At 62.8% G+C, this 55,142-nt stretch carries 54 protein-coding genes and 1 pseudogene (2 of these 55 running past the window's edge); 24 read left to right on the top strand and 31 right to left on the bottom strand.

Annotation, left to right across the window (positions count from 1 at the left end; translation table 11 throughout):
* Window positions 1–410, bottom strand: the beginning of a protein-coding gene (gene pyrC / locus ACIPZH_RS12535) for a dihydroorotase (RefSeq protein WP_267821412.1). It extends 637 nt beyond the left edge of the window; the window shows 410 of its 1,047 coding nt (coding positions 1–410); the start codon lies at window positions 408–410; its stop codon lies beyond the left edge, outside the window.
* A 130-nt stretch (window positions 411–540) separates the two neighbouring features.
* Here pyrC and ACIPZH_RS12540 point away from each other — a divergent pair, with 130 nt between their 5' ends.
* Entirely contained in the window at window positions 541–1,515 is a 975-nt protein-coding gene (locus tag ACIPZH_RS12540) for an OmpA family protein (protein WP_241804874.1), read from the top strand.
* 127 nt (window positions 1,516–1,642) lie between these two features.
* Window positions 1,643–2,860, top strand: coding sequence for an argininosuccinate synthase (locus ACIPZH_RS12545; protein ID WP_241804875.1), 1,218 nt, complete (start codon window positions 1,643–1,645; stop codon window positions 2,858–2,860).
* A gap of 164 nt (window positions 2,861–3,024) precedes the next feature.
* Here ACIPZH_RS12545 and ACIPZH_RS12550 read toward each other — a convergent pair whose 3' ends face one another.
* Window positions 3,025–3,531 (bottom strand): hypothetical protein, encoded by a 507-nt coding sequence (locus ACIPZH_RS12550; RefSeq protein WP_400636333.1) that lies wholly within the window; start codon window positions 3,529–3,531, stop codon window positions 3,025–3,027.
* Between the two features lie 364 nt (window positions 3,532–3,895).
* On the opposite strand from ACIPZH_RS12550, the pseudogene ACIPZH_RS12555 reads away from it, so the two are divergent.
* Window positions 3,896–4,521 (top strand): annotated as a pseudogene (locus ACIPZH_RS12555) (response regulator).
* A 46-nt stretch (window positions 4,522–4,567) separates the two neighbouring features.
* On the opposite strand, the gene ACIPZH_RS12560 reads toward ACIPZH_RS12555, so the two are convergent.
* The 7 genes from ACIPZH_RS12560 to metG form a co-directional block, all read right to left on the bottom strand.
* Window positions 4,568–4,744 carry a PA3496 family putative envelope integrity protein gene (locus ACIPZH_RS12560; RefSeq protein ID WP_241804878.1) on the bottom strand — a complete coding sequence of 59 codons (177 nt, stop codon included), beginning with the start codon at window positions 4,742–4,744 and terminating at the stop codon, window positions 4,568–4,570.
* Between the two features lie 104 nt (window positions 4,745–4,848).
* Window positions 4,849–5,487 carry an endonuclease III gene (gene nth, locus ACIPZH_RS12565; RefSeq protein ID WP_400627812.1) on the bottom strand — a complete coding sequence of 213 codons (639 nt, stop codon included), beginning with the start codon at window positions 5,485–5,487 and terminating at the stop codon, window positions 4,849–4,851.
* Between the two features lie 4 nt (window positions 5,488–5,491).
* Window positions 5,492–6,016 (bottom strand): Rnf-Nqr domain containing protein, encoded by a 525-nt coding sequence (locus ACIPZH_RS12570; RefSeq protein WP_400627814.1) that lies wholly within the window; start codon window positions 6,014–6,016, stop codon window positions 5,492–5,494.
* Window positions 6,009–6,611 carry an RnfABCDGE type electron transport complex subunit G gene (locus ACIPZH_RS12575; protein ID WP_400636334.1) on the bottom strand — a complete coding sequence of 201 codons (603 nt, stop codon included), beginning with the start codon at window positions 6,609–6,611 and terminating at the stop codon, window positions 6,009–6,011. Before ACIPZH_RS12575 ends, ACIPZH_RS12570 begins: the two co-directional genes overlap by 8 nt.
* Complete coding sequence (locus tag ACIPZH_RS12580; protein WP_400636335.1) at window positions 6,608–7,591, bottom strand: RnfABCDGE type electron transport complex subunit D; 984 nt, start codon at window positions 7,589–7,591, stop codon at window positions 6,608–6,610. The genes ACIPZH_RS12575 and ACIPZH_RS12580 overlap by 4 nt, the downstream gene beginning before the upstream one ends.
* On the bottom strand, window positions 7,588–8,136 hold the full coding sequence (locus ACIPZH_RS12585; protein WP_241804883.1) for an Rnf-Nqr domain containing protein: 549 nt from the start codon (window positions 8,134–8,136) through the stop codon (window positions 7,588–7,590). The genes ACIPZH_RS12580 and ACIPZH_RS12585 overlap by 4 nt, the downstream gene beginning before the upstream one ends.
* Before the next feature lie 93 nt (window positions 8,137–8,229).
* A complete protein-coding gene (metG, locus tag ACIPZH_RS12590; RefSeq protein ID WP_400636336.1) occupies window positions 8,230–10,275 on the bottom strand; it encodes a methionine--tRNA ligase in 2,046 nt (681 codons plus the stop codon).
* Window positions 10,276–10,431: 156 nt separating this feature from the next.
* On the opposite strand from metG, the gene apbC reads away from it, so the two are divergent.
* Window positions 10,432–11,526 (top strand): iron-sulfur cluster carrier protein ApbC, encoded by a 1,095-nt coding sequence (apbC, locus tag ACIPZH_RS12595; protein ID WP_267821432.1) that lies wholly within the window; start codon window positions 10,432–10,434, stop codon window positions 11,524–11,526.
* A gap of 156 nt (window positions 11,527–11,682) precedes the next feature.
* Here the strand turns inward: apbC and ACIPZH_RS12600 are convergent, their stop codons facing one another.
* Window positions 11,683–11,892 carry a cold-shock protein gene (locus ACIPZH_RS12600; RefSeq protein ID WP_016488765.1) on the bottom strand — a complete coding sequence of 70 codons (210 nt, stop codon included), beginning with the start codon at window positions 11,890–11,892 and terminating at the stop codon, window positions 11,683–11,685.
* Between the two features lie 329 nt (window positions 11,893–12,221).
* Here ACIPZH_RS12600 and dcd point away from each other — a divergent pair, with 329 nt between their 5' ends.
* Window positions 12,222–12,788: a dCTP deaminase gene (gene dcd, locus ACIPZH_RS12605; protein ID WP_145187793.1), complete on the top strand. Its 567-nt coding sequence runs from the start codon at window positions 12,222–12,224 to the stop codon at window positions 12,786–12,788.
* A gap of 98 nt (window positions 12,789–12,886) precedes the next feature.
* On the top strand, window positions 12,887–13,114 hold the full coding sequence (locus ACIPZH_RS12610; RefSeq protein ID WP_012313047.1) for a hypothetical protein: 228 nt from the start codon (window positions 12,887–12,889) through the stop codon (window positions 13,112–13,114).
* A 13-nt stretch (window positions 13,115–13,127) separates the two neighbouring features.
* Here ACIPZH_RS12610 and pdeM read toward each other — a convergent pair whose 3' ends face one another.
* The 11 genes from pdeM to ACIPZH_RS12665 form a co-directional block, all read right to left on the bottom strand.
* Window positions 13,128–13,787 carry a ligase-associated DNA damage response endonuclease PdeM gene (gene pdeM, locus ACIPZH_RS12615; protein WP_400636337.1) on the bottom strand — a complete coding sequence of 220 codons (660 nt, stop codon included), beginning with the start codon at window positions 13,785–13,787 and terminating at the stop codon, window positions 13,128–13,130.
* Entirely contained in the window at window positions 13,784–16,237 is a 2,454-nt protein-coding gene (locus ACIPZH_RS12620; protein ID WP_400636338.1) for a ligase-associated DNA damage response DEXH box helicase, read from the bottom strand. The genes pdeM and ACIPZH_RS12620 overlap by 4 nt, the downstream gene beginning before the upstream one ends.
* Window positions 16,238–16,305: 68 nt before the next feature.
* The gene (locus tag ACIPZH_RS12625) at window positions 16,306–17,421 is read right to left on the bottom strand and encodes a succinylglutamate desuccinylase/aspartoacylase family protein (protein ID WP_400636339.1); all 1,116 of its coding nucleotides are present in this window, start codon (window positions 17,419–17,421) and stop codon (window positions 16,306–16,308) included.
* 97 nt (window positions 17,422–17,518) lie between these two features.
* On the bottom strand, window positions 17,519–19,180 hold the full coding sequence (locus tag ACIPZH_RS12630) for an ATP-dependent DNA ligase (RefSeq protein WP_400636340.1): 1,662 nt from the start codon (window positions 19,178–19,180) through the stop codon (window positions 17,519–17,521).
* On the bottom strand, window positions 19,177–20,193 hold the full coding sequence (locus ACIPZH_RS12635; protein ID WP_400636341.1) for a ligase-associated DNA damage response exonuclease: 1,017 nt from the start codon (window positions 20,191–20,193) through the stop codon (window positions 19,177–19,179). The genes ACIPZH_RS12630 and ACIPZH_RS12635 overlap by 4 nt, the downstream gene beginning before the upstream one ends.
* Window positions 20,194–20,300: 107 nt before the next feature.
* A complete protein-coding gene (locus tag ACIPZH_RS12640) occupies window positions 20,301–20,639 on the bottom strand; it encodes a hypothetical protein (protein ID WP_400627834.1) in 339 nt (112 codons plus the stop codon).
* A 106-nt stretch (window positions 20,640–20,745) separates the two neighbouring features.
* Entirely contained in the window at window positions 20,746–23,187 is a 2,442-nt protein-coding gene (locus ACIPZH_RS12645) for a penicillin acylase family protein (RefSeq protein WP_400636342.1), read from the bottom strand.
* 172 nt (window positions 23,188–23,359) lie between these two features.
* The gene (locus ACIPZH_RS12650) at window positions 23,360–23,563 is read right to left on the bottom strand and encodes an SEC-C metal-binding domain-containing protein (RefSeq protein ID WP_012313055.1); all 204 of its coding nucleotides are present in this window, start codon (window positions 23,561–23,563) and stop codon (window positions 23,360–23,362) included.
* A gap of 7 nt (window positions 23,564–23,570) precedes the next feature.
* On the bottom strand, window positions 23,571–24,047 hold the full coding sequence (locus ACIPZH_RS12655; protein ID WP_400627838.1) for an LEA type 2 family protein: 477 nt from the start codon (window positions 24,045–24,047) through the stop codon (window positions 23,571–23,573).
* A gap of 2 nt (window positions 24,048–24,049) precedes the next feature.
* Window positions 24,050–24,526 carry a YchJ family protein gene (locus ACIPZH_RS12660; RefSeq protein WP_241804894.1) on the bottom strand — a complete coding sequence of 159 codons (477 nt, stop codon included), beginning with the start codon at window positions 24,524–24,526 and terminating at the stop codon, window positions 24,050–24,052.
* A gap of 3 nt (window positions 24,527–24,529) precedes the next feature.
* A complete protein-coding gene (locus ACIPZH_RS12665; RefSeq protein ID WP_241804895.1) occupies window positions 24,530–25,024 on the bottom strand; it encodes a DUF6231 family protein in 495 nt (164 codons plus the stop codon).
* A 158-nt stretch (window positions 25,025–25,182) separates the two neighbouring features.
* On the opposite strand from ACIPZH_RS12665, the gene ACIPZH_RS12670 reads away from it, so the two are divergent.
* The 3 genes from ACIPZH_RS12670 to ACIPZH_RS12680 all read left to right on the top strand — a co-directional run bounded on the left by ACIPZH_RS12670 (window position 25,183) and on the right by ACIPZH_RS12680 (window position 26,968).
* Window positions 25,183–25,875, top strand: a complete 693-nt coding sequence (locus ACIPZH_RS12670; RefSeq protein ID WP_400636343.1) for an OmpA family protein — start codon at window positions 25,183–25,185, stop codon at window positions 25,873–25,875.
* An 87-nt stretch (window positions 25,876–25,962) separates the two neighbouring features.
* Window positions 25,963–26,676: an OmpA family protein gene (locus tag ACIPZH_RS12675; RefSeq protein ID WP_400636344.1), complete on the top strand. Its 714-nt coding sequence runs from the start codon at window positions 25,963–25,965 to the stop codon at window positions 26,674–26,676.
* A 19-nt stretch (window positions 26,677–26,695) separates the two neighbouring features.
* Window positions 26,696–26,968, top strand: a complete 273-nt coding sequence (locus ACIPZH_RS12680; protein ID WP_400627844.1) for a DUF1145 domain-containing protein — start codon at window positions 26,696–26,698, stop codon at window positions 26,966–26,968.
* Here ACIPZH_RS12680 and ACIPZH_RS12685 read toward each other — a convergent pair.
* Window positions 26,957–27,421 carry a CopD family protein gene (locus tag ACIPZH_RS12685; protein WP_241804899.1) on the bottom strand — a complete coding sequence of 155 codons (465 nt, stop codon included), beginning with the start codon at window positions 27,419–27,421 and terminating at the stop codon, window positions 26,957–26,959. The genes ACIPZH_RS12680 and ACIPZH_RS12685 overlap by 12 nt on opposite strands.
* Window positions 27,422–27,519: 98 nt before the next feature.
* Between ACIPZH_RS12685 and dinG the strand changes: the two genes are divergently transcribed.
* From dinG to ACIPZH_RS12715, 6 genes are all read left to right on the top strand, one after another.
* Window positions 27,520–29,664, top strand: a complete 2,145-nt coding sequence (dinG, locus tag ACIPZH_RS12690; RefSeq protein WP_400636345.1) for an ATP-dependent DNA helicase DinG — start codon at window positions 27,520–27,522, stop codon at window positions 29,662–29,664.
* 81 nt (window positions 29,665–29,745) lie between these two features.
* Complete coding sequence (locus ACIPZH_RS12695; RefSeq protein WP_400636346.1) at window positions 29,746–32,013, top strand: beta-galactosidase; 2,268 nt, start codon at window positions 29,746–29,748, stop codon at window positions 32,011–32,013.
* Between the two features lie 106 nt (window positions 32,014–32,119).
* A complete protein-coding gene (locus ACIPZH_RS12700) occupies window positions 32,120–33,265 on the top strand; it encodes a serine hydrolase domain-containing protein (RefSeq protein WP_241804902.1) in 1,146 nt (381 codons plus the stop codon).
* Window positions 33,266–33,364: 99 nt separating this feature from the next.
* Window positions 33,365–34,348, top strand: coding sequence for an OmpA family protein (locus ACIPZH_RS12705; RefSeq protein WP_241804903.1), 984 nt, complete (start codon window positions 33,365–33,367; stop codon window positions 34,346–34,348).
* Between the two features lie 19 nt (window positions 34,349–34,367).
* Window positions 34,368–35,015, top strand: coding sequence for a pyridoxamine 5'-phosphate oxidase (pdxH, locus tag ACIPZH_RS12710; RefSeq protein ID WP_400636347.1), 648 nt, complete (start codon window positions 34,368–34,370; stop codon window positions 35,013–35,015).
* A gap of 197 nt (window positions 35,016–35,212) precedes the next feature.
* Window positions 35,213–35,677: a glycine zipper 2TM domain-containing protein gene (locus ACIPZH_RS12715; RefSeq protein ID WP_241804905.1), complete on the top strand. Its 465-nt coding sequence runs from the start codon at window positions 35,213–35,215 to the stop codon at window positions 35,675–35,677.
* 119 nt (window positions 35,678–35,796) lie between these two features.
* On the opposite strand, the gene ACIPZH_RS12720 is transcribed toward ACIPZH_RS12715, so the two are convergent.
* From ACIPZH_RS12720 to ACIPZH_RS12750, 7 genes are all read right to left on the bottom strand, one after another.
* Window positions 35,797–37,404, bottom strand: a complete 1,608-nt coding sequence (locus ACIPZH_RS12720; RefSeq protein ID WP_400636348.1) for an NAD(P)/FAD-dependent oxidoreductase — start codon at window positions 37,402–37,404, stop codon at window positions 35,797–35,799.
* Between the two features lie 103 nt (window positions 37,405–37,507).
* Window positions 37,508–38,182, bottom strand: coding sequence for a COG3650 family protein (locus tag ACIPZH_RS12725; protein WP_400636349.1), 675 nt, complete (start codon window positions 38,180–38,182; stop codon window positions 37,508–37,510).
* 331 nt (window positions 38,183–38,513) lie between these two features.
* A complete protein-coding gene (locus tag ACIPZH_RS12730; protein WP_012313071.1) occupies window positions 38,514–39,215 on the bottom strand; it encodes an ABC transporter ATP-binding protein in 702 nt (233 codons plus the stop codon).
* A complete protein-coding gene (gene livG / locus ACIPZH_RS12735) occupies window positions 39,216–39,983 on the bottom strand; it encodes a high-affinity branched-chain amino acid ABC transporter ATP-binding protein LivG (protein WP_241804908.1) in 768 nt (255 codons plus the stop codon).
* Complete coding sequence (locus tag ACIPZH_RS12740; protein WP_267821479.1) at window positions 39,980–41,236, bottom strand: high-affinity branched-chain amino acid ABC transporter permease LivM; 1,257 nt, start codon at window positions 41,234–41,236, stop codon at window positions 39,980–39,982. The genes livG and ACIPZH_RS12740 overlap by 4 nt, the downstream gene beginning before the upstream one ends.
* A complete protein-coding gene (livH, locus tag ACIPZH_RS12745; protein WP_400636350.1) occupies window positions 41,233–42,156 on the bottom strand; it encodes a high-affinity branched-chain amino acid ABC transporter permease LivH in 924 nt (307 codons plus the stop codon). Before livH ends, ACIPZH_RS12740 begins: the two co-directional genes overlap by 4 nt.
* A gap of 186 nt (window positions 42,157–42,342) precedes the next feature.
* On the bottom strand, window positions 42,343–43,458 hold the full coding sequence (locus tag ACIPZH_RS12750) for a branched-chain amino acid ABC transporter substrate-binding protein (RefSeq protein WP_400627861.1): 1,116 nt from the start codon (window positions 43,456–43,458) through the stop codon (window positions 42,343–42,345).
* Window positions 43,459–43,817: 359 nt separating this feature from the next.
* Between ACIPZH_RS12750 and ACIPZH_RS12755 the strand changes: the two genes are divergently transcribed.
* Together ACIPZH_RS12755 and ACIPZH_RS12760 are read left to right on the top strand one after the other, a co-directional pair.
* Complete coding sequence (locus ACIPZH_RS12755) at window positions 43,818–44,132, top strand: DUF2288 domain-containing protein (RefSeq protein ID WP_241804911.1); 315 nt, start codon at window positions 43,818–43,820, stop codon at window positions 44,130–44,132.
* A gap of 159 nt (window positions 44,133–44,291) precedes the next feature.
* Window positions 44,292–45,179, top strand: coding sequence for an NAD(P)-dependent oxidoreductase (locus tag ACIPZH_RS12760; RefSeq protein WP_400636351.1), 888 nt, complete (start codon window positions 44,292–44,294; stop codon window positions 45,177–45,179).
* Here the strand turns inward: ACIPZH_RS12760 and ACIPZH_RS12765 are convergent.
* Both ACIPZH_RS12765 and rapA read right to left on the bottom strand, forming a co-directional pair.
* On the bottom strand, window positions 45,079–47,343 hold the full coding sequence (locus ACIPZH_RS12765) for a putative bifunctional diguanylate cyclase/phosphodiesterase (RefSeq protein WP_400636352.1): 2,265 nt from the start codon (window positions 47,341–47,343) through the stop codon (window positions 45,079–45,081). The genes ACIPZH_RS12760 and ACIPZH_RS12765 overlap by 101 nt on opposite strands.
* Window positions 47,344–47,540: 197 nt before the next feature.
* Window positions 47,541–50,387: an RNA polymerase-associated protein RapA gene (rapA, locus tag ACIPZH_RS12770; RefSeq protein ID WP_400636353.1), complete on the bottom strand. Its 2,847-nt coding sequence runs from the start codon at window positions 50,385–50,387 to the stop codon at window positions 47,541–47,543.
* A gap of 130 nt (window positions 50,388–50,517) precedes the next feature.
* Between rapA and ACIPZH_RS12775 the strand changes: the two genes are divergently transcribed.
* From ACIPZH_RS12775 to ACIPZH_RS12805, 7 genes are all read left to right on the top strand, one after another.
* A complete protein-coding gene (locus tag ACIPZH_RS12775; RefSeq protein ID WP_241804933.1) occupies window positions 50,518–51,213 on the top strand; it encodes a M949_RS01915 family surface polysaccharide biosynthesis protein in 696 nt (231 codons plus the stop codon).
* A gap of 108 nt (window positions 51,214–51,321) precedes the next feature.
* A complete protein-coding gene (locus ACIPZH_RS12780; protein ID WP_400627869.1) occupies window positions 51,322–51,651 on the top strand; it encodes an aspartate-semialdehyde dehydrogenase in 330 nt (109 codons plus the stop codon).
* A 78-nt stretch (window positions 51,652–51,729) separates the two neighbouring features.
* Complete coding sequence (locus tag ACIPZH_RS12785; protein ID WP_012313081.1) at window positions 51,730–51,891, top strand: hypothetical protein; 162 nt, start codon at window positions 51,730–51,732, stop codon at window positions 51,889–51,891.
* 135 nt (window positions 51,892–52,026) lie between these two features.
* The gene (ccoM, locus tag ACIPZH_RS12790; RefSeq protein ID WP_008097462.1) at window positions 52,027–52,143 is read left to right on the top strand and encodes a cytochrome c oxidase subunit CcoM; all 117 of its coding nucleotides are present in this window, start codon (window positions 52,027–52,029) and stop codon (window positions 52,141–52,143) included.
* Window positions 52,144–52,320: 177 nt separating this feature from the next.
* A complete protein-coding gene (locus ACIPZH_RS12795) occupies window positions 52,321–54,309 on the top strand; it encodes an FUSC family protein (RefSeq protein WP_400636354.1) in 1,989 nt (662 codons plus the stop codon).
* Window positions 54,296–54,502, top strand: a complete 207-nt coding sequence (locus ACIPZH_RS12800) for a DUF1656 domain-containing protein (RefSeq protein ID WP_241804917.1) — start codon at window positions 54,296–54,298, stop codon at window positions 54,500–54,502. Before ACIPZH_RS12795 ends, ACIPZH_RS12800 begins: the two co-directional genes overlap by 14 nt.
* 11 nt (window positions 54,503–54,513) lie before the next feature.
* On the top strand, window positions 54,514–55,142 hold the 5' portion of the coding sequence (locus ACIPZH_RS12805; protein WP_267821495.1) for an HlyD family secretion protein. The gene runs 238 nt beyond the window's last position; only the first 629 of its 867 coding nucleotides appear in the window; its start codon is at window positions 54,514–54,516; the stop codon falls past the right edge of the window.

Here is a 55,142-nt window from a genome sequence, read left to right on the forward strand (position 1 = left end):
TGCACCAGCAACGGCATGCCGACCTCAGCCAGCGCTTCGATGGCCGGGAAGATATTGTCGATGCTGGTCACGCCGGAATCGGAGTTGGTGGTGGCGCCGGCCGGGTACAGCTTGGCGGCGTACACGATGCCGCTGGCCTTGGCCGCGCGGATGTCCTCGGGGCTGGTGCGGTCGGTGAGGTACAGCACCATCAACGGCTCGAAGCGGCTGCCGGCCGGGCGGGCATTGAGGATGCGCTCACGGTAGGCCCCGGCTTCGTCGGCATTGCGTACCGGTGGAACCAGGTTGGGCATGATGATGGCACGGGCGAAAGTACGCGCCACATCGCCAACGGTATGGGGCAGGACGGCACCATCGCGCAGATGGATGTGCCAGTCGTCGGGACGCAGGAGGGTCAGGCGATCGGACATTGGGGATTCCAGGCGGGTCGAACTCAGGCCCCAATGCTACCGGAAAACCCTCGCCCGAGCACGGCTATCAAGTTTTCCGGCGAGCGTCCGATAGCCTGCCTGTAAGCCGTCAGAATTAGTGGAGCCTCCCGTGCGCCAGCGTTACCTAGCCCTGTTGACCCTGTTCGCCAGCCTGCCGGCCGGCGCTTTGACCTTCCAGACCCGCATGGAAAACATCGCCTGGAAAGTCGAGGGTGATCAGTTCGAGTGCCGCCTGATTCAGCCGATCGATGGTTTCGGCAGTGGTGAGTTCGTGCGCCGGGCCGGTGAGCAGCCAGTGTTCCAGCTGCGCTCCGGCAGTACTGTGCTGGGCGCAGGTTCCGCTACGCTGCTGGCGGCTGCGGCTCCCTGGCAGCCGGGCCGTGGCGATATCAACCTGGGGGCGGTGCGGCTAGCGCGTACTGGCGTGCTGTTCAGTTCATCCCAAGGCCAGGCCAGCCGCTTGATCAACGGGCTGCTCGATGGCCGCAGCACGGTGGTGCGAAGCTACGCCGGGGAGGCGGGGCGGCCAATCGAAGTGCGTGTGCTGCCGGTCAGTTTTGCCAAAGCGTGGAGTGATTACCAGGCCTGTGCCGGCAAGATGCTGGCAATGAACTATGACCAGGTGCGCCAGACGCAGGTGGGGTTCCCTGGGGGGGGCATCGACCTGGATGCGGCGGCGCGCGCGCGACTGGATGTGGTCCTGGCGTATTTGAAGGCCGATCCGACGGTCAACCATATCGAGCTCAATGGCCACTCGGACAACAGCGGTAATCGCTTGACCAACCGTGATACCTCGCGGCGCCGTGCGCTGGCGGTTGCTGATTACTTCAAAGCCCATGGGGTGCCGGAGGAGCAGATCACCGTGCGCTTCCATGGCGAACGTTACCCCCTGGTGAAGAACAACAGCGCCGCAAACCGCGCACGCAACCGGCGCGTCAATATCGAGCTGGATCGTGTCGCGCCGGTAGAAAAGCCGGCCGCCCAACCTGCCCTGCAACCGGCCCCGGCAACCGCACCCGCGACCGCGCCTGCGCCAGCCCCGGCCAGCGCTACTGCTGCCCCGCCCGCCGCGAAACCGTCCTGACGCTGCAGGGCGTCGCCCCGTCGACAGTTCCTGTCGCTTTGTCGTCAGAAGCTGTCGCGCCACTGTAAATTTATCCGCAACGCCGGTAGAATCGACCCCTTTCCGTACAACCCCGTGGAGTGATGGCATGGCGGACGTAAAAAAGGTCGTACTGGCGTATTCCGGCGGCCTTGATACTTCGGTGATTCTCAAGTGGCTGCAGGATACCTACGACTGCGAAGTGGTGACGTTCACCGCTGACCTGGGTCAGGGCGAAGAAGTCGAGCCGGCTCGCGCCAAAGCTCAGGCAATGGGCGTCAAAGAGATCTATATCGACGACCTGCGCGAAGAATTCGTGCGCGACTTCGTCTTCCCGATGTTCCGCGCCAACACCGTCTACGAAGGCGAGTACCTGCTGGGTACTTCCATCGCCCGTCCGCTGATCGCCAAGCGCCTGATCGAAATCGCCAACGAAACCGGCGCTGATGCCATTTCCCACGGCGCTACCGGCAAAGGTAACGACCAGGTGCGTTTCGAGCTGGGGGCCTATGCACTCAAGCCGGGCGTCAAGGTCATCGCCCCATGGCGTGAGTGGGACCTGCTGTCGCGCGAGAAGCTGATGGACTACGCCGAGAAGCACGGCATCCCGATCGAGCGCCACGGCAAGAAGAAGTCCCCGTACTCGATGGATGCCAACCTGCTGCATATCTCCTACGAAGGCGGTGTGCTGGAAGATACCTGGACCGAGCACGAAGAAGACATGTGGCGCTGGAGCGTCTCGCCAGAGAACGCGCCGGACCAGGCGACCTACCTCGAGCTGACCTACCGCAATGGTGACATCGTCGCCATCGATGGCGTCGAGAAGACCCCGGCCACTGTCCTGGCCGACCTGAACCGCATTGGCGGTGCCAACGGTATCGGCCGTCTGGACATCGTCGAAAACCGTTACGTGGGCATGAAGTCGCGCGGCTGCTACGAGACCCCGGGCGGCACCATCATGCTCAAGGCTCACCGTGCCATCGAGTCGATCACCCTCGACCGCGAAGTCGCACACCTGAAAGACGAGCTGATGCCCAAGTACGCCAGCCTGATCTACACCGGCTACTGGTGGAGCCCGGAGCGTCTGATGCTTCAGCAGATGATCGACGCTTCGCAGGTCAACGTGAACGGTGTCGTGCGCCTGAAGCTGTACAAAGGCAATGTCACCGTGGTCGGCCGCAAGTCGGACGACTCGCTGTTCGATGCCAACATCGCGACCTTCGAAGAAGATGGTGGCGCGTACAACCAGGCTGATGCTGCGGGCTTCATCAAGCTCAATGCACTGCGCATGCGTATCGCTGCCAACAAGGGCCGCGCGTTGCTCTAAGCCTCATTGTTGTTGCATGAACCCCGGTTTCGGGCTAATGCCAGTCAGTTAGCGTCATCGGGCTGCAAAGCAGCCCCCTCTCGCTCAACTGCCAGGCATCTGGCTCGGCCGGGGTTTTTGTATGCACGAATAGGTTTTACCTGGCGTGCAAGGCCGTGGGCCGATCAATTCTTCAGGTGTGCCGCGTTTTCCGGCAACTCACAGACCGACACGCGAAAACATTGTTGCTTATCCAGGTTGCAGTAAACCCAGGTGCCTGAATTGACGTGAGGTTGTGCAAGCGTCCTCAGCACATGTTGCTCGATCATTCTTTGCGCATCAGGGCCTGACAGCATGACAGTTACAGGCTCCGCTTCGAGTGAGGGTTGTCGAGCGTTCTGCACGGAACTGGCCGAGGAGGGGATAACAGGTAAAACAGTCGTCGTTGGCTGCGGCGCACTGGTTGCCTCGTCAGCGGAAGTGCTTTCGGGTTTGTACAGTGATTTATAGTTGAAGTTCAGCGTCAGGAAAAACAGCCCGGTCAGAAAGAACGGAAAGCCCACTAGAAACCAGGTATAGAGGCTCTGGCTTTTTTCGCTGAGAAACGGAAGTGTCGCCAGTGCAGAGGCCTCGATGATGCCTGCAAAGATGGCGATGATCGTCATGGGGGCGGTGGGTTGGTTTTCAGCCATGATAGTGGCCTCCTGCGTTTTTTCAATCAATACCTTACCGAGCCGCTCAACCAAATTATGCACCGTTTCCGGAAAGTGAAATGGATCCCGGTGTTTCGAAATATCTGAAACGGTTTTTGTTTTGCGGCGGGTTTGATTGTTGGGTAATGCAGGCTTTACTTCTGTTTTAACAGAGTGGTCATGCGCTTTTGCGTCTAGACAGGTATTTATATTGGATGATTAGTTGTGCGTTGTAGGAAAATTCCTAAACCGACGTAAGGCTCATCTATTCATGTGTTTGCGAAGGAAATAGGCGCGCCATAATGCTTGCTGCTCGGTTATGGTGGTGTGTAGTCAAAGCAAATAATGAATGAATGGATATCGCATGAATAAAGTCCTTATCGTGGATGATCATCCTGTCATACGCTTGGCAGTGCGAATGCTGATGGAGCGGCATGGATACGATGTGGTCGCGGAAACCGACAACGGCGTGGCAGCTTTGCAGCTAACCCGGGAGTACCTGCCCGATATCGTGGTACTGGATATCGGCATTCCCAAGCTCGATGGGCTGGAAGTCATTGCCCGCATGGCTTCGGCAAGCCCGGGCAGCCGGGTGCTGGTGCTTACCTCGCAGGCCCCCGGGCATTTCTCGATGCGTTGTATGCAGGCCGGGGCTTCAGGCTACGTGTGCAAGCAACAGGAACTCACCGAACTGCTCAGTGCGATCAAGGCTGTGCTGTCTGGTTACAGCTATTTTCCCAACCAGGCATTGCACAAGTCGCGCGGCCGGGTTGGGGGGGCAGCGAGACGGAGATGGTCGATCGCCTGTCGGCGCGGGAGATGATGGTGCTGCAGCAACTGGCGCGGGGCAGGTCCAACAAGGAGATAGCCGACAGCATGTTCCTCAGCAACAAGACGGTCAGTACCTACAAGACCCGTCTGCTGCTCAAGCTCAATGCTCACTCGCTGGTGGACTTGATCGAATTGGCCCGGCGCCATGGCCTGACGTGACCCTGGGTACAGGCAGCCTCCTTGAAGGAGGCTTTCTCGCCTGTGGTTACAGGTCGTAGTCGAAATCGGCGAGTTGCCGTTGCAGGCGCCGCTCTTCCAGAAGGTTGTCGATAGTACGACGCTTGCTCAGGTTGGTCTTTGCGGTTTCAACCAGAGGTTCGGCGTCGTCTTCAGCGGTGGCAAAGTCTTCTTCGATCGACAGTTCGTCTTTATCGTTACTCATGAGTCGCTCCAAGCCAAGGGGCCATTGGCCGTCCTTATAGCGAGAAAGCGAAGTTTGGTAAAAAAGATTTTTTCAATCGGGACGTGCATGAATTCGCTATCGAATCAATCGTCAGACGTCTTCTGCTTGAACTCGCACAGGTCCTCGATCCGGCAACTGCCGCAGCGTGGCTTGCGCGCCTGGCACACGTAGCGCCCATGCAAGATGAGCCAGTGATGGGCATCGAGCAGGTAATCCTTGGGCACGAACTTGAGCAGTTTTTTCTCGACGTCCAGTACGGTCTTGCCCGGTGCGATACCGGTGCGGTTGCTGACCCTGAAAATATGCGTGTCGACCGCCATGGTGGGCTGGCGGAAGGCGGTATTGAGCACCACGTTGGCGGTCTTGCGGCCAACACCGGGTAGCGCCTCCAGCGCCTCCCGGTTTTGCGGAACTTCGCCCCCATGCCGTTCGATCAGCAAGCGACAGGCTTCGATCACATTCCTGGCCTTGCTGTTATACAGCCCGATGGTCTTGATGTACTCGCTCAGGCCTTCGACCCCGAGTGCGTAGATGGCGTGGGGCGTATTGGCGACCGGGAACAGGCGGGCGGTGGCCTTGTTGACCCCGACATCGGTGGACTGTGCCGACAGTGTCACGGCCACGAGTAGTTCGAAAGGCGTGGTGTAAGCCAGCTCTGTCTTGGGGTCGGGATTGTCTTCGTGCAGCCTGCGAAAGATCTCCAGGCGTTTTGCGGCATTCATGGGGTCAACGCTTTCCTTGACGACGTGAGAGGGCGGGGCCCGGGCGTAGACGATTGTACAAGGCCAGCAGCACACCGAGCAGTATCAGTGCGCCGGGCGCCAGGCTGGCCGACGCAATGCCCAGCCCCTCGGTCAGCCATTGGCGGATAACGCCGAGCAACAGGCACAGGCCCATCAGGCCGACCATCTGTAGGCAAAGTTGACGCCACCGGTCCTTCTCTACCAACAGGTGGTCCGTAACCAGGCACTGCAGGCAAATCAGCGCCGGGAAGTAACCCATCGCCAGCGCAAGCGGTAATGCCCAGGCTCGCAATGCCATCTGCAGGCAGCTGGCGAGGGCCGCTAGCAGTAGCAGGCTTGCCAGTGTGTACAGGCGACCTTCGAGCCTGGGGCGCACAACGGCCAGCAAGGCCTGGTGCAGCACCGTAAGCACCAGCATGCTGGCGCCGATGACGGCGGCTTGAGGGAGCGTACGTGTAGCGCCGAGGACAGGCGCAAGGCCGGCTACCAGCAGCCAGTACCTAGTCATGGTTGAGCGTTCCGAGTAGACGTGCGCGATGTTGGTCGAAGTAGCGCAGGGCATCCTGCTGTGCCTGGATCACCGCACGCGAAGTGACCGTTGCGCCGGCCAGTTGGTCGAAATCACCCTGGTCACGCTTGATTGCCCAACGATCCTCCAGGCGACGGTTGGCGAACTGCCCCAGCCAGTTCACCTGGGGATCGTTGATGCGTCCTCCCAGCCCAGGGCTTTCCTGCTGTTCGATGACTTGCGTGCCTATCAGTCGGCCTTGCGCGCTTATGGCAATGGTCAACCGAATGGGGGCGGCGTAACCCTGGACCTGGCTAATCAGTACGACGGCCACGGGGGTCGTGCCGCGTTCGGCGCGGTAGGCGGCCATTATGCGGCTATGCGGCGGTTGGTCTGCCGGGAGTGACACCGCGTTGCTCAGTGGCTGGTTGTCATAGCTCTGCGGTGCCAGCACCGAGAGGAACCTGCGTGCGTAAAATTGTTTCTCGGCCTCGGCGATGGGCGCGCGGGTCCAGCGCTGCCAGGCCAGCGTGCTCGCCAGTGCCAGGCCGGCCACTACCAGCAGTATCAATACACTGCGCACGGGTCGCCTCATGGCCTCACCTGCCGATACCTTGAGGCCAGGCGGTCCAGGGAGGGTACCGCAAGGTTCATCAGCAGGATGGCGAACGCGGTACCATCGGGGTAACTACCCCAAGTCCTGATCAGGTAGATCAGTGCCCCGGCGCATATCCCGAACAGCAGTCTGGCGAGCTCGGTCTTCGGGCCGGAAACAGGTTCCGTGGCAATGAAAAACGCTGCCAGCATGGTCGAACCGCTGAGCAGGTGCAGCAGCGGTGAGCCGTTCGAGTCCGAGCCGGAGCCATTCCAGGCCAGCAGGCTGAATAGAGACAATCCGGCCAGCAAACCCACTGGCGCATGCCAACTGAATACCTTGCGCTGCAACAGAAACAGCCCACCCAACAAGAACGCCAGATTGACCCATTCGCTGCCATGGCCGCCAACGTTGCCGAAGCCTGGGTGGCTGGCAAACAGCTCATCGATGGTCAGGCTGCGGTTGTGCCTGAGGCCGTCGAGTGCCGTGGGGCCGGCCCACGCGTCGATCTGCTCGCCGTTGGCGAAGACCAGCTGCAGGCTGGCGCTGAAGCCTGGTGCTTGCGCTGGCCAGTGGTTCATCTGCAGTGGAAAGCTCAGCACCACGAAGGCGTACCCAACCATCGCCGGGTTGAACACGTTATGGCCGGCCCCGCCGAACGCTTGCTTGCCCAGGCCTATGGCCATCCCCGCTGCAAGCATCGGCAACCACCACGGCGCCCCGGTGGGCAGGGCGAGGGCCAGCAGCACTGCAGTGACCAGGGCGCTGCCGTCACTCAACGCCGATGTGACCGGCTGGTTGCGCAACGCAAGCGCTACCGCCTCGCAGCAAACAGCGGTGATTGCACACAGCGCCAGGCTCCAGAGCAGGCCCCAGCCCAGTAGCCAGAGCGAAGCCAGCAGGCCAGGCAGACAGGCCAACAAGACCAGGCCCATGGCATGGCGCAGGCGAGGGTCAGGGGATGCCAGGGTCGGGCTCATTGCGTGAACATCCCGTTGAGGCCAGAGAGCGCCATGCCCATCACACCTGCGCCAAGCAGCGCGATGGGTAGCCCGCGCAGTGCCTCTGGCACCTGTGCGTGTTCGCTGCGCTGATTGAGGTCGTCAAACAACGCCAGGGCCAGCCAGAAGCCGAGCCCGGCCAGAACAGCCCAGCTCAGCGTGGCTTGCCATTCACGCTGTTCACCTATTACCTGCAGTGCCATGCCCAGCACCACGGCATTCCCCAATAGCGGCCACGCGAGGCCCTGTGTGGGCCATTGCGGCCGCAGCCTGGCAAGCGTCTGGGGGATGCCCCACGCCAGTAGTGCCTGCCAGGGCAGCAGCAGGAACAGACGCAGGTGCTGCAGTTGCCAGGGCGCCACGATCAGGTGTTCGAGTAATTGGCCGCCGGTGACTGCCAACATGATCGACAATGCGCAGGCCAGGCCGCATACATGGACCCGCAGCCGGGAGGCAGGCTGTCGTCGCAAAAACAGGTGGCTGACCAGTGCGGCACTGATCAGCATCAGGACATAGTCGTTCATTCAAATGACGATAGCCGTGAATCACCTGCGCTGTCCGGCGAAGCGCAAGGGGGATGAAAAAGCCCCGGCGGTGAGACCGGGGCTTGGGGGAGGTTACTTGATACGCTGGCCTGGTTTTGCGCCACTGTCAGGGCTGAGCAGGTAGATTTCTTCACCGCCAGGGCCCGCTGCCATGACCATGCCTTCGGAGATGCCAAAGCGCATTTTCCGCGGCTTGAGGTTGGCAACCATCATGGTCAGCCGGCCTTCGAGCAGGGATGGGTCAGGGTAAGCCGACTTGATACCCGAGAACACGTTGCGGCGTTCGTCACCGATGTCCAGGGTCAGTTGCAGCAGCTTGTCGGCACCTGGCACCGCTTCGGCCTTGACGATCAGCGCCACGCGCAGGTCGACGGCCGCGAAGGTGTCGAATTCGATCTCTGCCGACAGCGGGTCCTTGGCCAGTTCGCCATTGCCGGCCGGCGCCTGGGCTTGGCCTTCGGCTGCCAGCAGGTCTTCCTTGCTGGCGGCAATCATGGCTTCGACCTTGGCAGGTTCTATGCGGCTCATCAGGGGTTTGAACGGGTTGAGCGTGTGGTTTTCCAGGCGCGACGGGTGGTCGTCCCAGGCCAGCGGCGCGACATTCAGGAACGCCTCGGCGTCGGCGGCCAGCACCGGCAATACCGGCTTGAGGAAGATCACCAGCTGACGGAACAGGTTGATGCCCTGGGCACAGATCGCCTGCACTTCGTCCTGCTTGCCTTCCTGCTTGGCCAGCGACCAGGGCGCTTTGTCGGCGATCCATGCATTGGCGCGGTCGGCCAGGGCCATGATTTCGCGCATGGCACGGCCAAAGTCGCGGGCTTCATAAGCGTCGGCGATGCTCGGGGCAGCAGCCAGGAAGGCCTCGGTCAGCTCCGGGGCAGCGTCGCCGGCAACCATCACGCCGTCGTTGCCTTTGTGGATGAAGCCTGCGCAGCGGCTGGCGATGTTGACCACCTTGCCGACCAGGTCGGAGTTGACCTTCTGCACGAAGTCCTCAAGGTTGAGGTCCAGGTCGTCGACGCCGCGCCCAAGTTTGGCGGCGTAGTAGTAGCGCAGGTATTCGGGCTGCAAGTGATCCAGGTAGGTGCGGGCCTTGATGAAGGTGCCGCGCGATTTCGACATCTTCGCGCCGTTGACGGTCAGGTAGCCGTGTACGTTGACCGCTGTCGGCTTGCGCAGGCCTGCGCCCTCGAGCATGGCAGGCCAGAACAGGGCGTGGAAGTTGACGATGTCCTTGCCGATGAAGTGGTACAGCTCGGCCTTGGAGTCCTTGTTCCAGAACGCATCGAAATCCAGCTCCGGGCGGCGCGCGCAGAGGTTCTTGAAGCTGGCCATGTAGCCGATCGGCGCATCCAGCCAGACATAGAAGTATTTGCCAGGCTCGCCGGGGATCTCGAAGCCGAAGTACGGCGCATCACGCGAGATATCCCATTCCTGCAGGCCGGCATCCAGCCATTCGGCGAGCTTGTTGGCCACCGCATCCTGCAGGGTGCCGCTACGGGTCCACTGCTGCAACATGGCCTGGAAGTCCGGCAGCTTGAAGAAGAAATGCTGCGAGTCGCGCAGTACCGGGGTGGCCCCGGAGATGGCCGACTTGGGGTTTTTCAGCTCGGTCGGGGCGTACGTGGCGCCGCATTTTTCACAGTTGTCGCCGTACTGATCCTCGGCCGCGCACTTGGGGCAGGTGCCCTTGATGAAGCGGTCGGCCAGGAACATGCCCTTTTCAGGGTCGAAGTACTGGGTGACCGAACGGGTGGCAATGTGACCGGCGTCGCGCAAGCGCGAGTAGATCAGGCTCGACAGTTCGCGGTTTTCTTCGCTGTGGGTGGAGTGGAAATTGTCGAAATCCACCAGGAAGTCGGCAAAGTCGGTGCTGTGCTCGGCCTGGACGTTGGCAATCAGTTGCTCTGGCGTGATGCCTTCCTTTTCGGCGCGCAGCATGATGGCCGAACCGTGGGCGTCATCGGCACAGACATAGATGCACTGGTTGCCGCGCAATTTCTGGAAGCGAACCCACATATCCGTCTGGATGTACTCGAGCATATGGCCAAGGTGGATGGACCCATTGGCATAGGGCAGGGCGCTGGTGACGAGAATCTGACGTGGCTCGGACATGGTGGCTCGGCTACTTATCTGGCTCGGGGTAAATTGAAGGTGATCGGCCACTATAAAGGGCTGGCGAATATATTTCACCCCATGGGCGCAACGGCTGACGATTGACGGGTTAGGATAGGCGCCTGTTCGACTAATCGTATGCCAATGGGAGCCTCCATGAGTGCCGTCACCCGTGCCGCCGTCGAAGGCGTGCTTCGTCAGTACACCGACCCTTATCTGAACCAGGACCCGGTCAGCGCCGGCTGTGTGCGTGCCATCGACATCCAGGGCGGGCAGGTCGCTGTGCAGCTGCAGCTGGGGTATGCCGCCGGTTTGTTCAAAAATGGCTGGGCGCAGGTGCTGCAGACCGCGATCGAGAACCTTGACGGTGTCAGCTCGGCCCAGGTAACGATCGACTGCGTGGTCGCCGCGCACAAGGCTCAGGCCCAGGTGCCGGCCATGGCCAACGTCAAGAACATCGTCGCCGTGGCCTCGGGCAAGGGCGGTGTCGGCAAGTCGACCACCGCCGCCAACCTGGCCTTGGCCCTGGCCCGCGAAGGGGCACGAGTGGGCATCCTCGACGCCGATATCTACGGCCCCAGCCAGGGTGTGATGTTCGGTATCGCCGAAGGCACGCGGCCGCAGATTCGCGAGCAGAAGTGGTTCGTGCCGATCAAGGCGCATGGGGTTGAAGTCATGTCGATGGCGTTCCTCACCGATGACAACACACCCATGGTATGGCGTGGCCCGATGGTTTCTGGTGCGCTGCTGCAACTGGTGACCCAGACTGCCTGGGATGACCTCGATTACCTGGTGATCGACATGCCGCCGGGTACCGGCGATATCCAGCTGACGCTGGCGCAGAAGGTTCCGGTTGCAGGCTCGGTGATCGTTACCACGCCGCAGGACCTGGCACTGCTGGATGCGAAGAAAGGCGTGGAGATGTTCCGCAAGGTCAACATCCCGGTGCTGGGCGTGGTCGAGAACATGGCGGTGCACATCTGCTCCAATTGCGGCCATGCCGAGCACCTGTTCGGTGAAGGTGGCGGCGAGAAGCTGGCGGCGCAGTATGGGGTGGAACTGTTGGCTTCACTGCCCTTGTCGATGCTGATCCGTGAGCAGGCCGACAGCGGCAAGCCGACTGCGATTGCCGAGCCACAAAGCCAGATCGCCATGGTTTACCAGGAACTGGCGCGCCAGGTTGGGGCGCGGATCGTATTGCAGGAAGCGGCTGCGCCCGCGATGCCGAGCATTACCATCAGCGAAGATTGATACCCCGGTACAGTGCTGCCGCCGTTTTGGCAGGGCTGCCTTGCAGCCCTTTGGCGGCACTGACCCGCGGTCACAATGGCCTGCAGCGCTTTTTCCAAGGCATAAAAAAACCCGCCTGATGGCGGGTTCTTTTGAAAGCTAGGAAGCTAAATCGACTTAGGCGATTTGAACTTCTTCAGCCTGCATGCCTTTCTGGCCGCGGGTAGCGACGAAAGTAACAGCCTGGCCTTCTTTCAGGGTTTTGAAGCCGTCAGCTTGGATGGCTTTGAAGTGTACGAACAGATCGTCGCCCGACTGAGGGGTGATGAAGCCGTAGCCTTTCTCATCGTTGAACCACTTAACGGTACCGGATTGACGGTTGGACATTTTTCTGTCTCCTTGGACAAAGTAGATAACGGTCAGGAAAAACCCTGGCCGGGACTGAGTGCAAAGAGAGCAGAAAATTCAGCGATGGTGCGATCAGGATCGTGCATCAAACTAGAGATTCTCGGTGTCACGTGCAGCACAGTGGCGTCACCTTAACCCACTTTCCACGACCTGCCAATCTCCAAAACAGCCTTTGATGAAATTCGGATCGGCGGCGGCCGCAAGCCCCGTCTGGCGCGGGATACGGTATGGAACTTTAACCTGAGCGCCGGGACCGGTAATATGCGCTTCTCGTTTTTTCACCTCGCAACTCTCAGGACACCCCCGCCATGAGCATCAAATCGGACAAGTGGATTCGCCGCATGGCGCAGGAACACGGCATGATCGAGCCGTTCGTCGAGCGCCAGGTGCGCGGCGAGCACGACAGCCGGGTGATCTCGTTCGGCGTCTCCAGCTACGGTTACGACGTGCGCTGCGCCGATGAATTCAAGGTGTTCACCAACATCAACTCGGCCACCGTCGACCCGAAAAACTTCGACGCCGGCAGCTTCGTCGACATCAAGAGCGATGTCTGCATCATCCCGCCGAACTCCTTTGCCCTGGCCCGCACCGTCGAATACTTCCGCATTCCGCGCAATGTCCTGACCATCTGTCTGGGCAAGAGCACCTACGCCCGCTGCGGCATCATCGTCAACGTCACCCCGCTCGAGCCAGAGTGGGAAGGCCACGTGACGCTGGAGTTCTCCAACACCACCACCTTGCCGGCCAAGATCTACGCCAACGAAGGCGTGGCGCAGATGCTCTTCCTCGAATCCGATGAAGAATGCGAAGTGTCGTACAAAGACCGTGGTGGCAAGTACCAGGGCCAGCGCGGCGTCACCCTGCCACGCACCTGAGCCGACGAGCGCGGGGAATTAGTTTTCGCTCGGGCACTCCAAGCTAGTGAACAGTGCCGCCATGCATGAAGCGTGGCGGCCCTTGTCAGGAGTTGCCCATGAAACTCGATCCCGCAATCAGTGCGAAGCTGGCTGTCCTGCAGCCCAACCAGATCGGCTTGCTGGCGTGGTCCCTGCTGGCCCACCCGGCTCCCATGCATCTGGGCGGAGTACCAGGTCAGCCCGACCCGGATACCCCGCAACCGGCTCAACCTGGCGACACCCCGCCGATGGAGCCGGGTGAGCCAACCCTGCCCGACGAACCTCCGCCTGCGCCGGTGGCATGAACCCTCGATGACATCACCGTTGCAGGGCCCAGACCTGGTCTGTGCCCGCAAGATAGATACGGCTCTCTTGCCTGGGTTCGACATTCCATCCCCCGGTGAACTCGCCGAACGCCGGTAACAGGCTGACCTGCTGGTCCATCAGGAAGCAGGGCAGCCTGAGCCGCTGGCGAGCGCGGCCGCGCAGGACGAATACCGGGTGCACATGGCCGCACAGCACGGGGTGTTCGGGGTGGGCGACCGGTTCGTGCTGAAGCGCGAACGGTGCCAGCAGCCAAGGTTCTTCTGCTACCTCGATATTCAGGTCGGCTGGAGGATCACCGGCATGGCGGTCGTGGTTACCGCGTACCAGCACGATGCGCAAACCACTGTGCTGTTCTCGCCAAGCCTTCATCTGCGCCATGGTGGCAGGCGCCTGGGCAGTTCGGGCATGCAAGAAGTCGCCAAGAATGATCAACTGCTCGCAGTCACAGGCTGCCAGCAGCGCGTCCAGGCGCTTGAGTGTGGTTTCGGTGGTGCCGCGCGGCACGGGTTGATGCAGCGCGCGGTAGCTGGCGGCTTTGCCGATATGCACGTCCGCGACCAGCAATGCGCGGCGTGCCGGCCAATAGAGCGCGCGGTCTGGCATCAGCCACAGCGTTTGCCCGCAATGCTCGATGGTCAGGTGCTTGCTCATGCTTTCGTGCCTGCGGCTTTTTCGAGGTCCGCCACCATGCGCGCAATGCGATCGGCCAGCTTTTCTGTGCTCAGGGTCTCACGCATACCTTCGACCAGTAGCGTGAAAGCCAAGGGCCCGGGCCGTCGAAGCTCACGCACATCCAGGCGCAGCTTGCTCATTTTCGCCAATTGATCTTGCAAGCGTTCGATCTCCAGTTCCTCACGCAGTACCTCATCGCGCGCCTGGCCAAGCAGCAGGTTATCGGCATCATGTTTGCGAAATACCTCGTAGAACAGCCCGCTGGAAGCCTGGATCTGCCGGGTGCTTTTCTGCGCGCCAGGGTACCCGCCGAACACCAGCCCGGAGATCTGGGCGATTTCGCGAAAGCGCCGCAAGGCCATTTCACTAGCGTTCAGGCTGGCCAGTACATCGTCCAGCAGGTGCTCTGTGGACAGCGCTGCGGGCAGGTGGCTCGCCCAGTCCACAGGGGCTGGGCTAAGCAGTTCGAAGCCGTAGTCGCTGACGGCAATGGATACCGAAAGCGGCTGGTTGCGGCTGACCCGCCAGGCAATCAGGTTGGCCAGGCCAAGGTTGGCCATGCGGCCGGCGAACGGGTAGACGAACAGGTGCCAGCCTTGGCGTGTGGCAAGGGTTTCGGCCAGCAGCGTTTGCGTGGTGGGCAAGGCCGACCATTGCCCTTGGAGTGCGAGCAAGGGCCGCACCGTGCGCATTTCAGGGTCGTCGAAATGGCCGTGGGCTGCGGCGTCGAGTTTTTCCACCAGGGCATCGGCCAGCTCGCTGGACAGCGGCATGCGCCCGCCATTCCAGCGCGCTACGGCGGCTTTGCGGGCAGTGCTGCGGCGTACATAGGCGGTCATGTTTTCCACCCTGACAAGCTCGAGTATCCGCCCGGCGAACACCAGGGTATCGCCCGGGCGCAGGCGGGCGATGAAGGCTTCCTCGACACTTCCCAGATGCTTGCCACCGCCGCCTTTGCTCCAATACTTGAGCTGCAGGCTGGCGTCGCTGACGATGGTGCCGATGCCCATGCGGTGTCGCCGCGCCAGCCGCTCACTGACGACACGCCAGATACCATCGCTGTGGGCCTCGACGCGCTGGTAATCGGGGTAGGCGCCGAGCGAGCTGCCGCCGTGGCAGACAAAATCCAATGCCCACTGCCACTGGCTGTCGCGTAAATCGCCGAAGGCCCAGGTGCTGCGTACCTCGGTGAGTAGCTCAGCGGGGCGAAAGCCGCAGCCCAGCGCCATGCTGACCAAGTGCTGAACCAGCACATCCATGCACAGCCGCGGGGAGCGTCGGGCCTCGATATGGCCTGCCGCAATTGCACTGCGTGCGGCTGCGGCCTCGACCAGCTCCAGGCTGTGCGTCGGCACCAGGGTGACCCGTGACTGGCGCCCCGGCGCGTGCCCGGAGCGCCCAGCCCGTTGCATCAGGCGGGCGACGCCCTTGGCCGAGCCAATTTGCAACACCCGTTCCACGGGCAAGAAGTCCACACCCAGGTCCAGGCTGGAGGTGCAGATCACGGCCTTGAGCGTGCCCTGCTTGAGGCTCAGTTCCACCCAGTCGCGGGTTGCGCGGGCCAGCGAGGCGTGGTGCAGGGCAATTTGCCCAGCCCAGTCGGGGCGGGCGTCAAGCAGGGCCTGGTACCACAGCTCGGCTTGGGCACGGGTGTTGGTGAATACCAGGCTGCTGGCGCTGGTGTCGAGCTCCCGGGCGACCTGAGCGAGCATCTTCAGCCCCATGTGCCCTGCCCAGGGAAAGCGTTCGATGGCCTCGGGCAGGAGTGTGTCGACTACCAGGCGCTTGTCCTGGCGGCCCTTTATCAGCCGGCCGCCGTTGGGCACCAGCACCTCGAGTGCATGCGGCAGGTTGCCCAAGGTGGCAGACAGCCCCCAGGTCACCAGTTGCGGTTGCCAGCGACGCAAACGGGCGAGGGCCAATTGCAGCTGTACGCCGCGCTTGTTGCCGAGCAGTTCGTGCCATTCATCCACCACGACCATGCGCAGGTTGGCGAAATCATCGCAGGCTTTGGCCCGCGTCAATAGCAGGGTCAGGCTCTCGGGGGTGGTGATCAATGTACTCGGCAGGCGCCGGGCCTGGCGGGCGCGCTCGGCGCTGCCGGTGTCGCCGCTGCGCACGCCGACACTCCAGTTCAGGCCAAGGTCGTCCAGCGGCGCTTGCAAGGCGCGTGCGGTATCGGCCGCCAGCGCGCGCATGGGGGTAATCCACAAGACCTGCAATGGCGCCGGCTGCCGCCCTGCGCCCTGCTTGGCGAAGGCGCGCAGTGCGGCCAGCCACAGGGCGTAGGTCTTGCCGGCGCCGGTACTGGCATGCAGCAGCCCCGACTCGCCACGCTCGACCGCCGCCCAGGTTTGCCGCTGGAAGGCGAAGGGCGTCCAGCTGCGCATGCGAAACCAGGCATTGGCAATGTCAGGAGGGCTTGGCATCGGGCCGTCGGGTCCTTCGAAGGTTGTGCTTCTACTGACCATCGGCCCGGTGGTTTGGTTTTACCGGGTCAGTTGGCCAGCAGGTAACCGCTGCGACACACCTGTTCACCGGCGACATGGGCGATGACCATGCCCGTCGTGGCCATGCGCCGAACGCTGCGGGCATACAGCAGGCCAGGCTGGCGGTTGCGCACGGCCGTCACCCGGTCGCTGAGCGGGTCGATGACCTCCGCGACCAGTTGCCCTGCCTCAAGGTACTGACCGGGGCGGGCGTGGTACACCAGCAGCCCACCGAGCGGAGCCGATATCGGCTCTACGGCGGCCAGGGGCGTCGCGGCGCGGGGCAGGGGGGGCAAGGGCGCTGCAGGGCTTTCGATGACTTCGGCGTGAATCAGGTAATCAAGGATCGCCTGGCAGTCATGGCTGGCCAAGTCATGGCTGACATCGGCCTGGCCACGCAACTCGACCGTTACCGACACGCTACCCAATGGGATCGGGAAACGCTTGCCGAAGCGTTGCTGCAACTGCCACCAGACCAGGCTGAAGCATTCGTCGAACGACTGCCCGCCGGAATCGGTGGCCAGCAAGCTGGCCTGGGCACCCAGGTAGCGGGCCAGCGGCTCTACTTGAGGCCAGGCTTCCGGGGTGGTGTAGAGGTGCTCTACCGCCTCGAAGTCGCAGTGCAGGTCCAGAATCAGGTCGGCATCGCAGGCCAGCCGCTGCAGGGTCAGGCGCTGGGACTGCAGCGGTGTGTGTGCCGGATGTGCGTCCAGGCCTCGGCGCAGGTACTCGCGAATCAAGGTACGGTTGTGGTCGGCATCCTGGGTCAGGTGGCCCTCCACCTGGTCGCCGATGGCGTCGGAAAGGTCGACGAAGTTGCGGTTGAAGTTCTCGCCGCTCTGTAATTCGAAACGACCCAGTGGTGCGTCCAGCATCACTTGCTCCAGGCCTACCGGGTTGGCCACCGGCACCAGGACGATTTCGCGGCGCAGGCGCCCTTGCTGCTCCAGTTCGGTCAGGCGACGCTTGAGGTGCCAGGCCACCAGCATGCCGGGTAACTCATCGGCATGCAGCGAGGCCTGTATGTACACCTTGGCGCCACCGCGGGGGCCGAAGTGGAAGCTGTGGAGTTGGCGAATGATGCCCGGTACGGGCGAGAGCAGGTCGTGTGTCGAATGGTGCATGGTGGTCCTGGCTGCGTGGCGAAAACGGTCTGCGACACGGGTCGGCACAAAGATAGAAGCATAATTTTAGCCAGTATGCTTCACCGTGTTGGCTTCTTCAGGCCAGCAGCGCTTGCAGGGTCGCCAGGTCATCGGCCTCCTCTACAGGTTTATCCAGGCGCCAGCGCAGCATGCGCGGAAAACGCACGGCTATCCCGCTCTTGTGCCGTTTAGACAGGGCGATGCCTTCGAACCCCAGTTCGAACACCAGCGTTGGCTTGACGCTGCGCACCGGCCCGAAGGTCTCCACCGTGGTCTTGCGAATGATTGCATCGACCTTGCGCATTTCTTCATCGCTCAGGCCCGAATAGGCCTTGGCAAAAGGTACCAGGGCACGCTCAGGGTCGCCGGGTGGCGCGTTCCACACCGCGAAGGTGTAGTCACTGTAAAGGCTGGCGCGTCGGCCGTGGCCGCGCTGGGCATAGATCAGCACGGCATCCACGCTGAGCGGGTCGATCTTCCACTTCCACCACACCCCTATATCCTTGGTCCGGCCCACCCCGTACAGCGCATCGCGCTGCTTGAGCATCAGGCCCTCGACGCCCAGGCTGCGCGATCGTTCGCGCTGGATGGCAAGCGCGTGCCAGTCCGCCCCTTCGAGCAGAGGCGAAAGCAGTACCGGGGCCAAGGGGTAGGCGTCGACCAGACGCTGCAATTGCTGGCGGCGCTCATGTTGGGGGCGGTTTCGCCAGTCTTCGCCTTGCCACTCCAGCAAATCGTAGGCTTGCAGTACCACCGGAGCATCGGCGAGCAGCTTCTTGCCCAGCGTCTTGCGGCCAATGCGCTGCTGCAGCAGTGCAAACGGTTGCACGGCCAGTGCCTGGTCGCCGCTGGCGTCAGGCTTCCAGACCAGGATCTCACCGTCGAGCACAACGCCGTCGGGAAGGTTCTGCGCCAGGCTGTGCAGCTCCGGGAAGCGCTCGGTGACCAGTTCTTCGCCGCGTGACCATACCCATACATGGCCGTCGCGCTTGACCACTTGGGCGCGGATGCCATTCCACTTCCATTCGATCTGCCAGGCGCTGGGCGGGCCGAGCAGGGCGTCGAACTGTTCGATCGGGGCCTGCAGGGCATGGGCCAGGAAGAACGGGTAAGGTTGGCCACCCCGTTGGCTATGTTCATCGGCCGATTCAGCGGCGACCAACTTGTGGTAACTGTTGGCTGTGGGGCGATGGCTGATGTCGGTATAGCCGACCAGGCGCTGCGCTATGCGTTTGGCATCCAGCCCGGCCAGTTGCGCCAGTGCCCGGGTGACCAGCAGCTTGGATACGCCCACGCGAAAGCTGCCGGTGATCAGCTTCAGGCACAGCATCAGGCTGGGGCGATCCAACTGTGCCCACAGTGGCGGTAGGCGCTGTTGGACCTCTTCGGCGGGCAGCCCACGCAATGGCAGCAGATGGGCTTCGACCCAGTAGGCCAGCCCGCTGTCGCTCCCTTGCTGGTTTTCAGGCAGCAACAAAGAGATGGTCTCCGCCAGGTCGCCCACGGCCTGGTAGCTTTCTTCGAATAACCAGCCCGGCAGCCCAGCCAATGCCGTTGCCAGTTCGCGCAGCACCCGGGTGGGGACCAACTGCCGTGGCCGGCCACCGGAAAGAAAATACACAGCCCAGGCGGCATCCTCGGCGGGCGCTGCGGCAAAGTACTCGCGCAATGCTTGCAGCTTGGCATTGCTGGAGGTCGTGGCATCCAGGCGCAGGTACAGCTGGGCAAAGGCCTTCATGCCTCGGTTTCCGTGGCTGGCGTGTCATCCTCTTCACCGTACTCGGTAACGAACGCTCGCGCGTCCAGGCCCCGCTCACTGAGGTAGCGCACCAGCACGTTGACCGAACCATGGGTGACCATGACGCGCTCGGCCCCTGTCTGTTCGATGGCCCATAGCAGCCCCGGCCAGTCTGCATGGTCGGAAAGTACGAAACCGCGGTCTACGCCGCGCCGGCGTCGCGTGCCGCGCAGCAGCATCCAGCCACTGGCGAAGGCGTCGCTGTAATCACCGAAGCGACGCATCCAACTGCTGCCGGCGGCAGAAGGGGGCGCCAAGACGATGGCCTGGCGCATGAGCGGGTCATTACGGGGAACATCACCGGCATAGAGGGTCTGTGGCAGGTGTACACCGCCCTCTCGGTATACCTGGTTCAATGGCTCTACTGCGCCATGTACCAGGATCGGCCCGATGCTCGGATCCAGGCCATGCAGTATTCGCTGGGCCTTGCCGAAGGCATAGCAGAACAACACGCTGGCCTTGCCTTGGTCGCGATTGGCCCGCCACCAATCATTCACCCCCGCAAATACCTCTGCCTGGCTGGGCCAGCGGTAGATGGGCAGGCCGAAGGTCGACTCGGTGATGAAGGTGTGGCAGCGCACCGGCTCGAACGGCGCACAGGTAGCATCCGGCTCGACTTTGTAGTCCCCGGAGGCAACCCAGACTTCGCCGTCATGTTCCAGGCGTACCTGTGCCGAGCCCAGCACGTGCCCGGCCGGGTGCAAGCTCAGGGTGACGCCGTGGTGGCGGATACGCTCGCCGTAGGGCAGGGCCTGCAGGTCGATATCCTGGCCCAGGCGGCTGCGCAGGATGCCGGCCCCAGGGGCGGCGGTCAGGTAATGCGTATTGCCACGACGGGCATGATCGCCATGGCCGTGGGTGATGATGGCGCGCTCCACCGGCCGCCAAGGGTCGATGTAGAAATCACCGGGCGGGCAGTACAGGCCTTCGGGGCGGGCGATGACGAGGTCCATGGTGATGCCTGGCAAAAGGGCTTACAGGCTCAGAGCATCAGCGTGGCGTGGAAGTTCGGGTGGTGTTGGTAGCCAACCCTGCAGCGCAGGGCTGGCTGCGGGGCTATTCAGCGCAGCGCCATTTTCCAGGCCGCGCCTTTGGTCTGCGCCACGCTGATTTTTTCGGCGTGGGCAATGTTCTTGATGAAGCCACCCTGCACCAGCCTTGGGGAGGTATGGAAGTATTCCCAAGTGGTGGTGCCGTCCTGGCTCTGCAGGTCTTGGCTGTCGTAAGAGATTTCAAGCGTAACTGGCGACGTGGTCGCTGGCGTCGAGAACTCGCCGTCGATCATGCTGTAGCCTGCTTGCTCGTTGCCGGCCCACAGCTGAAGATCAATGGTGCTGCCCTCCGGTACGGCCAGCGATGCAGGCCAGGACACTTCGATCGTCAGGGTTTCTTTGCTCATGCTGAACATCCTTCTTTGATGGGTTGACCGCACTCGCGGTGTGAACGAGCGCGGCAAGAAGGGATGCTAAGCAGCGAGGCGGCAGGGATGCAGATGGAAACCGGACCTATCGTCCGGGTACCAGGGTCAGCCGCTGGTTGCCATAGGCCCGGGCAAAATGCTGCGGCTGGAGTGGCAGGCTCATGAACCGGCCCTTGAACCAGGCATCGAGCCCGTCGCTGTAATGGGCGCTGGCCGGGTTACCGGATTGCCCAGTACTGGTCAGTACCTGTAGGGGTTCTGCCTGGCCGAAGTCGACGACCATGCGCGCCGAGGCCGGCAGGTGCGTGTCGAAATCGCTGCCCCACGCATAGGGCGTCAGGGCCACGGTGCTGAAGTCACCGCCGGCCGCCTGGGGCGAACGGCTCAGCGCATCGCCCAGGCCGTGGTACGCAGGGGCAGGCCAACGGTATTGGTGCAATTTGCCCCATTGCCAGGCGCGGCGGTCGGCACCCAGCTGGGCATTGCCGGCATCCACGGCAGCGGCCAGGCTGCGGGCCAAAATGGCCGGTTTGTCTTCTTTTTGCGCCGTGCTGCGATCATCCCAGAACGGGCTGTCTTCGCGGCCAAGCAGGTGGTCGGCCTGGGCCGAGTAGGACAGGCGCGCATTGCTGACGAACGCCTGCCAGGCAGTGCTGGATTGCGGACCGAGGTCGTCGAGGAAGGTCTGGCGCGCCACTTCCTGGAGGAACAGTTCATACAGCGCGGCATCCGCTGAGACCGGGCTCAGGCGACCATCGAACGCTTTGAGGCGGGCCAGCGCGTCGCGGGCCTTGTCGCGCTGGGCGGCAGGCAGGGCGTCGATCGCTTGCTTGAGCGGTTGGGCCATGCCTGGGGCGTCGAACATCTGCTTGAGCTTGTCGGCCAGCAGCGTCTGCTGGTCGTTCTGCAGGGCCATCAGGCTACGGCTGTCGTGACGGCCATTGCCGGCCAGCTCGCCAAGGCGCTCGGCGCGTTCGGGGTAATACCAGGTGTTGGACAACTGCATGCCGTAGCCGCGCGGCAAGCTGCGCTGGTTGGCATGGGCGATCCAGCCGCTCGGTGGGTCCTGGTCGTAGGGGTGCAGCATCGGGTCGGCGTAACCGTCCCAGTCGTAGCGACCCTCCCATCCCGGGGATGGCAGCAGGCCCTGGCCCTCACGGCGGTTCGGGTAGCGGCCGCTGACCTGCCAGCCAATATGCTCAGGTTCGGCGAACACGAAGTTGAGCGCCACCGCCGCGACCTCGCGGGTGCTGTCGAACGCGCGTTCCACGGTTTGCGCTCGGGTCAGGTCGAACAACGCATCCAGGCTGCGATCACCCTTGGGCTGCGGCAAGTTCAGGGCCAGACCTAGGCTGGGGCTGCCGGGCTGGGCGAGCAGGGTACCATGACGGGTGTCGTACATCACTTCGCGCAGCGGGCGTTGGCCGCGGATGAAGAAGGTTTCGCTGCGTGCGCGTGCGGGCAGCCACTTGCCGTCGGCCAAGTAGCTGACCTGGGTGCCCTGATGGCGCAGCCGCTCCAGGTACAGGTCCTGGTTGTCGGCCATTACCGCGCTGCTGCTCCAGGCCAGCTTGCCGTTGTAGCCGGCCAGGACGATGGGCAGGCCCGGCAGCGACAGGCCTGCAACCTGGTACTTGCCGGTGTGGATCTGCACCGGGCTCAGGGCCCAGGCGGCGCGGCTGTCGCTTGCCAACAGGCTTTTGCCGCTGCGGCTGCGTTGCGGGCCCAGGGCCAGGTTAGCCGACCCCGGGCTGCCGAGCAGGTCGAGGTCGGCGAGCTTCTGGCTGGCGGCTGCGAGCGCAGCCAGGCCCGGTAGTTGGCTGCTCAGGTTCAGCCCCTTCAGCTTTTCCACTTCAGCGTCAGCCAGGGGTTCGTCTGGCGCGCCAGGCAGCAGCCAGGGCAGCTTATCGCTGCCGACCTTCTGCGCCAGGGTCAGGGCACTGAGTTCTTCTTGCAGGTTCACTGACTGGCTGAAGGCATACAGGCTGAAGACCAGCGCCGAATCCTCGGGCTTCCAGTATTCGGGGCGGTAGCCGCTGCTGGCGAGGTTGGCCGGTAATTTGTCACGGTAGCGGAACAGATAGGCATTGACCCCGCGGGCGTAGACTTCGAAGAAGCGCTTGAGCCGGGGCGAAGCATCGGCGTACAGCTCGGCGGCGTTGTGCTTGAGGTTGGCAGCGCGCATCAGGCGGTCGATGTCCAGCGCCTCGCTTCCGGCCAGTTCCGCCAGGCGGCCCTGGGCCAGCAGGCGCATGGCGAGCATTTGCTCGATACGGTCGCCGGCGTGCACATAGCCGAGGCTGAACAGGGCGTCATGGAAGCTGCTGCTTTCGATCAGCGGTGCGCCCATGGCGTTACGGCGTACCGAAACATTCTGCGCCAGGCCTTTGAGCGGCTGCACGCCGGTGGCCGGTGGCACACTGTCCTGATAGCCGCCCAACTGGCAACCGGCAAGCGCGAGCATGCCGAGCAGCGTGGCAGCGGCGGCGAACCGTGGGCGGAAGGGCGGAAGGACGGGGGCGGCCATGACAAAGGCTCCTGCAAGGCGTGGCGGGGGTCGAATGGCGCTAAGGTAGTGAGCGCGCAGGCGCCGTGCAAGGTGCGGGGAAGCTTTATTTACCAGCGGTCGGTAGCTTCAAGCTGCACCAGGTGCGGGCCTGCTTTTTCCAGCAGCTTGAAGCTTGCCGCTTAGCGCTTGATCAGGCCCCGTGGCACTTCTTGAATTTCTTCTCGCTGCCGCACGGGCATGGATCGTTGCGGCCGACGTCTTTCAGAGCATTGCGAACCGGCTCCTGATGGCCGTGATTGCAATGCGGGCCGTGCACATGGCCATGGTCGTGATCATGGTGATGATCGTGTCCGTGGTTGCAGTCGGGGCCATGAACATGGGGTTGTTGGGTCATTGCAGGGTTACTCCGGTATGAAATCACTGGGGATTATCTCACCACTGCGCGATAAGTGCAGGTCCCGGTGGATGATCAGCCCGGTCTCGAGGTCGCCTTGCAAGCGGTAGTGCAGCGGTTGTTCGCTCTTGAGCAGCTTGGCCAGCGGCTTGAGGTGGCGCCACAGGTTGGTCCGCGCGGTGATCTTGAAGGTGCGCCGGGCATGCCCGCCGACACTGCGCCAGATACTGGCCTGATCCTCTACCAGCATCAGATCGTTGAGCCAGACCGAATACGCCAGGTTGCGGATGAACAGGCGGCTGTCATTGGGGTTGTCGATACGCAGGTGCAAGACGAACTCCTGCTCCAGCAAGCGCGCCTTGACTGTCTCGACCTTGACCAGGTGCACCTGCGGGTCGCGCCAGTCATCGTCGCCCCATATCGCGCAACCTGCCAGCAACGTCAGCGCAGCGCTGAGCAGGAACAGGCGGGCCAAGGCCATCACCCTCAGTTACCCACGTAACCGGCGCAGCACTTCTTGAATTTCTGACCGCTGTTACAGGGGCAGGGGTCATTGCGGCCAGCCTTGAGCGCTACGGTCGGGTCGATGAAGTACCAGCGCCCGTCATGCTGCACGAAGGCGGAGCGCTCGCGGTGCTGGTGATCACCCTCCAGATCGTGCCAGCGCGCAGTGAACGTGACAAAAGCATGTTCGGGCTGGCCACCGAGCACCTCGGCGTTCTCCACTTCAAGGCCAAGCCAGGTGCTCTGTGCGCTCCAGGCCGCTATCGCGCTGCGATCCAGACCGCTTCGCTGGGCTGGCAAGGTGGTGGCTACCAGGTAATCGATCAGGCCGAGCACGTAGGCGCTGTAGCGCGAGCGCATTAGTGCCTGGGCATCCGGCGCCGGGGTGCCGGCATGGTAGTGCCCGCAGCAGGCGTCCAGCAGGTTACCGCTGCCACAGGGGCAAACCGAGACACTCATTCATCACCACCAGTACTTGCCGAAGTTTTCAGGGTTGGCCCAGAACCTGGCGTTGAGCCAGTCGGGGACCTGTTTATAGTCATGTAGATCATAGGTGAACAAGCTCAAGACCTGCTCGTCGCGGCGGAATTTCTCGCTGGCCGACAGGGCCAGGGCAAAAAAATCGGTTTCCTGCCAGCCACAGGCGCGCAGGTCGGCCAGCACCGCGACGCGGCTGGCGTTGAGGTTGCGGATGCCGCCCAACAACTCCAGGCCAGTGCGTTTGGGCAAGTGCTCCAGGCAGTCCACCAGTAATGCCAGGTCGAAGCGCTGTGCGGCAACAGGCGCTGCAAGCGCGCCTGGCTGGCAGGTCTCGATCGTCACCTGCGGGTGTGCCTGGGCAAAGGCCTCCAAGGCAGGAAAGCGCGTGCCTACCAGCAGCAGACGTTGCGGGGTGAAGCGCTCCAGCAGGGCCGCCAAGGCTTGCTGGGGTGTACGTTGGGAAAAACCGTCGGTCATTGCCAATCCTCGTTCAGGTCTTCCAAGACTAACGGGCTGTCGGCCGTGGGCAAAGCGCCGTATGACCGTGTCGTGGCTTATTGCTGGCAGGGATCAGATGTGCGGTCTTTACTCCCATGGATCGGCCTTATGCCGATTCCCCTAGGAGAAGCTACGAAATGAGCATAGTACGCACAGCGATACCCCTGGTACTGCTCACCAGTGTGTTGACTGGTTGTGCAGGTTTGCAAAAAACCGACTGGCCGAAGTGTGCTGCCGTCGGGGGCGTGGGCGGTGCTGCCCTGGGTGCCATCGAAAGCTCCAGCTGGGCTGGCTGGGGTGCATTGTTGGGCGGCGGCCTGGCAGCTGGCTATTGCTGGGCCAAGGGCGATGGCGACGAGGATGGCGATGGTGTGCCGGACAGCCGTGACAAGTGCCCTGGCACACCTCGTGGTGTGCAGGTCGATGCCAATGGCTGCCCGCCCGAGCCGACGCCCGTGGTCGAAGAAGTCGTGGTGCAGAAAGAGGAAGTCATCGTCATCCGTGACGTGCACTTCGAGTTCGACTCTGCGCGCCTGACCGCAGCCGACAAGGAGCGCCTGAACACCATTGCCACGCGCCTCAAGCAGGAAGCACCGAGCGCTCGACTGAGCGTCACCGGTCATACCGACAGCGTTGGCTCCGACAGTTACAACCAGAACCTGTCCGAGCGCCGTGCCCACTCGGTGACCGATTACCTGGTCGAGAGCGGGGTGCCACGCGCCAGCTTCGTGTCCGTGGTCGGTGCCGGCGAAACCCAGCCTGTAGCGGACAACGCCACAGCCGATGGGCGTTCGATGAACCGTCGCACCGAGATCAGGATCGAGCGCTGACGGCGTGCGCCTGCGCCTTGAGAAGTGGCGCGGGCGCGTCTTTACTCCTGTAGGCCGGTTGCGGCCAACGACACAGGAGCATTGATCATGAGTGTCATGTCAAAGGCGGCGCTGCCGTTGCTGGTGGTTTCCAGCCTGCTGGCAGGCTGCGCCACCCACAGTGACGGCAGTGCGCCCCTCAATCAACGGACCTGGCCCATCTGCAGCCTGCTCGGTGGGCTGGCGGGCGGCGGCCTGGGCGCTATAGAAAGCTCGAGCTGGGCTGCAGGCGGTGGCGCACTGGGTGTGATCGCCGGCGGCCTGATCTGTTACGCCCAGGATGGGGATGAAGATGAAGATGGCGTGTTCGATCGCCGTGACCGTTGCCCCGACACGCCTGCCGGCACCGCCGTCGACCATATGGGCTGCCCGCTGCCGCAGTATCCGCCCAGCCAACCTGTGCCCGAACCGCAGCCCGAGGTGATCTCCCTCGACGACCAGGGCCAGGTGATGTTCGCGTTCGACTCCGCCGATTTGACGGCGGGCAGCCAGCAACGGCTGCAAAGCCTGTTACCCAGGCTCAATGAGCTGGGGGTATCGCGGATCAAGGTGGTTGGCCATACCGACAATGTCGGGTCCGACAGTTACAACCAGGCCCTCTCCGAGCGGCGTGCCGCCAGCGTCGCACAGTACCTGATCAGCCAGGGCCTGGCCCCGCAGAAGGTGACCAGTGAGGGGCGTGGGGCGAGCGAGCCGGTGGCAGAAAACGACACCGAAGAAGGCCGTGCGCACAACCGGCGGGTGGACCTGCACCTTAACTGAGCAGCGAGGGGAGCAGCAGATGAAATTCATTCTGGGCCTGGGTAAGACCCTTACCATCGCTTTCTGGGGCGTGGTGATGTTCAACCTGATGCTGCCGCAGCCGCTGCCGTTCAACCTGTTGATCACTGCTGCGGGCATTGCTTTGCTGGGCCTGCACTTTCTGGAAGTGCTGTTCTTCAACGGCAGCTTGCGTGGGCGCAGCCACCGCTGGTTCGATCGTTTGCAGATACTGCTGACGGGCATTTTCCATGTGATGTCCATACCGCGGCCGGCAGAACTGCTACGCCGGTAACCGCGAACTGGCTACCGCCACCACCGCCAACCCCAGCAGGAGGTTGGCCCCCACCAGGCGCCGGATCCGGCCTAGCGCCGCGGCGCCTGCGGCCCAGTCTTCGGCTTGCACCGCAGCCTTGAGTTCAGGCAGCAACAGCGCCTGGATCCGCATGAACAGCGCGAACATGGCGATCCCGCCCCCCATCATCACCTGCACATACCTGGGGGCTGTCTCGAAGCCGTTGAAGCGCAGGTGCAACATGCCGACACCGCTTATCGCCAGAATGGCGATCGCCAGCCAGACCCATCTGAAGAAACGTCGGAAAACGTCCACCCAGAGCCGAAGCCGGGCAGGCCCCTCAAGGGCTGCAACCGTGGCAGGGCGCAGCACCAGCCAGGCGAAGAACATGCCGCCGACCCACACAAGGGCGGCCAGGACATGCAGTGTGTAGGGGAGGGCAAAGGCAAGCATCCGGATCTCCATGCGGCACAATGGGCAATAGCGGGGTATGATAGCCGCCCCATGCGAAACACTGAAAATATATCCAGCCCTTCGGGCGCCTGCAGACCATGATCAGCAACGAACTCAAAGCCACCATCCAGGGCGCCTACTCGCGTTTTCTCGAAGCCAAGAGCCTCAAGCCGCGTTATGGCCAGCGCCTGATGATCGCCGAAGTGGCCAAGGTCCTGGGCGACATTGCCTGCGACGACGAAGGCCGCCGCGCGGGCGAGCCTGCCGTGGTCGCGGTGGAGGCGGGCACCGGTACCGGCAAGACGGTCGCCTACAGCCTGGCCGCAATCCCGGCCGCCAAGGCTGCTGGCAAGCGCCTGGTGATCGCCACCGCGACCGTGGCCCTGCAGGAGCAGATCGTCTTCAAGGACCTGCCCGACCTCATGCGCAGCAGCGGTCTGAACTTCAGCTTCGCCCTGGCCAAGGGCCGCGGCCGCTACCTGTGCCTGTCCAAGCTCGACATCCTGCTGCAGGAGGGCCACGCGCAATCGGCTACTGCACAGCTGTTCGAGGAAGAGGGCTTTCATATCGAGGTCGACGAGCGCAGCCAGAAGCTGTTCAACAGCATGATCGAGAAGCTCGCCGGCAATCGTTGGGACGGCGACCGTGACAGCTGGCCCGAAGCCCTGGAAGACCAGGACTGGGCGCGCCTGACCACCGACCACAGCCAATGTACCGGCCGCCACTGCCCGAACTTCCAGCAGTGCGTGTTCTACAAGGCCCGCGAAGGCATGGGTAAGGTCGACGTGATCGTCACCAACCACGACATGGTCCTGGCCGACCTGGCCCTGGGCGGCGGCGCGGTGCTGCCTGACCCGCGCGACACCATGTATGTGTTCGACGAAGGCCACCACCTGCCCGACAAGGCCATCGGCCATTTCGCCCACTTTTCGCGTTTGCGTTCCACTGCCGACTGGCTGGAGCAGACCGCCAAGAACCTGACCAAGCTGCTGGCCCAGCACCCTTTGCCGGGTGATCTGGGTACGCTGATCGAGCAGGTGCCGGAGCTGGCGCGGGAAATCCGCACCCAGCAACAGTTCATGTTCACCTTGTGCGAGCAAGTCGCCGACTTCCGCCCCAGCGAAGACGTGGAGGGGCGAGAGCGCCCGCGCTATCGCTTCGAAGGCGGCGTGGTGCCCGAGCAGATTCGCGAAGTCGGCATCGAGCTGAAAAAGGGCTTCGCCCGCCTCAACGATCTGTTCACCCGCCTGGCCGACCTGCTCAAGGAAGGCATGGACGGCGAGGTCAACATCGGTATCGCCAGCCACCAGGCTGAAGAGTGGTATCCCTTGTTCGGCAGCCTGGTCACCCGCGCCCAGGCCAACTGGGAGCTGTGGACCGCCTTCACGGCCGAGGACCCAGAGGACAGCCCGCCCATGGCCCGCTGGTTGACCCTGGCCGAAAGCGGGGCGCTGTTCGACATCGAGGTCAACGCAAGCCCCATTCTGGCAGCCGAAATGCTGCGGCGTAGCCTGTGGAGCGTTGCCCATGGCGCGCTGGTCACCTCGGCGACGCTGACCGCGCTGGGCAAGTTCGACCGTTTCCGCATGCGCTCGGGCCTGCCGCGCGATGCGGTGACCTGCGTGGTGCCCAGCCCGTTCGTGCATGGCGATGCCGGCCTGCTGCGGGTGCCCGACCTCAAGGCCGACCCGCGTGATGCCGCGGCGCATACCGCTGCGATCATCCGCGAGCTGCCGAACATCGTCGAAGATGCCCGCGGTGCGCTGGTGCTGTTTTCCTCGCGCAAGCAGATGCAGGAAGTGTTCGACGGCCTGGACCGCGACTGGCGCAAGCTGGTGCTGATCCAGGGCAACCTGTCCAAGCAAGAGACCCTGAACAAGCACAAGGCGCGGGTCGATGATGGCCAGCACAGTGTGTTGTTCGGTCTGGCCAGCTTCGCCGAGGGCGTCGACCTGCCGGGTGCCTATTGCGAGCATGTAGTGATCGCCAAGATCCCCTTCGCCGTGCCTGACGATCCGGTCGAGGCGGCACTGGCCGAGTGGATCGAGGCCCGCGGTGGCAACCCCTTCATGGAAATTGCCGTGCCCGATGCATCGTTGAAGCTGATCCAGGCCTGTGGTCGCCTGCTACGTACCGAACAGGACCGGGGCGTGATTACCTTGCTTGACCGGCGTCTGGTTACCCAACGCTACGGCAAGGCTATTCTCAATGCGCTACCGCCCTTCCGGCGGGAGATTTCCTGAAGGCCGGAGCATGATGTGCCGGCCCGTTGTCCACCACTCTGTCGGGGGCCCATGAGGGCCTCACAGGAGAGCCTGAGCCCTATGATCCGCCGCACCTTGCCTGCTGTTCTCACCTTGTTGTTCAGCGCATCTGCACTGGCCGGGCAGCAGACGCTGTTCAGCTTCGTGCGCCCGGCCTCGGTCGTCAATGTGGTGACCGAAGGGGCCGGGATGCCGCAGTACAACGCAGAACAGACCGCAGAAGGCGAGGTGTTGCGGCGGGTGGTGTTCAACCCGGTTGAACGGCCTACCCTGCGCCTGAGCCCACAGAGTGGCGCATGGGATTGGTCGGCTGGGCAGTTTCTGACCTTGCGCCTGCAAAGTGCCATGGATTGGGCGCTGACCGTGGATGTCACGGTGCTGGGCAGCGACGGGCGTACTCTGACCAGCCGTATCGACCTGCCGGCAGGGCCTGCGCAGACGGTCATGGTGCCGCTCAAGGCCAGTTCCCCCCTTAGCCAGGGCATGCGCGCCGGCCCACCGATGCCCTGGAACCATGAGGGGCAACGGTTGCTGCTGACCAGCAGCGCCGGTGAGGTCGATCTCAAGCAGGTGGTTTCCGTCAGCTTGAGCATTCCCGGCCCCAAGGTTGCGCAGAACCTGCTGATCGAGAAGGTCGGTATCCAGGACGATGACCTTGCCTACCAGGCCGCCTACCACGCGCTGATCGACGCTTACGGCCAGTCCACCCGCAGCCGCTGGCCCGAAAAGGTGGTCAACGATGACCAACTGAAAGCTGCCGACAGCCGCGAGCAGCAACAGCTCAAGGCCTGGCTGGCCGAGCATCACAAGCAACAACTGGACATCTACGGCGGCCTGCTGGCGGGGCCGGCGTTCGAGGCCAAGGGTTTCTTCCGTACCGAAAAGCGTGACGGCCGCTGGCACCTGGTAACCCCCGATGGTCATCCGTTCTACTCGTTGGGCGTCAATGCCGTGGCTGCCGATGGCGGGCGTACCTATGTCGCAGGGCGCGAAGGCATGTTCGAGGCGTTACCGGGCGAAGGTGACGCACTCGGCGCCTTTTATGGCGAGAGCAACAACGATGATGGCAATGCCTCGTCGCAGGGGCGCAACTTCAAGAAAGGGCGTTGGTTCGACTTCTATGCGGCCAACATTTACCGCGCCCATGGCAAGCCTTGCCCGCCGGAGGGCGAATCGCAACCTGCCGCGTCCTGCCCGCCGCCTGCGCTGGATAGCGCTCGTTGGCAGGCGCATACGCTCGACCGGTTGCAGGCCTGGGGCTTCAACACCCTGGGCAACTGGAGCGACCCCGAGCTCGGCCAGGCCAAGCGCATGCCTTATACACTGCCGCTGTCGATCGTCGGTGACTATGCCAGCATCAGCACAGGCATGGACTGGTGGGGGCGCATGCCCGACCCGTTCGATCCGCGTTTCGCCATGGCCACCGAGCGTGCTGTGGCCATCGCCGCACGGGACCACCGGGATGACCCCTGGCTGATCGGTTACTTCGCCGACAACGAGCTGGCCTGGGCTGCGCCTGGCAACGACCCGAAGGCCCGTTACGGCCTCGCCTATGGCACCCTGCGTCTGACAACCGATGTGCCGGCCAAGCGTGCTTTTCTCAAGCAGCTGCGTGACAAGTACCGTAACCAGCAGGGGCTGTCCAAGGCCTGGGGCATCGACCTGCAAGCCTGGGAGTTGATGGAAGACCCGGGCTTCGAGGCGCCGCTGCCCAACCCCGAGCACCCTGAGATCGAACGCGATTACCAGCACTTTCAGCAGGTGTTCGCTGAAACCTATTTCAAGACCATCGCCGATTCGCTGAACTGGCATGCGCCCAACCACCTTCTGCTGGGCGGGCGCTTTGCCGTCAGCACACCCGAAGCGGTCAAGGCCTGCGCCGAGTTCTGCGACGTGCTGAGCTTCAACTTCTATACCCTCAAACCCGACGACGGCTACGACTTCGCCCGCCTGGCGGAGCTGGACAAGCCCGTGCTGGTGTCCGAATTCCAGTTCGGTTCGCGTGACCGTGGGCCTTTCTGGCCAGGGCCGGTGGAAGTGGCACGTGAGGAGGAGCGGGGGCCGGCCTACGGCAACTTCCTCAAGGCGGCATTGGCGCAGCCGATGATCGTCGGTGCCCACTGGTTCCAATACCTCGACCAGCCCGCCAGCGGGCGCTTGCTCGATGGCGAAAACGGGCACCTTGGGTTGGTGGCGATCACCGATATGCCGTATCCGGCTTTTGTCGAGGCGGTGCGCAAGAGTAACCGGCAGGCCGTTGGTCAGTTGAGCAGCCTGTTGCACAAAGAGGGCTCTACCTCGGGCACGGCAACCGAAGAGGCGCCCTGAAAAGGGCGCTTTTCTGCGTGATCAACCCGCCTTGCCCAGTAGGCAAAACCGCCAACTACTGAAACAATGCCCCCTTTTTCGGCAAGGTCGAACGGAGAACGAGCGGGTGCAGATCCAGGGTCACTATGAGCTGAAGTTCGAGGCAGTGCGCGAAGCGTTCGCGGCATTGTTCGATGATCCTCAGGAGCGCGGCGCCGCGCTGTGCATTCAAGTCGGTGGCGAGACGGTAATCGACCTTTGGGCGGGCAGTGCCGACAAAGACGGCCAGCAGGCCTGGCACAGCGATACCCTCGCCAATCTGTTCTCCTGCACCAAGACGTTCACTGCCGTCACGGCGCTGCAGCTGGTCGGTGAGGGCAAGCTGGCGCTGGATGCGCCGGTGGCGCGCTATTGGCCAGCGTTTGCCCAGGCGGGCAAGGAGAGCGTCACCCTGCGCCAACTGCTCAGCCACAGGGCGGGTTTGCCCGCTATCCGCGAGCTGCTGCCAGCAGAGGCCCTGTATGACTGGCAAACCATGGTCGATGCACTGGCCGCCGAGACGCCTTGGTGGGCGCCGGGTACCGCGCATGGCTATGCCGCCATCACCTACGGCTGGCTGATCGGCGAGTTGATCCGCCGCGCCGATGGCCGTGGCCCAGGGGAGTCGATCGTGGCGCGGACCGCACGGCCGCTGGGGCTCGACTTCCACGTAGGCCTGGCGGACGATGAATTCCATCGTGTGGCGCATATTGCGCGCGGCAAGGGCAACGCCGGCGATGCCGCCGCCCAGCGCCTGCTGCAGGTGACCATGCGTGAGCCCGAGGCGTTGTCTACCCGTGCGTTCACCAACCCGCCGGCCATCCTCACCAGTACCAACAAGCCTGAGTGGCGCCGCATGCAGCAACCGGCGGCCAACGGCCACGGCAATGCCCGTAGCCTGGCGGGGTTCTACGCCGGCCTGCTCGACGGCAGCCTGCTTGAGTCCGAGCTGCTCGATGAACTGACGCGTGAACATAGCATCGGCGAGGATCGCACCCTGCTGACCAAGACCCGTTTCGGCCTTGGCTGCATGCTGGACCAGCCCACCGTGGCCAACGCCACTTTCGGCCTAGGGGCGCGGGCCTTTGGCCATCCCGGCGCAGGGGGTTCGGTGGGTTTTGCCGACCCCGAGCACGACGTTGCTTTCGGTTTCGTGGTCAATACCCTCGGCCCTTACGTGCTCATGGATCCCAGGGCTCAGCAACTGGTGCGTGTCCTTGGCACTTGCCTTTGATCGGGTAACGCGGGTATTGCGCAATCCCTTTGACTATCCTCAATGCCAGCGCCTCGAGTGTGTGGGCAAAATTTCTTTCTATTTCATGGTGTATCGCTGATGTCTTCACATAAAACCTTAGCTCTCGCCCTGTGCCTGACCGCCATGACCGGCTGCGCCAGCCATTCCCAGGATGCCTCCAAGGGCGGCCTCAGCAACTGGTGGCCATTCGGTTCGGACGAGGTCGCCGAGCAGGAAGTGAAGCAGGCCGTTACCGAAAAAGTCGCCAAGGCCGATGCCAAGTCCGAGAGCGCCAGCCGCTGGTGGTGGCCATTTGGCGGTGACGACAAGCAGGCCAAGGGCCCGGTTGTGCCAAAAATCGACGAAAAGGCCACTCAGGCCTGGCTCGATCAGTACGAGCCAAAGCTGCGTGAAGCGATCAAGGACAGCAAGCTGGAGTTGGAGCGCCGCGAGAATGTGCTGGTGGTGACCCTCCCGGCTGACAGCTCCTACAACCCGGATCGTCCGAACATGCTGCTGCCCATGAGCCTGGGCCCGATTACCCGTGTGGCCAAGGCTGTCGAGGGCGATCCCAAGACTGCCGTGCTGGTGCTTGGCCACGCCGACACCAGCGGTGCTGCGGCTACCAACCAGAAGCTCAGCCTGGAGCGCGCCGCTTCGGTGTCGGCGATTTTCCGCTTGAGCGGTTTGAACCGTGACCGCCTGTCCCTCAAGGGCATGGGTTCGGAAATGCCGCGGGCAGCGAACGACAGCGTTGAAGGCCGTGCCCTGAACCGCCGCGTGGAGATGATGCTGACCCCGCAGAACACCATGCTTGCCTTGATGGCCAAGTATCAGCGGCCAGCGCCGGCACCGAGCACGATGGTAGCTGTCCAGGACACCAAGGCACCTGCCACCAAGCCAGCCGAGACCAAGCCAGCCGCCAAGGCAGCGGCCAAACCTGCTGCGAAGAAGCCTGTAGCCAAAGCCAAGGCATCGACCAAAACCGCCGCTAAAAAGAAAGCCGCGCCGGCCAAGCCCGCGGCCAAGAAAGCTACCGCCGAGAAAAAAGTAGCCGCCAATAGCCCTGCGAAGACCAACTGATCGTCAAGGAAACGCAGCCATGACCCAATCCCTGGCCGATATGCGCCGCGACTACACCCGTGATGGCCTGGCTGAAGCCCAGGCGCCGGGCGAGCCGTTCGCTTTGTTCCACCAGTGGTTCGCCGATGCGGTGAAGACCGAGCAGCCACCGGTGGAGGCCAATGCCATGACGCTCGCCACGGTCGACGGTGATGGCCGTCCCCATTGCCGTGTATTGCTGCTCAAGGGGCTCGATGACCGCGGCTTCACCTTCTTTACCAACTACGACAGCGCCAAGGGCCAGCAACTGCTGGCCAACCCCTACGCTGCCATGACCTTTTTCTGGCCGGCGCTGGAGCGTCAGGTGCGCATCGAAGGGCGTGTGGAAAAGGTTACGCCCCAAGAGTCGGATGACTACTACCAGGTCCGTCCGCTGGGTAGCCGCCTTGGCGCATGGGCTTCACCACAAAGCCGGGTGATCGCCAGCCGCGAGGCGCTAGAAGGGCTGGTGAAGGCCACTGAAGCCCGGTTCTGCAACACCCAGCCACACTGCCCCGAGCATTGGGGAGGCTACCGCCTGCTGCCGGAGCGCATCGAGTTCTGGCAGGGACGGGCGAGCCGGCTGCATGATCGACTGAACTATCGGTGGGTCGATGGCCAGTGGCTGCGCGAGCGCCTGGCGCCGTAGGGTGCGGGGGCTCGCGCAGCCCCTGCATGCCGTTAGCACTTCAATGCAGTAAACCCTGACTATCTTCTGTCTAGATGTCCAGGCCCGGCTCGGAGGCTGTACCGTAGCTGAACGGAAATATTTTTTATGGCTTTGCTATCGTGACAGCCGTCGAAGTGCAGCGTCTAATGGACACCTGACTTATGGAGACTTTACCCATGCGTAAATCCGCTTTGCTGGTGGCGACGTTCACCACCCTGTCGTTGCTGTTGGGCGGCTGTGCTTCCAGCCTGACCGGCGACAGCTACTCCCGTGATGAGGCCCGTCGCGTGCAGACCGTGCGCATGGGGACCATCGAGTCCCTGCGTCCGGTCAAGATCGAAGGCACCAAAACCCCTATCGGCGGCGGTGCAGGCGCAATCGTCGGTGGTGTTGCCGGCAGTGCCATCGGTGGTGGCCGTGGCAGTATCGTTGCTGCGGTAATCGGCGCCGTGGCGGGTGGCCTGGCGGGTTCCGCTGCCGAAGAAGGCATCACCCGCACCCAAGGTGTCGAAATCACCGTGCGTGAGGACGATGGCAGCATGCGCGCCTACGTGCAGGCCGTGCAGGAGAACGAAATCTTCCGCGTCGGTGAGCGTGTGCGCATCATGACAGTCGACGGTACCAGCCGCGTTACGCACTGATTGCGGCAAAAACAAAACCCCGAACTGGCCAGGCCCGTTCGGGGTTTTTTATGTGCCTGTCCTGGCCCTGTCGCTGGCAATCCGGCTCCAGGCTTCAGGCTGGGGTAGGCGCTGGCGGCTTACAGCCCGAGGATGTCCCGCGCCACGGCCTCGGCAATGCGAATGCCATCCACGCCCGCCGAGAGGATGCCCCCGGCATACCCGGCACCCTCACCTGCAGGGAACAGCCCCCTCACGTTCAGGCTCTGGTAATCCGTGCCGCGGGTGATGCGCAGCGGCGAGGAGGTACGTGTCTCGATCCCGGTGAGCACAGCGTCATGCAGGTTGTAGCCTTTGATCTGTCGATCGAAGGCTGGCAGCGCCTCGCGGATTGCCTCGATGGCGAAAGCCGGCAAACTTGGCGCCAGGTCACCCAAGGTCACGCCCGGCTTGTAGGACGGCTCGACGCTACCCAGCGCGGTGGAGGGTTTGCCTGCCACGAAGTCGCCGACCAGCTGGGCCGGTGCCTGATAGTTGCTGCCGCCCATCACGTAGGCATGCGCTTCCAGGCGCTCCTGCAGTTCGATACCGGCCAGCGGGCCGCCCGGGTAATCGCGCTCAGGGTCGATACCTACCACGATGCCGGAGTTGGCGTTGCGCTCGTTACGCGAATACTGGCTCATGCCATTGGTAACGACGCGGCCTGGTTCGCTGGTGGCTGCGACCACGGTGCCGCCCGGGCACATGCAGAAGCTGTACACAGAGCGGCCGTTCTTGGCGTGGTACACCAGCTTGTAGTCAGCGGCACCCAATTTCGGGTGGCCGGCATATTTGCCAAGGCGCGCCTTGTCGATCAGCGTTTGCGGGTGCTCGATACGGAAGCCCACCGAGAACGGCTTGGCCTCCATGAACACGCCTTTGCCGTGAAGCATGCGGAAGGTATCGCGGGCGCTGTGGCCCAGGGCAAGCACCACATGGCGCGACTGCAACTGCTCGCCGCTCTCCAGCACCACGCCGCTCAGTTGGCCATCGTCGAGCACAAGGTCGGTGACTTTCTCCTGGAAGCGCACTTCGCCGCCCAGGGCGATGATGTCCTGGCGCATCTGCTCGACCATGCCGGTCAGGCGGAAAGTGCCGATATGCGGCTTGTTGATGTAGAGGATCTCGTCCGGGGCACCGGCTTTGACGAACTCCTCCAGTACCTTGCGGCCATGGTGAAGCGGGTCCTTGATCTGGCTGTACAGCTTGCCGTCGGAGAAGGTCCCGGCACCGCCTTCGCCGAATTGTACGTTGGACTCGGGGTTGAGCACGCTCTTGCGCCACAGGCCCCAGGTGTCCTTGGTGCGCTGGCGCACTTCCTTGCCACGCTCGAGGATGATCGGCTTGAAGCCCATCTGGGCCAGCAGCAGACCGGCGAAGATGCCGCACGGGCCGAAGCCGACCACGATCGGGCGCTCCTGCAGGTCGGCCGGTGCGTGGCCAACGAACTTGTAGGTGACATCCGGTGCGACGGTGATGTTGCGGTCGTCAGCGAACTTGCCCAGCAGCTCCGCTTCGTTGCTGGTTTCAAGGTCGATGGTGTAGATGAACAGCAGTTCGCTGTTCTTCTTGCGCGCATCGTAGCTGCGCTTGAACAGGTTGAAGCTGAGCAGTTGCTCATCACGGATGCCCAAGCGCTGAACAATGGCTTCGCGCAGCGCTTCGTCGGGATGGTCCAGGGGCAGCTTCAGTTCGGTGATTCGTAGCATGGCAGGGTCCAGTATCCCGGCCATGGGCGGCCGGCGGCTTTACACAAACCGCCAAGTATAAGCTGTTCGCCGCCCTGACTGGCAGGATAAAAGTGCCCGGCGATCAGTTGTTGCGTGCACCGCCGTAGTAGCCGCAGCCCTGCAGGGTCTGGCCATCGATGCGCAGCTCGGCACGCAGGTGGTGCACGGCACCGGTGGCAGTATCGACGCAACGCTGCGGGGCAGCCCACAGTTCCACATGCTGGCCGTTGGCTTCGCTGGTCAGGGTCAGGCCGCCGCCGGGCACTTCCTCTTCCAGGAAGGGCAGCGGCAATGGTTCCTTGCCAATGCGGTTGATCACCATGCCTTTGCCACTGGCCTTGACGTCCCACTCGGGCTCATGGCCGCTGGCGCGCAGGGTCAGTTGCTTGAAGTTGGGGTCTTCGCAGGCGCGGGTGGACGGATCCAGGCGGTACAGGGTGCGCACCTCGAGTTGACCGTCGTTGTCGGCCTGCTTGCTGCCGGTGAGGCGCCCGCGCACATCGGCGAACAGTTTGTCACCGGCGTCGTCTGCCAGGTTCGCGGCTTCCTGCAAAATGCCGGTGCCGGCGACATCCTTGATCACGAACCGGCGGGCTTCGTTGCAGGGCTTGAACAGCAACTGGCCGCCACCGGCGCTCAACTCGCCCTGCATGCGTGTAGTACCGATGTTCGGGTCGCTTGGTGGCGCGGCCAGCATCTGGCAGCCGGCGAACAGTGGCAGCAGGGCGGTGAGTACAAGGGAAGGGGTGAGGCGCATGGGGCGGGGCTCCGGGATGCTTGCATGAAGTGCAGGCCACGGTACGCATGCCAGGCGCCGATCACAAGAGGTGGGTACGGGCGGTGCATCTGCATCAGGCAGAAAATGGGTTGAGGCCCTGATGCCATTCAGGTGAGCGATTTGGGGCCGCGTGCGGCCCATCGCCGGCAAGCCGGCTCCCACTGGGACCGCGCATTTTTCGAGCGTTGCGCTGTAACTATGGGAACCGGCTTGAACTGGCAGCGCGCAGGCCTGAAGCACTGCGCGGTCGATGGGAGCCGGCTTGCCGGCGATGGGCTGCGTAGCAGCCCTGAAACGCTAACTGACAGCGTCAACCGCCGAGGTAGGCGTCACGCACTTTCGGGTCGGTCAGCAGCGCCTCTCCCGTGCCCTGCATGACAACCCGGCCATTCTCCAGCACATAGGCCCGATCAGCGACTTTCAACGCCTGGTTGGCGTTCTGTTCCACCAGAAACACCGTCACGCCATCGCGGCGCAACTGTTCGATGATGTCGAAGATCTGCTGGATGATGATCGGCGCCAGGCCCAGCGAGGGCTCGTCGAGCAGCAGCAGCTTGGGCTTGCTCATCAGCGCCCGGCCGATGGCCAGCATCTGCTGCTCGCCGCCGGACATGGTGCCGCCGCGCTGCACATAACGCTCTTTCAACCTCGGGAACAGTTGCAGGACTTTGTCCAGTTGCTCCTGATAGTCGCCCTTGTCGGTGAAGAAGCCACCCATGGCGAGGTTTTCCTCGACGGTCAGGCGGGCGAACACCCGGCGCCCTTCCGGGACCACGGCGATGCTCTTGCGCATGATGTGCGAGGAAGGCTGGCCGACCAGCTCCTCACCCAGGTACTTGATGCTGCCGCTGTGCGCCTGGGGCGAGCCGCACAGGGTCATCAGCAGGGTCGACTTGCCCGCGCCGTTGGCACCGATCAAGGTGACGATTTCACCCTGATTGATCTCGACGTTGACGCTATGCAAAGCCTGGATCTTGCCGTAGAAGGTGGAGACGTTCTCGAACTTCAGCATTTACGCTTCCCCCAGGTAAGCTTTGATCACGTCAGGGTTGTCGCGAATTTCCTCCGGTGTGCCGTTTGCCAGGGGCGTGCCCTGGTTGATGACGACAATATGGTCGGAAATGCTCATCACCAGCTTCATGTCGTGTTCGATCAGCAGCACGGTGACATCGTGCGACTCTCGCAGATAAGCGATCAGCGCTTTGAGATCCTCGGTTTCCTTGGGGTTCAGGCCCGCTGCCGGCTCGTCGAGCATGATGATCCGTGGCTGGGTCATCATGCAGCGGGCGATTTCCAGGCGGCGTTGCTGGCCGTAGGCGAGGGTGCCGGCGGTACGGTTGGCGAACTCGGTCAGGTTGACCTTCTCCAGCCAGTACTGCGCACGCTCCAAAGCCTCTTTCTCGCTGCGGCGGAAGCTTGGGGTTTTGAACAGGCCGGCCAAGAAGTTGGTGTTGAGGTGGCGGTGCTGGGCGATCAGCAGGTTTTCCAGCGCGGTCATCTCTTTGAACAGGCGCACGTTCTGGAAGGTCCGCACCACGCCCTTGCGGGCGATCTGGTGGCCGGCCAGCCCCTGGATCGGCTGGCCATCGAGCAGAATGGTGCCGCCGCTGGGTTTGTAGAAACCCGTCAGGCAGTTGAACACCGTGGTCTTGCCGGCGCCGTTCGGGCCGATCAGCGCCACCACCTGTTTTTCCTTGACGGTCAGGCCCACGCCGTTGACCGCCAACAAGCCGCCGAAGCGCATGCTCAGGCCGCTGACTTGCAGAATTTCGCGGCTCATCGACGCAGCTCCATGTGTGGACGTTGCATAGGCAGCAAGCCTTGCGGACGCCAGATCATCATCAACACCATCAGCGCACCGAACATCAGCATCCGGTATTCGCTGAACTCACGCATCAGCTCAGGCAGCAGGATCATCACGATGGCCGCGAGGATCACGCCCAGTTGTGAGCCCATGCCGCCAAGCACGACGATGGCGAGGATGATCGCCGACTCGATGAACGTGAACGACTCAGGTGTCACCAACCCTTGGCGGGCGGCGAAGAAGCTGCCGGCGAAACCGGCGAAGCAGGCGCCCAGAGTAAATGCCGAGAGTTTGATCACGGTCGGGTTCAGGCCTAACGCACGACAGGCGATCTCGTCTTCACGCAATGCTTCCCAGGCTCGCCCGATCGGCATGCGCAGCAGGCGATTGATGACGAACAGCGCCAACAGGGCCAGCAGCAGTGCCACCAGGTAGAGGAAGATGACCTTGTTGATCGAGTTGTACGGCAGCCCGAAGTACTCGTGGAAGGTCTGCATCCCCTCGGCGGCACGGCGTTCGAAGGTCAGGCCGAAGAGTTCCGGTTTGGGGATGTTGCTGATGCCGTTGGGGCCGCCGGTCCAGTCGGTCAGGTTGCGCAGGAACAGGCGGATGATCTCGCCAAAGCCCAGGGTCACGATCGCCAGGTAGTCACCGCGCAGGCGCAGCACCGGGAAGCCGAGCAGGAAGCCGAAGGTGGCGGCCATCAGGCCAGCGATCGGCAGGCATACCCAGAAGCTCCAGCCCAGATAGTGCGACAGCATCGCGTAGCTGTAGGCGCCGACAGCGTAGAAACCGACGTAACCCAGGTCCAGCAGGCCCGCCAGGCCGACCACGATGTTCAGGCCCAGGCCCAGCAACACGTAGATCAGGATCAGCGTGGCGATGTCGACGGCTCCGCGCGAGCCGAAGAACGGCCACACCAGCGCTACCACGATCAGGCCGATGATGATCCAGCGCTGCGTCTTGGGCAACGTCAGGAAATTGCTTACCGCCGGCGAGATCAGCTTGCGATCCGAGCGGCGGCCCATCACCGAGCTCCACTGCCTGTCGAACAGCACACGCAGGAACATCAGCACCGAGCAGGCGGCGATGATGCCGATGGTGAACGAGCCCTGGGTGTGCACCACCAGGCTGATGCCATCGATGCTCAGTTTCAGGCCCAGCACCGGGAAGGCCACGGCCCACACCAGCAAGGCGCTGAAGAACGCCTGTTTGAGATTTCTGTTCATACTTTTTCAACCTCCGGGCGGCCGAGGATGCCGGTCGGCCGGAACAGCAGGACAAGAACCAACAAGCCGAATGCCACCACGTCCTTGTACTGGTCGCCAAAGATGTCGGCGCCAAAGGCTTCGGCCACGCCCAGCACCAGGCCACCGAGCATCGCGCCCGGAATGCTGCCGATGCCGCCCAGTACCGCCGCGGTGAAGGCCTTCAGGCCCACCAGAAAACCGGCGTTGGGGTTGATCACGCCGTACTGCATGCTCAGCAGCACAGCCGCCACCGCCGCCAGCGCGGCACCGATGACGAAGGTCAGGGCGATGATGTTGTTGGTGTTGATGCCCAGCAGGTTGGCCATCTTGATGTCCTCGGCGCAGGCGCGGCAGGCGCGTCCCAGGCGAGAGCGGGAGATGAACAGGGTCAGCAGGGTCATGGCGACCAGGGTGACCACGAATACCAGGATCTGCATGTAGCTGATCAGGACTTCTTCAGCACCGCCCGGCCCGAAGGAGAAGCTCCCGGGGATCAGGTTGGGGATGGATTTGTCCTTGGAATCCTGCGAAAGCAGCACAGTGTTCTGCAGGAATATCGACATGCCGATGGCGGAAATCAGCGGGATCAGACGGTTGCTGTTGCGCAGGGGGCGGTAGGCAACCCGTTCGATGCTGTAGCCATAGGCGCTGGTGACGAAGATCGTCGCGACGAAGGCAACGGTCATCAGGAACGGTAGCGAATGGATACCCATCATGGCCAGCCCTGCGAGGGCGATGAAGGCCACGTAGGACCCGATCATGTATACCTCGCCATGGGCGAAGTTGATCATGCCAATGATGCCGTACACCATCGTGTAACCGATGGCGATCAAGGCATAGGTGCTGCCGATGGTCAATCCATTAACCAGTTGTTGGAAGAAATGGTAGATCTCAGGCATTACAGCGCTCCTAAAAACCTGATTTGCATTTCGCTGGCAGGGGTAGGCCAGGAAACCGCGAGTGACGGTTTTAAGATTTTCAGGTGAACCGACCCCCGGATCGCGGGAGTCAGGTCCATGAACCTCGTAAAACAAAGCCCACTGCTCGCACAGTGGGCTTTTACGGTCAGCTATTTAGTCACGCAGTTATTGAGGGGAGACTTCGGTCTTCGGCTTGCCGAAGTGCCATTCGTAAACCACGAACTTGAAGTCTTTCAGGTCGCCTTTTTCGTCGAACGACAGCGTGCCGGTCGGGGTCTTGAAGGAGCCGGCGTGGATGGCGTCTGCCACCTTGTCGGTGTCTTCGGACTTGGCGGCCTCGATGCCTTTGGCGATCAGCTCCACGGCGGAGTAGGCCGGGAACACGAACGGACCGCTCGGGTCCTTGCCGTCAGCCTTGATGGCGTCGACGATGGCCTTGTTCTCAGGGTCGGCGTCAAACGACTTCGGCAGGGTGACCAGCAGGCCTTCGGAGGCGTTCTGGGCGATCTGCGAGATCGAGTCGTTACCCACGCCCTCTGGGCCCATGAACTTGGCGTCCAGGCCTTTTTCCTTCGCCTGACGCAGGATCAGGCCCAGCTCTGGGTGGTAGCCGCCGTAGTAGACGAAGTCGACGTTGTTCTGCTTAAGCTTCTGGATGATCGAGGAGAAGTCCTTGTCACCAGCGTTCAGGCCTTCGAACACGGCAACCTTGGTGCCTTTCTTTTCCAGGGTTTGTTTGACCGCAGTGGCGATGCCTTCGCCGTATTGCTGCTTGTCGTGCAGCACTGCAACGACCTTCGGCTTGACGTAATCGGCGATGTAGTTGCCGGCGGCTGGGCCCTGGGCGCTGTCCAGGCCGATGGTGCGGAAGATCAGCTTGTAGCCACGGGCGGTGATTTCCGGCGAGGTGGCGGCCGGGGTGATCATGATCACGCCTTCGTCTTCGTAGATGTCGGACGCTGGCTGGGTGGAGCTGGAGCACAGGTGGCCGATGACGAACTTGACGCCGTCGTTGACCACTTTGTTGGCGACGGCCACGGCCTGTTTAGGGTCGCAAGCGTCGTCGTATTCCTTGGCTTCAAGCATTTTGCCATCCACGCCACCTTTGGCGTTGATGTCCTTGATGGCCTGTTTCGCGCCGATGAACTGCATGTCGCCGTATTGGGTCACAGGACCCGTCTTGGGACCGGCGATGCCGATCTTGATGGTATCGGCGGCAAACGAATGGCTGGCTACCCCGGCCAGTACCATTGCGGCGAACAGCTTGGAAATCTTGATCATAGTGCTCCACTCATTCTGTTGTAATTCTTATAGTCCTGGCGGCCAGGGCTACAGACCGGGCGGGACTCGCGGTATGGCCACGCCATACTGCATGCCCACCTTCCCCCGGAACATGTCCCGGAACTGTACCGGTACAGTGTAGAGCGCTGCCCGAGCGCTTGAAAAGCGGGCGAAAAGCGCCTGTTTCGCGGGTTGTCGCATGGTCGACACAAAGATACAGAAAGGCGCCATTAGATTGCCTGCATCTTCGGCCCAACCCCACAAGTTCTGGGCCAATCGACCAAATTACATATTTGAAACCGGGTTTTTCTGCAAAAATGCCGACCTTTTTTATTGGCTGATATTTGCGGCAAAAACCCATGACTGATCAAACAAGCACCCTCTATGCCAAATTGCTCGGCGAGACGGCAACTATCGAGTGGAAAGCTTTGGAGCGTTTCTGGGCAAAGGGTGACCTGATTTGGGTCGACCCTGGCCTGGACCTGATAGCGGTTGCCGAAGTGATGGCTGAGAATCGCAGCGAGATGTTCGCCAAATGGCGGGATGATGGCACTGTGGGCCCTGTCTCGGCCGAACAGGCGCTCGACCTGCAAAGCCGCGATCCAGAGATATGGGCAGTGGTGGTTTCGCCGTTCATCCTGATTCAAGTGAAGAGCGCGAATTCTGCCGGTTGATTTTGGTGCGTAAAAATGCGCAGGCGCCCCATTATGGTGCTCGACGGCGTTCAGCTGGGGTAGAGGTAGGTAACAATTTGGCGTGGCGGTAACAGTTTACGGGATGCGTAATGGGGCCTGATAAGGCCCGGATAACCATTGGATTTGCCAGGAGTCGTTATGAGCACTGAACTGCCTTCGCTTGGATTCGCCGGGATCGGTCTGATGGGGCTGCCCATGTGTCGGCGCCTGTTGGCCGCAGGTTACCCGCTGACCGTCTGGAACCGCAGCCCGGAGAAGTGTGCCGAGCTGGTCGCAGCCGGCGCCCGGCTGGCTGCAGATCCTGCGGCGTTGTGCCGGGGCAGTGACATGGTGCTGCTGTGCCTGGCGGATACGGCGGTGGTACGCGAGGTGGTTTTCGGCGAGCGAGGTATCGCCCAGGGTGGGCGCAGTGGGCAACTGCTGATCGACTTGTCCAGCCTTGAGCCGACCGCCACCCGCGAGATGGCTGCCGAGCTGGCCGCCTTGTGCGGCATGGCTTGGCTGGATGCACCCGTGTCCGGTGGCACGCCGGGCGCCGAGGCCGGCACCTTGGCGATCATGGTCGGCGGCGAGGCTGCCGACCTGGAGCGAGCGCGCCCGGTATTGCTTACCCTTGGCCAGCGGGTCACGCACATGGGTGGGGTGGGGGCGGGGCAGGTGACCAAAGCCTGCAATCAGATGATCGTGGCCTGCAACGCCTTGGTGATTGCCGAAGTGGTGGCGTTGGCCGAGCAGTCAGGAGTGGACGCGACGCTCATCGCCCAAGCCCTGGCCGGTGGTTTTGCCGACTCCAAGCCGCTGCAGATCCTGGCACCGCAAATGGCCGAGCGCCGCTTCGAACCGGTCAAATGGCACGTGCGCACGTTGCTCAAAGACCTCGACGGGGCGGTCAAGCTGTCCCGGGAGCAGGGCGCGGCGACCCCGCTCAGTGCCCTCGCCGCGCAATTGATGCGCTTGCACGGTAGCCAGGGGTATCTGCAAAAAGATCCGGCGACCCTGGTAGAGCTGTATCGCAACAAGCGCTGACGGCGGCTTCCTGGCGGTCGAGCCGCTCCAGGATCGGCCGTAGCTCGGCCAGCGGTACCGGCCGGCTGAGCAGGTAGCCCTGCAGGTAGTCGCAGCCGTTGGCGGCCAGAAACTCGTGCTGCTCGACGGTTTCTACACCCTCGCTGACCACCTGAAGATGCAGGGTATGGGCCATGGCGATGATCGCCTGTACGATTTCACGGTCTTTCAGGCTGGCCGGCACGTCCTGAAGAAAGCTGCGGTCGATCTTGAGGACGTCCAGAGGCAGGCGCTTGAGGTAAGCCAGTGACGAGTACCCCGTGCCGAAGTCATCGATCGAAAGGCTGACACCCTGGCCACGGATTCGCTTGAGCAGGCTGAGCGTGCGCTGGATGTCGCCCATCAGGGCATTCTCGGTGACCTCAAGTTCCAGGTGTCGAGGGGCCAGCCCCGCCTGGAACAGGGCCATTTCCACTTCTTTGGGCAACCCGTCATGGCCCAGGGTCACCGCTGAGCAGTTGACCGTGAGCTTGAGGTCGGCGAAGCCATGGCGATGCAACTGCGCCAGGTCATCGCAGGCGTGGCGTAGTACCCATAGATCCAGGTCGACGATCAGGCCGTTGGCTTCGGCAATGCCGATGAAGCGGTCCGGGCTCAGCAACCCATGCTGCGGGTGCTGCCAGCGTACCAGCGCTTCAAGCTTGGCGACCTGGCCGGTGCCCAGGTGATAGATGGGCTGGTAATGCACGCGCAGCCCACGTTCTTCAAGCAAGGCGATGCGCAGTTCTTCTTCCAGTTGCAGTTCAAGGGTGGCGCGGGTTTTCAGGCTGCTGTTGAAAAAATGCAGGCTGTTGCGCCCACTGCCCTTGGATTGATACAGGGCAAGGTCGGCATGCTTGAGCAGCTCTTCAGCGGTGAGGCCGTCGTCGGGGTAAATGCTGACGCCGATGCTGGTGGTCATGACCATGCGCCGCCCGCCCAGGTCGATGGGGTCCTTCATGCGCTGCATGATGCGCTGTGCCAGGTGGCGTGCTTCGTCAGGCCCATTGAGGCTGGTCACCACGCAGAACTCGTCGCCGCCGAAGCGTGCCACCAGGTCGTGGCTGCGTGTGGCTGCTTTGATATGGCTGGCGATCACCTTGAGCAGTTGGTCTCCGGCGTCATGGCCGAGGCTGTCGTTGATCCGTTTGAAATGGTCGATATCGAGGAACATCACCGCCAGGCGATGCTCTTCGGGGTCCTGTTCGGCCAGGCGTTCGGCGAACACCTGATTGAAACCTCGCCGGTTGACCAGGCTGGTCAGTGCATCGTAGTGAGCGGCTTGCTGCAAAGAGGCGCGCGCCTGGTCCAGTTGGCTGAGCAGCATATTCACCCTGCGCAGGTCGTGTTCCTTGCTCTGCAGCTTTTTGTCGGCCAAGGCTGCGCTGATGCTGCTTGCGCTGATCAGCAGGGTGATGAAAGCCACCGTCAGGCCCAGTTGCAGGCTGTTGTCGGCGGATGGCAAATGCAGGGCGGTGTCGGCAGGAATGACCAGCGTCATGGCGGCCATGGCGGTGAAATGGGTAGCCACGATGCCGCCGGCCATGAGCAGGCTCGCGCCATATTTCAGGGCTTGGTGCAGCGTGCCGCTGCCGTTGCGGAAGTAGCGGGCCATCAGCAGTGCGGCCAGGCTGGTCAGCAGGGCGATGACGGTGCTGGCCAGCAAAAGCTCGGTTTGGTAGTACTGCTTGGCCCCGGTCTGCAACGCCGCCATGCCGACAAAGTGCATCAGCAGGATGCCCAGGCCGATCAGCAGGGCGCTTTGCAGGTAATGCTGTGGGCCCATGCGCTCGCGATCGAGGCTGGTCATCGCCATCCAGGCCGCACCCAGGGCAATCAGCAGCGAAAGGCCGGTCAGCGGTGCATCGTAGTGCAACTCCAGCGGCGCCCTGAACGCCAGCATGCTGATGAAATGCATCGCCCAGATACCCCCGGCCAGGCAGCAGGCACCCAGCATGCGCCATTGCCTCTGTGCAGCCGGTTGTTCGCTGTGTGACTGGCGCTCGGCCATGTCCAGGGTGGCGAAGCAGGCAGCGCTGGCCACCGCGAAGGCGATCAGGATCAGTAGTGGTTCATGACGGCAGTCGATGACGATGCTGCCGCTAGCCGGCACATCGGAGAACAGTTGCAGTCCCAGCCATTCCATTGCGTGCCCCATGGTCGAGTTCGCACGGGTCTCCATTCAATCCCCAGGAGACTATCCACAAAGGAGTATAGGAACCGGTGATTAAACCTTCCGGGGTAATGGCTCTTTGATTGCAACGATTTGGTTATGAGGTCGATAACGCAGAGGTATAAAGGAGCGGGAGATGCGCTGGCACCTCCCACTACCCGCGGTCGGGCTTAGCCAGCCACCAGCACGCGGATGGCCTCCAGGCGCAGCGCTGCCTTTTCGAGCATCGCCAAGCCATCTTCACGTTGCTTGCGCAGGGCGTCGATTTCGCTGTCGCGTACGCTTGGGTTCACGGCTTTCAGAGCGGTCAGACGCGCCAGTTCTTCGTCCGCTTCGGCGGCCAAGCGGCGTTGCGCCTCTGCCACGCGCTCGACGTGGGTCGGCATGATCTTGGCTTCACCGCCACTGATGCGCTTGGCCAGCACGTCGCGCTGGGCCTGCACGAACTTGTTGGCACTGGCCCGAGGCACGCTTTCGAGTTGCTCGTTGAGCGTTTCGAAGGCCACGCGCGAGGCCAGGTCGTTGCCGTTGGCATCGAGCAGGCAGCGCAGCGCCGCAGGCGGCAGGTAGCGGCCCAGCTGCAGGCTGCGCGGCGCAACCACCTCGCTGACGAACAGCAGCTCCAGCAGCACGGTGCCAGGCTTGAGCGCCTTGTTCTTGATCAGCGCGACGGCGGTGTTGCCCATCGAGCCGGACAGCACCAGGTCCATGCCGCCCTGCACCATCGGGTGTTCCCAGGTGAGGAACTGCATGTCTTCGCGCGACAGCGCCTGGCCACGGTCGTAGGTGATGGTGACGCCTTCGTCATCGCCCAGCGGGAAGCTGGCGTCGAGCATCTTTTCGCTCGGCTTGAGGATCAGGGCGTTCTCCGAGTGGTCTTCGCTGTCGATGCCGAAGGCGTCGAACAGGGTTTCCATGTAGATCGGCAGTGCGAACTGGTCGTCCTGCTCAAGGATGTCCTGGACCAGCGCCTGGCCTTCGCCAGCACCGCCGGAGTTGAGCTCCAGCAGGCGGTCGCGGCCGCTGTGCAGTTCTGCTTCCAGGCGTTCACGCTCGCCTTTGGCTTCTGCTACCAAGGCATCCCATTGCTTGCTGTCCCCGCCTTCGAGCATCGGCAGCAGGCGTGGGCCGAACGTGTGCTGCAGGGCGTTGCCGGTCGGGCAGGTATTGAGGAAGGCGTTGAGTGCTTCGTGGTACCACTGGAACAGGCGCTCTTGCGGGCTTTCCTGCAGGTAAGGGATGTGCAGCTGGATGACGTGCTTCTGACCGATCCGGTCGAGGCGGCCGATGCGCTGCTCAAGCAGGTCGGGGTGGGCCGGCAGGTCGAACATCACCAGGTGGTGGGCGAACTGGAAGTTGCGCCCTTCACTGCCGATCTCGGAGCAGATCAGCACCTGGGCGCCGAACTCTTCGTCAGCGAAGTAGGCTGCGGCGCGGTCGCGCTCAAGGATGCTCATGCCTTCATGGAAGACCGAGGCCGGAATGCCGGAGCGCACGCGCAGGGCGTCTTCCAGGTCCATGGCGGTTTCGGCGTGGGCGCAGATCACCAGGACCTTGGTGCGCTTGAGCATCTTCAGGGTGTCGATCAGCCAGTCGACGCGAGGGTCGAAACGCCACCAGCGCTCGTCGTCGCCGACTTCACCTTGGGCCTGGAACGCGACTTCCGGGTACAGCTCGGCGTGCTCGCCGGCTGGCAGGTCGCGGTACTGTTCTGGTATTGGCAGCGGGTAGGGGTGCAGTTCGCGCTCCGGGAAGCCCTGGATGGCCGCGCGGGTGTTACGGAACAGGACGCGGCCCGTGCCATGGCGGTCAAGCAGTTCGCGGATCAGGCGGGCGCTCGCCTGGCTGTCGCCATCGCTGACGGCGGCCAGCAGGGCGTCGCCCTCAGCACCCAGGAAACCTTGAATGGTGGCGTGGGCCTTGGGCGACAGGCGGCCTTCGTCGAGCAGTTCCTGGACGGCTTCAGCCACCGGGCGATAGTGCTCGCTTTCGGCGCGGAAGGCTGCCAGGTCATGGAAGCGATTGGGGTCGAGCAGGCGCAGGCGCGCGAAGTGACTGTCCTGACCAAGTTGTTCCGGGGTGGCGGTGAGCAACAGTACGCCCGGAATGACCTGGGCCAGTTGCTCGACCAGGCTGTATTCGGTGCTGGCCTTGTCTTCGTGCCACACCAGGTGGTGGGCTTCATCGACTACCATCAGGTCCCAGCCCGCAGCGAACAGCGCATCCTGGGCCTTTTCATCCTCGACCAGCCATTCCAGGGCGACCAGCGCCAACTGTGCGTCCTCGAACGGGTTGCTGGCGTCGCTTTCAATGAAACGTTCGGCGTCGAACAGTGCCACCTGCAGGTTGAAGCGCCGGCGCATTTCCACCAGCCATTGGTGCTGGAGGTTTTCCGGCACCAGGATCAGCACGCGGTTGGCACGCCCGGTCAGCAACTGGCGATGGATCACCAGGCCCGCTTCAATGGTTTTGCCCAAGCCCACTTCGTCGGCCAGCAGTACGCGAGGGGCGCTGCGGTCCGCCACTTCACGGGCGATGTGCAACTGGTGGGCGATCGGCTGCGCGCGGCAGCCACCCAGGCCCCACAGCGATGACTGGACCTGCTTGCTGGTGTGCTGCAGCGTGTTGTAGCGCAGGCTGAACCAGGACAATGGGTCGATCTGGCCGGCGAACAACCGGTCGCTGGCCAGGCGGAACTGGATGAAATTCGACAGCTGGGTTTCCGGCAGGGTGCGCGGCTGGTTCTGGCCGTCGAGGCCGTGGTAGACCATCAGCCCGTCGATGTCCTCGACTTCGCGTACCGTCAGTTTCCAGCCTTCGAAGTGGGTGATCTGGTCACCTGGCGAGAAGCGCACGCGGGTCAGCGGCGCATTGCGCAGGGAATACTGGCGGGTGTCGCCAGTGGCCGGGTAGAGCACGGTCAGCAAGCGGCCATCCTGGGCCAGGATGGTCCCCAGGCCGAGCTCCGCTTCGCTGTCACTGATCCAGCGTTGCCCCGGTTGATACTGCTGCGCCATACTGCCTGAACTCCCGCGATGAAAAGCCGGCTATGTTAACGGATAGGCCCGGCGGACCATAGAGTTGAAGTCCAAGAGTCTAGCTGTTTCATCGCACAATACCGTCTTGCCGATGAGGGCAACCCACGCCATGCCGCTCAAGCACCGCTGGTTGAACGCATCTCTGGCCGTGGGCAGCCTCGTGCTGCTGGCCGCTTGCGAGCAGAAAAACTTCGAAAGCCTGCCTGCGATCCCGGTGGAGCAGCTCGAGGTGCTGGGTGTGCAGACACCGATCAAGAGCGTGCATTTCCGTGACCGGGACGGTGAAGGCCTGCTGGTGCTCAGCCGCAGCGATGGCCAGGCGGTCGATGCCGAGTCCGAGCAGGAAGTCGACAAGGTGGTGCTCAAGGCCACGCTGTACGGGCGAAACACCGAGGGCGATGGGTTCAAGCCGCGCTGGCAGATCGAGCAGGAAACCACCTGCCCTGGCCTGGACCTGGATGTCGACTTCTACAACGATGTCAGCGATGTGGGCGACCTGAACAAAGACGGCATCGCCGAGGTGACGGTGGCCAGCCATGCGTTCTGCGGCGGTGGTATCGATCCGCACGACATTGCCATCGAGATGCGCGAGGGCCAGACCAGTTACACCATCACCGGGCAGTCGCTGATCACCCCGGCAGGTGAAGAGCCGATCGGTGGCGTTCGCCAGGACAGTGCCTCGTTGAAGAACGCGGCGCCAGTGCTGCGCGAGCACATGGACGCGGTCTGGCAGCAGGTCTTCAAGCGCCCCTGGAGCGAGGCCAGCCCGCCAAGCGATCAAGACCCTTATGACGAAGTGCCGTAGCCGCTGTCTATACTGGCATGACGTGGCCGACGCCGGCCGCATTACCTTGCTCGCCAACACTCAAGGCGGCTGACAACCGGCCGATACAGTGGGCACAGGAGAATTCTCATGCTGCCGCCGATCATTCCGCTCAGTGCCGCCCCAGTGACCTCGCAACAGGACCCGGTCAAGCCGACCCCGGACATCAAGCCGGTAGTCCCCACGCAGCCTGCATCCGGTGAGAGCGCCATCGACCTCAAACAGCAACGCGACCCGCAGGAGCAGGTCCTGTTACTGCGCGAGGAGCAGCGCCGGCAGCAGCGGCGTCATCAACAGGGTGGCGACGAGCGCTACAGCGCCTTGCCGGGTGACGAAGTCAACGGCGACAACACGGTACCGGTAGCTCCTTTTATGGGCGAGCAGACGCGCCAGGGGCTGCTGGTCGATATCGAAATCTAGGGGCCCTGTGCCGCGGGGCTGGTCATGACCCACGCCTGGCTGCATCATGCAAGTCTCTGTTGATCCTCGAGCCCACCCATGAGCCAAGACAACCTCATCGACTTCGATGCCGAACGTGCCAAGCGCGTGCACGACCTCAAGGAAAAGCGCCTGAACGAAGTGCGTCAGGCGTTCGAGCAAGCCATGCCGCTGGGCAAGGCGAAGAAAAAGAAGCCCAAGAGCAAGCCCAAGAAGCGCTGAAACTTGACGCAGGTCAACCCTGCACCCGCCTCGCGTGCCCGGCCCCGGGCACCATTGACTTCGATCAATTTCCCCGCGCCCCTTATTCGTTACCTTGCATCCATCGGACAACGGCAAACGAATCGGGAGGCCGACATGTTCTTCGACAATGTGGTTATCGCTGGTGTGGTAACGGTCGGGTTGATGTTCGCGTTCTTTGCCGGTCTGGGCATTTTCATCTGGAAGGACTCGAACAAGCGCAAGCCGCGCTGACCTTCCAGCTTCACGGGCACGCAAGGCATTTAGGGCGACTTCGGTCGCCCATTTTTTTGTCTTGAGGTTCGAGGTGGCAGCCCTTAAAGATGATTAGCTAGCTAATTATTCGTTTTAGCATTATCCTTCCCTCCATTGTCTATCGTTTACCAGATCATCCCCCGCAAGGTCCGTTTCGTGCCAATCACCCTCCAGGCCCTGTTCGCACCCAGCAGCCTCGCCATCAAATTCGCCATCAAAACCCTGCTTGGCGGCGCCCTTGCCCTGTGGCTGGCCATGCGCTGGGGGCTGGAGCAGCCTTCCTGGGCACTGATGACCGCGTTCATCGTCGCTCAACCCCTGTCGGGCATGGTGGTACAGAAAGGCCTTGCACGCTTGGCCGGGACATTGGTCGGCACCTTCATGTCGGTGCTGTTCATGGCGCTGTTCGCCCAGACGCCATGGCTTTTTCTCATTACGCTGGCGTTGTGGCTGGCCCTGTGTACCGCGGCCTCGACCCAACTGCGCAGCGCCTGGGCGTATGCCTTCGTACTGGCCGGCTACACCGCAGCGATCATCGCCTTGCCCGCGATCGACAAGCCCCTGCAAGTGTTCGATCAGGCGGTAGCGCGTTGTACCGAGATTTGCCTGGGAATCTTCTGCGCAACGGCCACCAGCGCGTTGCTCTGGCCGATGCGGGTGGAGCAGCAGCTTGCCGGGCAGGCGCGCCAGGCCTGGCACAGCGGGTTCCAGGCCGCCAGCGCCATGCTTGGCGGTGAAGACCAGGCGCGCGAAGGCCTGCTGGAGATCCTCGGGCGCCTCGTTGCCATCGATACCCAGCGCGAACATGCCTGGTTCGAGGGCCCGCGCGGGCGCCAGCGGGCGAGAGCCATTCGTGGCCTGAGCCAGAAACTGATGGTGCTGCTGCGGATTTCACGTTCGGTGCGTCGCCAGTGGCGGCAGCTGGATGAACAGCAAGCCCTGCGTCTTGGCCCGTGGCTGGACGAAGTGCGCGCCCTGCTGGTCAAGCCCGATCAGCCGAGCCTGTTGGTGTTGCGTCAGCGCATCTGGGACGCCGCGCATGATGAGCAGATCAGCTCTGCCGAGCATTTTTGCCTGGCCCGCATGACCCTGCTACTGGACTACGCCATGGCTGCCTCACAGGCACTCGAGGATGTCGAAGCGGGCAGGGCGCCGAAGGATGTGGCGCAGGGGCTGGCCGCCCACCGCGACTGGTCGCTGGCGTTGCTGTTCGGTTCCCGCAGTGCGCTGGCATTTTTGGTGATGAGTGGTTTCTGGCTCGCCACCGCCTGGCCGTCCGCGCCCGGTGGCCTGGTGCTGACGTGTGTGGTCTGCAGCCTGTTCGCCAGCCGTGAAAATGGTGCGCAGATCGGCCTCAGCTTCTTGCGGGGCATCCTGCTGGCGATCCCGACGGCATTGTTGGTGGGGCAGATCATCTTGCCGCAATGGAGCAGTTTCGCCCTGCTGTGCCTGGGCATGGGCGTGCCTCTGTTTTTTGGTGCTCTGGGTATGGCTCACCCGCGCACCGGTGCCACGGCGACTTCTTATTGCTTGCACTTCATCGTATTGGTGTCGCCGCTCAATGCCATGCAGTTCGGTGTGGCGACCATGCTCAACAGTGCCCTGGCCATGCTGGTGGGCGTAGGTGCGGCGGTCATGGCGTTTCGCCTGCTGGTGTTCCGTCACCCGGCCTGGCTTGGGCGGCGTCTGCGCGCGGCGACCCAAAGCGACCTGGTGCGCCTGACCCGGCGTGACCTGCGCGGTGCCGACAGCTGGTTTGGCGGGCGCATGGCCGACCGCCTGATGCAATTGGCACGGCACGCCGGCGAGCTGCAAGAAGCCGAACGCAAGCGTTGGGACGATGGCCTGCATGGTCTGGACATCGGCGACGAACTGGTGCACTTGCGCATGTGCCTGGCGGTCGCCCAGGCGCCGCTTGGGGATGCCGAACGGGAATATCTGCAGCAACTGGAAACAGTCTTGGCCAGTGGGCCGGCGGCCGGCCGAGGGCAGTGGCTGGATGCCGCCAGCGAGCGATTCATCGCGGCGCTACGCCGCTTGCCGGCGAGTGACCCGTTACGCCTGGCCGAAGGGGCAGTGTTGCAGTTGCAGAAAAGCTGGGGCAAATGGTGCCGCTGGCAGGAGGAAGCCCATGGGGTTGCGTGAGTGGGCATTGGGCGGCGTGCTGCTCAGCCCTTTTTTGATCTACGTGCTGATGGCGCTGGTGCTTACCGGGTTGCTGCGTTTTGTCGTGCAAGCCACGCCATTGGCGCGCTGGATCTGGCATGAAGCGCTGTTCGACGCGGCGTTGTTCGTTTGTGTGCTCTATCTGGTAGTCCGCCTGCTGGGGCCTTTGTAAGGAGTGATTCGATGCGTGCTGTCGTCCGTATCCTGGTGACCCTCTGTGTGGTCGCCATTGCCGTTCTGGCCGGCTATAAACTCTGGCAGTACTACATGCTCACCCCATGGACACGTGATGCACGGGTGCGGGCCGACGTGGTGGTCATCGCGCCCGATGTGTCGGGCTGGGTGCGTGAGCTCAAGGTGCAGGACAACCAGCGGGTCAAGGCTGGCGAGCTGTTGATGAGCATAGACCGTGAGCGCTTCCAGGCCGCGTTCGACCAGGCCAGCGCCGTGGCGGAAACACGCACTCAGCAGTTGCATCTGCGCGAGCGCGAAGCTGCGCGGCGCACGGCACTGGGGCCCGAGGCGATCAGTGCCGAGCTGCGCGAAAATGCGCAAATCAATGCCGCCATTGCCCGCGGTGAGTTGCATGAGGCGCAAGCTCAGTTACAGGTGGCGAAAATCAACCTTGCCCGCAGCGAAGTGCGAGCACCGCGCAGTGGGCACATCACCAACTTGCGCCTGGCTCAGGGCAACTATGTCAATACCGGCCAGTCGGTAATGGCCCTGGTGGATGACTCGACCTTTTATATCCAGGCTTATTTCGAGGAAACCAAATTGCCGCGCATCCGTGTGGGCGATTCGGTGAAGGTCTG

Origin of the sequence: Pseudomonas sp. NPDC089758 (assembly GCF_044748705.1) — a bacterium.
GTDB lineage: Bacteria > Pseudomonadota > Gammaproteobacteria > Pseudomonadales > Pseudomonadaceae > Aquipseudomonas > Aquipseudomonas putida_X.

What these genes read in the sequence shown, in the direction of transcription:
- ACIPZH_RS12545 (WP_241804875.1), top strand. Translation starts at nt 1,643, where the DNA reads ATGGCGGACGTAAAAAAGGTCGTACTGGCGTATTCCGGCGGCCTTGAT.
- ACIPZH_RS12550 (WP_400636333.1), bottom strand. Translation starts at nt 3,531, where the DNA reads ATGGCTGAAAACCAACCCACCGCCCCCATGACGATCATCGCCATCTTT.
- ACIPZH_RS12560 (WP_241804878.1), bottom strand. Translation starts at nt 4,744, where the DNA reads ATGAGTAACGATAAAGACGAACTGTCGATCGAAGAAGACTTTGCCACC.
- nth (WP_400627812.1), bottom strand. Translation starts at nt 5,487, where the DNA reads ATGAATGCCGCAAAACGCCTGGAGATCTTTCGCAGGCTGCACGAAGAC.
- ACIPZH_RS12570 (WP_400627814.1), bottom strand. Translation starts at nt 6,016, where the DNA reads ATGACTAGGTACTGGCTGCTGGTAGCCGGCCTTGCGCCTGTCCTCGGC.
- ACIPZH_RS12575 (WP_400636334.1), bottom strand. Translation starts at nt 6,611, where the DNA reads ATGAGGCGACCCGTGCGCAGTGTATTGATACTGCTGGTAGTGGCCGGC.
- ACIPZH_RS12580 (WP_400636335.1), bottom strand. Translation starts at nt 7,591, where the DNA reads ATGAGCCCGACCCTGGCATCCCCTGACCCTCGCCTGCGCCATGCCATG.
- ACIPZH_RS12585 (WP_241804883.1), bottom strand. Translation starts at nt 8,136, where the DNA reads ATGAACGACTATGTCCTGATGCTGATCAGTGCCGCACTGGTCAGCCAC.
- metG (WP_400636336.1), bottom strand. Translation starts at nt 10,275, where the DNA reads ATGTCCGAGCCACGTCAGATTCTCGTCACCAGCGCCCTGCCCTATGCC.
- apbC (WP_267821432.1), top strand. Translation starts at nt 10,432, where the DNA reads ATGAGTGCCGTCACCCGTGCCGCCGTCGAAGGCGTGCTTCGTCAGTAC.
- ACIPZH_RS12600 (WP_016488765.1), bottom strand. Translation starts at nt 11,892, where the DNA reads ATGTCCAACCGTCAATCCGGTACCGTTAAGTGGTTCAACGATGAGAAA.
- dcd (WP_145187793.1), top strand. Translation starts at nt 12,222, where the DNA reads ATGAGCATCAAATCGGACAAGTGGATTCGCCGCATGGCGCAGGAACAC.
- ACIPZH_RS12610 (WP_012313047.1), top strand. Translation starts at nt 12,887, where the DNA reads ATGAAACTCGATCCCGCAATCAGTGCGAAGCTGGCTGTCCTGCAGCCC.
- pdeM (WP_400636337.1), bottom strand. Translation starts at nt 13,787, where the DNA reads ATGAGCAAGCACCTGACCATCGAGCATTGCGGGCAAACGCTGTGGCTG.
- ACIPZH_RS12620 (WP_400636338.1), bottom strand. Translation starts at nt 16,237, where the DNA reads ATGCCAAGCCCTCCTGACATTGCCAATGCCTGGTTTCGCATGCGCAGC.
- ACIPZH_RS12625 (WP_400636339.1), bottom strand. Translation starts at nt 17,421, where the DNA reads ATGCACCATTCGACACACGACCTGCTCTCGCCCGTACCGGGCATCATT.
- ACIPZH_RS12630 (WP_400636340.1), bottom strand. Translation starts at nt 19,180, where the DNA reads ATGAAGGCCTTTGCCCAGCTGTACCTGCGCCTGGATGCCACGACCTCC.
- ACIPZH_RS12635 (WP_400636341.1), bottom strand. Translation starts at nt 20,193, where the DNA reads ATGGACCTCGTCATCGCCCGCCCCGAAGGCCTGTACTGCCCGCCCGGT.
- ACIPZH_RS12640 (WP_400627834.1), bottom strand. Translation starts at nt 20,639, where the DNA reads ATGAGCAAAGAAACCCTGACGATCGAAGTGTCCTGGCCTGCATCGCTG.
- ACIPZH_RS12645 (WP_400636342.1), bottom strand. Translation starts at nt 23,187, where the DNA reads ATGGCCGCCCCCGTCCTTCCGCCCTTCCGCCCACGGTTCGCCGCCGCT.
- ACIPZH_RS12650 (WP_012313055.1), bottom strand. Translation starts at nt 23,563, where the DNA reads ATGACCCAACAACCCCATGTTCATGGCCCCGACTGCAACCACGGACAC.
- ACIPZH_RS12660 (WP_241804894.1), bottom strand. Translation starts at nt 24,526, where the DNA reads ATGAGTGTCTCGGTTTGCCCCTGTGGCAGCGGTAACCTGCTGGACGCC.
- ACIPZH_RS12665 (WP_241804895.1), bottom strand. Translation starts at nt 25,024, where the DNA reads ATGACCGACGGTTTTTCCCAACGTACACCCCAGCAAGCCTTGGCGGCC.
- ACIPZH_RS12670 (WP_400636343.1), top strand. Translation starts at nt 25,183, where the DNA reads ATGAGCATAGTACGCACAGCGATACCCCTGGTACTGCTCACCAGTGTG.
- ACIPZH_RS12675 (WP_400636344.1), top strand. Translation starts at nt 25,963, where the DNA reads ATGAGTGTCATGTCAAAGGCGGCGCTGCCGTTGCTGGTGGTTTCCAGC.
- ACIPZH_RS12680 (WP_400627844.1), top strand. Translation starts at nt 26,696, where the DNA reads ATGAAATTCATTCTGGGCCTGGGTAAGACCCTTACCATCGCTTTCTGG.
- ACIPZH_RS12685 (WP_241804899.1), bottom strand. Translation starts at nt 27,421, where the DNA reads ATGCTTGCCTTTGCCCTCCCCTACACACTGCATGTCCTGGCCGCCCTT.
- dinG (WP_400636345.1), top strand. Translation starts at nt 27,520, where the DNA reads ATGATCAGCAACGAACTCAAAGCCACCATCCAGGGCGCCTACTCGCGT.
- ACIPZH_RS12695 (WP_400636346.1), top strand. Translation starts at nt 29,746, where the DNA reads ATGATCCGCCGCACCTTGCCTGCTGTTCTCACCTTGTTGTTCAGCGCA.
- ACIPZH_RS12705 (WP_241804903.1), top strand. Translation starts at nt 33,365, where the DNA reads ATGTCTTCACATAAAACCTTAGCTCTCGCCCTGTGCCTGACCGCCATG.
- pdxH (WP_400636347.1), top strand. Translation starts at nt 34,368, where the DNA reads ATGACCCAATCCCTGGCCGATATGCGCCGCGACTACACCCGTGATGGC.
- ACIPZH_RS12715 (WP_241804905.1), top strand. Translation starts at nt 35,213, where the DNA reads ATGCGTAAATCCGCTTTGCTGGTGGCGACGTTCACCACCCTGTCGTTG.
- ACIPZH_RS12720 (WP_400636348.1), bottom strand. Translation starts at nt 37,404, where the DNA reads ATGCTACGAATCACCGAACTGAAGCTGCCCCTGGACCATCCCGACGAA.
- ACIPZH_RS12725 (WP_400636349.1), bottom strand. Translation starts at nt 38,182, where the DNA reads ATGCGCCTCACCCCTTCCCTTGTACTCACCGCCCTGCTGCCACTGTTC.
- ACIPZH_RS12730 (WP_012313071.1), bottom strand. Translation starts at nt 39,215, where the DNA reads ATGCTGAAGTTCGAGAACGTCTCCACCTTCTACGGCAAGATCCAGGCT.
- livG (WP_241804908.1), bottom strand. Translation starts at nt 39,983, where the DNA reads ATGAGCCGCGAAATTCTGCAAGTCAGCGGCCTGAGCATGCGCTTCGGC.
- ACIPZH_RS12740 (WP_267821479.1), bottom strand. Translation starts at nt 41,236, where the DNA reads ATGAACAGAAATCTCAAACAGGCGTTCTTCAGCGCCTTGCTGGTGTGG.
- livH (WP_400636350.1), bottom strand. Translation starts at nt 42,156, where the DNA reads ATGCCTGAGATCTACCATTTCTTCCAACAACTGGTTAATGGATTGACC.
- ACIPZH_RS12750 (WP_400627861.1), bottom strand. Translation starts at nt 43,458, where the DNA reads ATGATCAAGATTTCCAAGCTGTTCGCCGCAATGGTACTGGCCGGGGTA.
- ACIPZH_RS12755 (WP_241804911.1), top strand. Translation starts at nt 43,818, where the DNA reads ATGACTGATCAAACAAGCACCCTCTATGCCAAATTGCTCGGCGAGACG.
- ACIPZH_RS12760 (WP_400636351.1), top strand. Translation starts at nt 44,292, where the DNA reads ATGAGCACTGAACTGCCTTCGCTTGGATTCGCCGGGATCGGTCTGATG.
- ACIPZH_RS12765 (WP_400636352.1), bottom strand. Translation starts at nt 47,343, where the DNA reads ATGGAATGGCTGGGACTGCAACTGTTCTCCGATGTGCCGGCTAGCGGC.
- rapA (WP_400636353.1), bottom strand. Translation starts at nt 50,387, where the DNA reads ATGGCGCAGCAGTATCAACCGGGGCAACGCTGGATCAGTGACAGCGAA.
- ACIPZH_RS12775 (WP_241804933.1), top strand. Translation starts at nt 50,518, where the DNA reads ATGCCGCTCAAGCACCGCTGGTTGAACGCATCTCTGGCCGTGGGCAGC.
- ACIPZH_RS12780 (WP_400627869.1), top strand. Translation starts at nt 51,322, where the DNA reads ATGCTGCCGCCGATCATTCCGCTCAGTGCCGCCCCAGTGACCTCGCAA.
- ACIPZH_RS12785 (WP_012313081.1), top strand. Translation starts at nt 51,730, where the DNA reads ATGAGCCAAGACAACCTCATCGACTTCGATGCCGAACGTGCCAAGCGC.
- ccoM (WP_008097462.1), top strand. Translation starts at nt 52,027, where the DNA reads ATGTTCTTCGACAATGTGGTTATCGCTGGTGTGGTAACGGTCGGGTTG.
- ACIPZH_RS12800 (WP_241804917.1), top strand. Translation starts at nt 54,296, where the DNA reads ATGGGGTTGCGTGAGTGGGCATTGGGCGGCGTGCTGCTCAGCCCTTTT.